The sequence below is a fragment of the Motilibacter peucedani genome, from assembly GCF_003634695.1.
Classification (GTDB): Bacteria; Actinomycetota; Actinomycetes; order Motilibacterales; family Motilibacteraceae; genus Motilibacter; species Motilibacter peucedani.
Genome location: NZ_RBWV01000009.1, coordinates 336,365 through 392,509 on the forward strand (window position 1 = coordinate 336,365; position 56,145 = coordinate 392,509).

53 protein-coding genes, 1 tRNA gene and 1 pseudogene (2 of these 55 only partly in view) are annotated in these 56,145 nt (G+C 73.4%); 19 read left to right on the top strand and 36 right to left on the bottom strand.

Annotated features, from left to right (window positions below; translation table 11 throughout):
• Positions 1-891 carry the 3' portion of a carbohydrate ABC transporter permease gene (locus CLV35_RS03145; protein WP_121191941.1) on the top strand. The gene continues 39 nt to the left of window position 1, outside the view, so 891 of the gene's 930 nt are visible here — the last part of the coding sequence; the start codon falls outside the window, past its left edge; it ends in the stop codon at positions 889-891.
• Between the two features lie 80 nt (positions 892-971).
• Here CLV35_RS03145 and CLV35_RS03150 read toward each other — a convergent pair whose 3' ends face one another.
• Both CLV35_RS03150 and CLV35_RS03155 read right to left on the bottom strand, forming a co-directional pair.
• Positions 972-2,345: an ABC transporter substrate-binding protein gene (locus tag CLV35_RS03150; protein WP_121192335.1), complete on the bottom strand. Its 1,374-nt coding sequence runs from the start codon at positions 2,343-2,345 to the stop codon at positions 972-974.
• Between the two features lie 184 nt (positions 2,346-2,529).
• Positions 2,530-3,408: an alpha/beta fold hydrolase gene (locus CLV35_RS03155; RefSeq protein ID WP_121191942.1), complete on the bottom strand. Its 879-nt coding sequence runs from the start codon at positions 3,406-3,408 to the stop codon at positions 2,530-2,532.
• An 82-nt stretch (positions 3,409-3,490) separates the two neighbouring features.
• Here CLV35_RS03155 and CLV35_RS03160 point away from each other — a divergent pair, with 82 nt between their 5' ends.
• Positions 3,491-5,425, top strand: a complete 1,935-nt coding sequence (locus CLV35_RS03160) for a BTAD domain-containing putative transcriptional regulator (RefSeq protein WP_231121423.1) — start codon at positions 3,491-3,493, stop codon at positions 5,423-5,425.
• Here CLV35_RS03160 and CLV35_RS03165 read toward each other — a convergent pair.
• Both CLV35_RS03165 and CLV35_RS19870 read right to left on the bottom strand, forming a co-directional pair.
• A complete protein-coding gene (locus CLV35_RS03165) occupies positions 5,409-6,299 on the bottom strand; it encodes a DMT family transporter (protein ID WP_121191943.1) in 891 nt (296 codons plus the stop codon). The two genes, CLV35_RS03160 and CLV35_RS03165, sit on opposite strands and share 17 nt — an antisense overlap.
• 1 nt (position 6,300) lies before the next feature.
• Positions 6,301-6,387: transfer RNA gene (locus CLV35_RS19870), tRNA-Ser, on the bottom strand.
• Between the two features lie 81 nt (positions 6,388-6,468).
• Between CLV35_RS19870 and CLV35_RS19875 the strand changes: the two genes are divergently transcribed.
• Positions 6,469-6,630 carry a hypothetical protein gene (locus CLV35_RS19875; RefSeq protein ID WP_183061639.1) on the top strand — a complete coding sequence of 54 codons (162 nt, stop codon included), beginning with the start codon at positions 6,469-6,471 and terminating at the stop codon, positions 6,628-6,630.
• Between the two features lie 62 nt (positions 6,631-6,692).
• Here CLV35_RS19875 and CLV35_RS03170 read toward each other — a convergent pair whose 3' ends face one another.
• A complete protein-coding gene (locus CLV35_RS03170; RefSeq protein WP_121191944.1) occupies positions 6,693-9,044 on the bottom strand; it encodes a CHAT domain-containing protein in 2,352 nt (783 codons plus the stop codon).
• A 161-nt stretch (positions 9,045-9,205) separates the two neighbouring features.
• Here CLV35_RS03170 and CLV35_RS03175 point away from each other — a divergent pair, with 161 nt between their 5' ends.
• Positions 9,206-10,609: a S8 family peptidase gene (locus tag CLV35_RS03175; protein ID WP_121191945.1), complete on the top strand. Its 1,404-nt coding sequence runs from the start codon at positions 9,206-9,208 to the stop codon at positions 10,607-10,609.
• A 6-nt stretch (positions 10,610-10,615) separates the two neighbouring features.
• Here CLV35_RS03175 and CLV35_RS03180 read toward each other — a convergent pair whose 3' ends face one another.
• The 3 genes from CLV35_RS03180 to CLV35_RS03190 form a co-directional block, all read right to left on the bottom strand.
• Complete coding sequence (locus CLV35_RS03180) at positions 10,616-11,083, bottom strand: hypothetical protein (RefSeq protein WP_121191946.1); 468 nt, start codon at positions 11,081-11,083, stop codon at positions 10,616-10,618.
• Complete coding sequence (locus CLV35_RS03185) at positions 11,080-11,718, bottom strand: RNA polymerase sigma factor (RefSeq protein ID WP_121191947.1); 639 nt, start codon at positions 11,716-11,718, stop codon at positions 11,080-11,082. Before CLV35_RS03185 ends, CLV35_RS03180 begins: the two co-directional genes overlap by 4 nt.
• A 74-nt stretch (positions 11,719-11,792) precedes the next feature.
• Positions 11,793-14,372 (bottom strand): ATP-binding protein, encoded by a 2,580-nt coding sequence (locus CLV35_RS03190; RefSeq protein WP_231121431.1) that lies wholly within the window; start codon positions 14,370-14,372, stop codon positions 11,793-11,795.
• A gap of 287 nt (positions 14,373-14,659) precedes the next feature.
• On the opposite strand from CLV35_RS03190, the gene CLV35_RS03195 reads away from it, so the two are divergent.
• The 4 genes and pseudogenes from CLV35_RS03195 (at position 14,660) to CLV35_RS03210 (ending at position 18,560) form a co-directional block, all read left to right on the top strand.
• A complete protein-coding gene (locus CLV35_RS03195) occupies positions 14,660-14,908 on the top strand; it encodes a DUF4242 domain-containing protein (protein ID WP_121191949.1) in 249 nt (82 codons plus the stop codon).
• A gap of 121 nt (positions 14,909-15,029) precedes the next feature.
• Positions 15,030-15,593, top strand: coding sequence for a DUF5698 domain-containing protein (locus CLV35_RS03200; protein WP_121191950.1), 564 nt, complete (start codon positions 15,030-15,032; stop codon positions 15,591-15,593).
• A gap of 218 nt (positions 15,594-15,811) precedes the next feature.
• Positions 15,812-16,967: pseudogene (locus CLV35_RS03205) on the top strand (IS30 family transposase).
• A gap of 519 nt (positions 16,968-17,486) precedes the next feature.
• Positions 17,487-18,560 carry a phosphotransferase enzyme family protein gene (locus CLV35_RS03210; RefSeq protein WP_183061640.1) on the top strand — a complete coding sequence of 358 codons (1,074 nt, stop codon included), beginning with the start codon at positions 17,487-17,489 and terminating at the stop codon, positions 18,558-18,560.
• Positions 18,561-19,029: 469 nt separating this feature from the next.
• Here the strand turns inward: CLV35_RS03210 and CLV35_RS20730 are convergent, their stop codons facing one another.
• The gene (locus CLV35_RS20730) at positions 19,030-19,164 is read right to left on the bottom strand and encodes a hypothetical protein (RefSeq protein ID WP_269203876.1); all 135 of its coding nucleotides are present in this window, start codon (positions 19,162-19,164) and stop codon (positions 19,030-19,032) included.
• Positions 19,165-19,297: 133 nt separating this feature from the next.
• Here CLV35_RS20730 and CLV35_RS03215 point away from each other — a divergent pair, with 133 nt between their 5' ends.
• Both CLV35_RS03215 and CLV35_RS20950 read left to right on the top strand, forming a co-directional pair.
• A complete protein-coding gene (locus CLV35_RS03215; RefSeq protein WP_121191952.1) occupies positions 19,298-20,104 on the top strand; it encodes a shikimate dehydrogenase family protein in 807 nt (268 codons plus the stop codon).
• A 32-nt stretch (positions 20,105-20,136) separates the two neighbouring features.
• Positions 20,137-20,442 carry an Imm53 family immunity protein gene (locus CLV35_RS20950; RefSeq protein WP_121192338.1) on the top strand — a complete coding sequence of 102 codons (306 nt, stop codon included), beginning with the start codon at positions 20,137-20,139 and terminating at the stop codon, positions 20,440-20,442.
• Positions 20,443-20,493: 51 nt separating this feature from the next.
• Here CLV35_RS20950 and CLV35_RS03225 read toward each other — a convergent pair whose 3' ends face one another.
• The 15 genes from CLV35_RS03225 to CLV35_RS03295 all read right to left on the bottom strand — a co-directional run bounded on the left by CLV35_RS03225 (position 20,494) and on the right by CLV35_RS03295 (position 38,363).
• On the bottom strand, positions 20,494-20,865 hold the full coding sequence (locus CLV35_RS03225; protein WP_121191953.1) for a type II toxin-antitoxin system VapC family toxin: 372 nt from the start codon (positions 20,863-20,865) through the stop codon (positions 20,494-20,496).
• Complete coding sequence (locus CLV35_RS03230) at positions 20,862-21,113, bottom strand: type II toxin-antitoxin system Phd/YefM family antitoxin (protein WP_121191954.1); 252 nt, start codon at positions 21,111-21,113, stop codon at positions 20,862-20,864. The genes CLV35_RS03225 and CLV35_RS03230 overlap by 4 nt, the downstream gene beginning before the upstream one ends.
• Before the next feature lie 39 nt (positions 21,114-21,152).
• Positions 21,153-22,172, bottom strand: a complete 1,020-nt coding sequence (locus CLV35_RS03235; RefSeq protein WP_183061642.1) for a LacI family DNA-binding transcriptional regulator — start codon at positions 22,170-22,172, stop codon at positions 21,153-21,155.
• A gap of 76 nt (positions 22,173-22,248) precedes the next feature.
• Positions 22,249-24,054, bottom strand: a complete 1,806-nt coding sequence (locus CLV35_RS03240) for a sensor domain-containing diguanylate cyclase (RefSeq protein WP_121191956.1) — start codon at positions 24,052-24,054, stop codon at positions 22,249-22,251.
• An 83-nt stretch (positions 24,055-24,137) separates the two neighbouring features.
• Positions 24,138-25,049, bottom strand: coding sequence for an aldose 1-epimerase family protein (locus tag CLV35_RS03245; protein WP_121191957.1), 912 nt, complete (start codon positions 25,047-25,049; stop codon positions 24,138-24,140).
• A gap of 69 nt (positions 25,050-25,118) precedes the next feature.
• Positions 25,119-25,916, bottom strand: coding sequence for a DeoR/GlpR family DNA-binding transcription regulator (locus CLV35_RS03250; protein WP_121191958.1), 798 nt, complete (start codon positions 25,914-25,916; stop codon positions 25,119-25,121).
• Between the two features lie 83 nt (positions 25,917-25,999).
• Entirely contained in the window at positions 26,000-26,701 is a 702-nt protein-coding gene (locus CLV35_RS03255) for a sirohydrochlorin chelatase (protein ID WP_121191959.1), read from the bottom strand.
• Positions 26,698-27,858 carry a uroporphyrinogen-III synthase gene (locus tag CLV35_RS03260; RefSeq protein WP_121191960.1) on the bottom strand — a complete coding sequence of 387 codons (1,161 nt, stop codon included), beginning with the start codon at positions 27,856-27,858 and terminating at the stop codon, positions 26,698-26,700. Before CLV35_RS03260 ends, CLV35_RS03255 begins: the two co-directional genes overlap by 4 nt.
• Positions 27,855-28,259, bottom strand: coding sequence for a nitrite reductase small subunit NirD (gene nirD, locus CLV35_RS03265; RefSeq protein ID WP_121191961.1), 405 nt, complete (start codon positions 28,257-28,259; stop codon positions 27,855-27,857). Before nirD ends, CLV35_RS03260 begins: the two co-directional genes overlap by 4 nt.
• Complete coding sequence (gene nirB / locus CLV35_RS03270; protein ID WP_183061707.1) at positions 28,256-30,748, bottom strand: nitrite reductase large subunit NirB; 2,493 nt, start codon at positions 30,746-30,748, stop codon at positions 28,256-28,258. The genes nirD and nirB overlap by 4 nt, the downstream gene beginning before the upstream one ends.
• Before the next feature lie 29 nt (positions 30,749-30,777).
• Entirely contained in the window at positions 30,778-32,400 is a 1,623-nt protein-coding gene (locus CLV35_RS03275) for an FAD-dependent oxidoreductase (RefSeq protein ID WP_121191963.1), read from the bottom strand.
• Positions 32,401-32,468: 68 nt separating this feature from the next.
• Positions 32,469-34,604 carry a molybdopterin oxidoreductase family protein gene (locus CLV35_RS03280; RefSeq protein WP_121191964.1) on the bottom strand — a complete coding sequence of 712 codons (2,136 nt, stop codon included), beginning with the start codon at positions 34,602-34,604 and terminating at the stop codon, positions 32,469-32,471.
• Positions 34,605-34,712: 108 nt separating this feature from the next.
• Positions 34,713-35,402, bottom strand: coding sequence for a class I SAM-dependent methyltransferase (locus tag CLV35_RS03285; protein WP_121191965.1), 690 nt, complete (start codon positions 35,400-35,402; stop codon positions 34,713-34,715).
• Positions 35,399-37,831, bottom strand: coding sequence for a SpoIIE family protein phosphatase (locus CLV35_RS03290; protein WP_183061645.1), 2,433 nt, complete (start codon positions 37,829-37,831; stop codon positions 35,399-35,401). The genes CLV35_RS03285 and CLV35_RS03290 overlap by 4 nt, the downstream gene beginning before the upstream one ends.
• 91 nt (positions 37,832-37,922) lie before the next feature.
• Positions 37,923-38,363: a hypothetical protein gene (locus tag CLV35_RS03295; RefSeq protein ID WP_147431857.1), complete on the bottom strand. Its 441-nt coding sequence runs from the start codon at positions 38,361-38,363 to the stop codon at positions 37,923-37,925.
• Positions 38,364-38,430: 67 nt separating this feature from the next.
• Here CLV35_RS03295 and CLV35_RS03300 point away from each other — a divergent pair, with 67 nt between their 5' ends.
• From CLV35_RS03300 to CLV35_RS20735, 3 genes are read left to right on the top strand one after another with little or no spacing between them, the layout of a single operon-like run.
• Positions 38,431-39,015 (top strand): biotin transporter BioY, encoded by a 585-nt coding sequence (locus tag CLV35_RS03300; RefSeq protein ID WP_121191967.1) that lies wholly within the window; start codon positions 38,431-38,433, stop codon positions 39,013-39,015.
• Between the two features lie 3 nt (positions 39,016-39,018).
• Positions 39,019-39,993 carry an NAD(P)H-quinone oxidoreductase gene (locus tag CLV35_RS03305; RefSeq protein ID WP_121191968.1) on the top strand — a complete coding sequence of 325 codons (975 nt, stop codon included), beginning with the start codon at positions 39,019-39,021 and terminating at the stop codon, positions 39,991-39,993.
• Positions 39,994-40,043: 50 nt separating this feature from the next.
• Positions 40,044-40,586 (top strand): bacterial proteasome activator family protein, encoded by a 543-nt coding sequence (locus CLV35_RS20735; RefSeq protein WP_121191969.1) that lies wholly within the window; start codon positions 40,044-40,046, stop codon positions 40,584-40,586.
• A 33-nt stretch (positions 40,587-40,619) separates the two neighbouring features.
• Here the strand turns inward: CLV35_RS20735 and CLV35_RS03315 are convergent, their stop codons facing one another.
• Entirely contained in the window at positions 40,620-40,982 is a 363-nt protein-coding gene (locus CLV35_RS03315; protein WP_121191970.1) for a DUF4267 domain-containing protein, read from the bottom strand.
• A gap of 118 nt (positions 40,983-41,100) precedes the next feature.
• On the opposite strand from CLV35_RS03315, the gene CLV35_RS03320 reads away from it, so the two are divergent.
• Positions 41,101-41,631 (top strand): TetR/AcrR family transcriptional regulator, encoded by a 531-nt coding sequence (locus tag CLV35_RS03320; protein ID WP_121191971.1) that lies wholly within the window; start codon positions 41,101-41,103, stop codon positions 41,629-41,631.
• 691 nt (positions 41,632-42,322) lie between these two features.
• On the opposite strand, the gene CLV35_RS03325 is transcribed toward CLV35_RS03320, so the two are convergent.
• The 10 genes from CLV35_RS03325 to CLV35_RS03365 form a co-directional block, all read right to left on the bottom strand.
• Complete coding sequence (locus CLV35_RS03325; RefSeq protein WP_121191972.1) at positions 42,323-46,171, bottom strand: GH92 family glycosyl hydrolase; 3,849 nt, start codon at positions 46,169-46,171, stop codon at positions 42,323-42,325.
• A 137-nt stretch (positions 46,172-46,308) separates the two neighbouring features.
• Complete coding sequence (locus CLV35_RS03330; RefSeq protein WP_121191973.1) at positions 46,309-46,641, bottom strand: DUF2568 domain-containing protein; 333 nt, start codon at positions 46,639-46,641, stop codon at positions 46,309-46,311.
• Complete coding sequence (locus tag CLV35_RS03335) at positions 46,638-47,663, bottom strand: phosphotransferase family protein (RefSeq protein WP_121191974.1); 1,026 nt, start codon at positions 47,661-47,663, stop codon at positions 46,638-46,640. The genes CLV35_RS03330 and CLV35_RS03335 overlap by 4 nt, the downstream gene beginning before the upstream one ends.
• 4 nt (positions 47,664-47,667) lie before the next feature.
• On the bottom strand, positions 47,668-47,976 hold the full coding sequence (locus tag CLV35_RS19640) for a hypothetical protein (RefSeq protein ID WP_147431858.1): 309 nt from the start codon (positions 47,974-47,976) through the stop codon (positions 47,668-47,670).
• Between the two features lie 47 nt (positions 47,977-48,023).
• Entirely contained in the window at positions 48,024-48,212 is a 189-nt protein-coding gene (locus tag CLV35_RS20740) for an ABC-2 family transporter protein (protein WP_269203877.1), read from the bottom strand.
• 65 nt (positions 48,213-48,277) lie between these two features.
• Positions 48,278-48,874 (bottom strand): ABC-2 family transporter protein, encoded by a 597-nt coding sequence (locus CLV35_RS20745; protein WP_269203878.1) that lies wholly within the window; start codon positions 48,872-48,874, stop codon positions 48,278-48,280.
• Positions 48,875-48,878: 4 nt separating this feature from the next.
• Positions 48,879-49,709 (bottom strand): ABC transporter permease, encoded by an 831-nt coding sequence (locus CLV35_RS03350; RefSeq protein WP_231121435.1) that lies wholly within the window; start codon positions 49,707-49,709, stop codon positions 48,879-48,881.
• Positions 49,706-50,725: an ABC transporter ATP-binding protein gene (locus CLV35_RS03355; protein WP_121191976.1), complete on the bottom strand. Its 1,020-nt coding sequence runs from the start codon at positions 50,723-50,725 to the stop codon at positions 49,706-49,708. Before CLV35_RS03355 ends, CLV35_RS03350 begins: the two co-directional genes overlap by 4 nt.
• Before the next feature lie 73 nt (positions 50,726-50,798).
• On the bottom strand, positions 50,799-51,611 hold the full coding sequence (locus CLV35_RS03360; protein ID WP_121191977.1) for an isocitrate lyase/PEP mutase family protein: 813 nt from the start codon (positions 51,609-51,611) through the stop codon (positions 50,799-50,801).
• 18 nt (positions 51,612-51,629) lie between these two features.
• The gene (locus tag CLV35_RS03365; protein WP_121191978.1) at positions 51,630-52,274 is read right to left on the bottom strand and encodes a ThuA domain-containing protein; all 645 of its coding nucleotides are present in this window, start codon (positions 52,272-52,274) and stop codon (positions 51,630-51,632) included.
• 17 nt (positions 52,275-52,291) lie between these two features.
• Between CLV35_RS03365 and CLV35_RS03370 the strand changes: the two genes are divergently transcribed.
• From CLV35_RS03370 to CLV35_RS03385, 4 genes are all read left to right on the top strand, one after another.
• A complete protein-coding gene (locus CLV35_RS03370; protein WP_121191979.1) occupies positions 52,292-52,885 on the top strand; it encodes a sulfite oxidase-like oxidoreductase in 594 nt (197 codons plus the stop codon).
• A 10-nt stretch (positions 52,886-52,895) separates the two neighbouring features.
• Positions 52,896-53,633 carry a ferredoxin reductase gene (locus CLV35_RS03375; protein WP_231121437.1) on the top strand — a complete coding sequence of 246 codons (738 nt, stop codon included), beginning with the start codon at positions 52,896-52,898 and terminating at the stop codon, positions 53,631-53,633.
• Between the two features lie 79 nt (positions 53,634-53,712).
• Complete coding sequence (locus tag CLV35_RS03380; RefSeq protein ID WP_121191981.1) at positions 53,713-54,075, top strand: hypothetical protein; 363 nt, start codon at positions 53,713-53,715, stop codon at positions 54,073-54,075.
• A gap of 14 nt (positions 54,076-54,089) precedes the next feature.
• Positions 54,090-54,950, top strand: a complete 861-nt coding sequence (locus CLV35_RS03385; protein ID WP_147431859.1) for a diguanylate cyclase domain-containing protein — start codon at positions 54,090-54,092, stop codon at positions 54,948-54,950.
• Here CLV35_RS03385 and CLV35_RS03390 read toward each other — a convergent pair.
• Entirely contained in the window at positions 54,940-55,221 is a 282-nt protein-coding gene (locus CLV35_RS03390) for a DUF427 domain-containing protein (RefSeq protein WP_121191983.1), read from the bottom strand. The genes CLV35_RS03385 and CLV35_RS03390 overlap by 11 nt on opposite strands.
• 155 nt (positions 55,222-55,376) lie before the next feature.
• Here CLV35_RS03390 and CLV35_RS03395 point away from each other — a divergent pair, with 155 nt between their 5' ends.
• On the top strand, positions 55,377-56,145 hold the 5' portion of the coding sequence (locus CLV35_RS03395; protein ID WP_121191984.1) for a hypothetical protein. 347 nt of this gene lie beyond the right edge of the window; the window shows 769 of its 1,116 coding nt (coding positions 1-769); its start codon is at positions 55,377-55,379; the stop codon falls past the right edge of the window.

Sequence of the window (56,145 nt, forward strand, 5' to 3'; positions counted from 1 at the left end):
GTGGGTCTCGAGCTCGCCAGCCCCCGAGGCCGCCGGCCCTGGCACCAGCCGAGGTCACTGGCCGTACGCGGTCTGCTGTGGGTCGTGCTGGTCGCCTTCGCCTGCCTGTTCCTCTACCCCTTCGTCTGGCTGCTCGCCTCGAGCCTCAAGCCGCGGGGCCAGGTCTTCGACAACGCGCTGATCCCCAAGACCTTCGTGTTCCACAACTACGTCGAGGTCTGGCAGCGGCTGCCGCTGCTCCACTGGCTGTTCAACAGCGTGTCGATCGCCGTGATCGCGGCGGGGCTCGTCGCGGTCAGCAGCTCGGTCGTCGCGTTCGGCTTCGCCTACTTCCGCTTCCCCGGGCGCAACCTGCTGTTCGGGCTCGTGCTGGCCACGATGATGCTGCCGACGGCCGTCACGCTCGTGCCGCAGTACCTCATCTGGAAGGACCTCGGCCTCATCGGCACCTGGGTGCCGCTGTTCGGGTCCAACCTGTTCGGGTCGGCGTTCTACATCTTCCTGCTGCGCCAGTTCTTCCTCGGCGTGCCGCGCGAGCTGTTCGAGGCGGCGCGGATCGACGGCGCCGGCTACTTCGGGCTCTTCTGGCGCATCGCGATGCCACTGGCCGTCCCCGCGTTCCTCATCGTGTTCGTCTTCGAGTTCCAGGCGAGCTGGAACAACCTGCAGGGCGCGTTGATCTACCTCAACGGCGGATCTCCTGACGGGTTCACCGTCCCGCTCGGCATCGCCTACGCCATGACGAAGTTCAGCCCGACCAACGGCGGCCACGGCGACTACCAGTTCGTGATGGTGGCCGCCCTGCTGGTGACGCTGCCCATGCTGGCGGTGTTCGCCTTCGCGCAGCGCTACTTCATCGAGGGTGTGGCCACGCAGGGCCGCAAGGGCTGAGCTCCCGCGCTTTGCGTGACTTCCGCCTGCCAGGTCAGGTGGAAGTCACGCAACCCTCGAGTCAACGCCCGGACGACCGGCTACTTCACGACCTTGGTGTAGGCCTGCATCGACGCGTCCTGCGCCGCCTTCAGCGCGTCCGCGGGCGACTTCTCGCCCAGCAGCGCCGAGGCGATCGCGTTGGTGATCTCGGTCTGGATCTGCTGGCCGGCGGGCGAGGAGCCGAACGACTTCCCCGTCGGCAGGATGCTGTAGTAGGTGTTGATCGTCTGGTCGAAGCCGGCGTTGCCGCTCGGCTTGACGTAGGTCGAGCGGATGCTCTTGTCGGCCGACGGCGAGCCGGTGAACAGCCCGGTGTTGATGGCACCCGGCTTGGCCTTCAACGTGGCAGCGCGGGCAGCGCCGGCCGCCATCCATCCGGCGTCGGAGGTGAGGTCGAGCATCCAGGCGCACGCGGCGGCCGGGTTCTTGGCGCCCGCGGGGATGACGAACGCCGTGCCGCTGGCCGCCGTGACGGGCTGGCCGCTCGAGTCCTTGAGCGGCACTGCCGAGATGTCCACCTGCTTGACGTAGGGCGTGAGGACGTTGACGTACCACTGCGCGTCGACCTCGGCGCCGACCTGGTCCTTGACGAACTGGTTCTTGTCGCCGAAGACGTCGAAGGAGTCGGTGAAGCTCTTGATCTTGGCCCAGCCGCCCTGCGCGTCGACGAGCTGCTTGAGGAACGTGAGCGCCTGCGCGTTCTTCGGGTCGTCGAGGGCCGGCTTGCCCTGGTCGCCGATCAGCTTGCCGCCGAACGCGAGCAGCCACAGCCCGGGCTGGCCGGTCGGGACCGGGTTGAAGCCCATGGTGGTCGGGTTGCCGCCGCTGGCCTTCGTCATCTTCTTCGCCGCGGCGATCAGCGCCTCCGGCTTCGAGGTGTCGATGTCGGCGGCCGTGACGCCCGCGGCGTCCATCACGCGCTTGTTCAGGATGATGGCCGGCGGCTGGTAGAACTGCGGGACCGCCCAGATCTTGCCGTCGTACTTCACGTCGTCGACGACCTGCGGGTACCAGTGGTCCGTCGCCGTCACCGAGTGCGTGGACAGGCACTGGTCGACGGGCGTGATGAGCCCCTGCGCGGCGTAGGTCGCCACGAACTGGCTGTTCATCTGCACCACGTCGGGCACGTTGCCGCTCGCGATGCGGGTCGTGAACTTCTGCGCGTCGAAGGCCGTCTGGTCGAGCTTGATGTCGAGCCCGCCGAGCTGGCCCTTGGCGTAGTCGAGGCGGGCCTTGCCGACGTCGTCGGCGTTGTCGAACGCCCACGCGTTGAGCGTGCCGGTCGGCTTGCCCTTGAACGTGTCGGCCGACGCGCCGTTCGACGCGGTCGACCCGGACCCGCACGCGCTCAGCACGGTGACCGACGTGGCCAGCACGGCCGTGGCGACCGCGCGTCGTTGCCTGATGCTCATCTGCTCCCCTTCGACGGTGCCGGCGACGGTGCCGGCCCCTGGCCCCCGCGCCGCCACGAGGGCGGGCACCGGGCTGACGACTCTCCAACAGGCGGAAACTAAGGCCAACCGGACACTCGCACAAGGCGACGAGCCGCATCTGCCTGCCGCGGGCCGCCCATCGAGCGCCCGTGCAGGCGTGCCGTCAGCGCGCCAGCAGCGCGCGCACGGCGTCGACCACGGTGCCGGGCGCGCTCTCGGCCATGAAGTGGCCGGCGGCGACCGTGCGGTGGTCGAGGTCCGGCGCCCACGCGCGCCAGAGCGCGGCGGCGTCGTAGCCGAGCGCCGCGCCCCAGTCCTGCTGCAGCACGGTGACGGGCATGCGCAGCTGCTCGCCCGCCGCCCGCGACGCGCGGTCGTGCTCGGCGTCGACGCCCGCTGAGGCGCGGTAGTCGGCGACGATGGAGGGCACCGCCGAACGGCAGGCGTCGAGGTACGCGGTGCGCACCTCGGGCGCGACGACGTCCGGCCCGCCGCCCCACGTGTCGAGGAACCAGCCGAAGAACGCGTCGGCGCTGGCGGCGACCATCTGCTCGGGCAGGCCGGGCGGCTGCGCCATCAGGTAGAGGTGGAACGCCACGGCGGCCCCCGCCCCCGAGAGCACGTCCCACATGTCGAGCGTGGGCAGCACGTCGAGGATGCCCAGGTGGGTGACTGCGTCGGGCGCGTCGAGCCCGGCGCGGAAGGCGACCAGCGCCCCGCGGTCGTGGCCGACGAGCGCGAAGCGGTCGTGGCCGAGGTGGCGGGCGAGCGCGACGACGTCGGAGGCCATGGTGCGCTTGGAGTAGGTGTCGGGGCCCGACTCGGCGGGCTTGTCGCTCGCGCCGTAGCCGCGCAGGTCGGGGCAGATGACGGTGTGGTCGGTGGCCAGCCCCCGGGCGACGTGCCGCCACATCAGCGAGGTCTGCGGGAAGCCGTGCAGCAGGACCACGGGACTCCCCTCGCCGAGCACGGTGACTGACAGCGCCACGCCGTCGGAGACCGGCACGCGGGTGGTGGAGCCAGGGAGGGTGGGGGTCGTCATGGATCGGTCCTCTCGTCGGGGTGCTCGACCACCCTCCGGCGGCTGGATGAGCAGCGGATGAGCGCCGCTAGCGTGGGCTGGCGTGCAGCCAGCAGCGAGCGTCGAGGTCACCGTGCTCGGGGCGGTGCAGGCGTTCCGCGGCGGCTCCGAGGTCGCGCTCGGCGGGCCGAGGCACCGCGAGCTCCTCGCCCGGCTGGTGCTCGCCCGCGGCCGCGTCGTGCCCGTCGACCGGCTCGTCGCCGACTTCTGGGGCGAGGAGCCCGCCGGCGACCCGGTGGCGGCGCTGCGTACGTTCGTCGCTGCCTTGCGCCGCGCGCTCGAGCCGGAGCGTGCGCCGCGCTCCCGGCCGTCCCTGCTGGTGACCGAGGGAGCCGGGTACGCGGTGCGCGCCGTCGCGGTCGACGCCTGGCGCTTCGAGGCGGCGGTCGCCGCCGCGGCTCGCGCGGTGCCCGAGGCGTCGCTGCAGCTCAGCGAGGAGGCGCTCGCGCTCTGGCGGGGTGCGGCGTACGTCGACCGCGAGTGGGCGCGGGCCGAGCGCGCGCGGCTGGCCGAGCTGCGGCTGCAGGCGGTGGAGCTCCGTGGCGGCGCGCTGCTCTCGCTGGGTCGCCCCCGGGAGGCGGTCGCCGACCTGCGCGCCCACGTGTCGGAGCACCCGTGGCGCGAGGAGGGCTGGCGGCTGCTGACCCTCTCGCTCGCGGGCTCCGGCCGGCGGGCGGAGGCGCTCGAGGCGGTACGTCTGGCGCGGGGCACGCTGGCCGACGAGCTCGGTCTCGACCCCGGACCGGCGCTGCGCGCACTGGAGGACGACCTGCTCCGACGGCCCGACGAGCTGGCGCCGGACCCGGTGCAGCAGCTCTGGGAGCGGGCGACGTCCACCTACGCACGGACGGCGGCGCCGGGTCCGCGGGCCCGGCTGGAGTCGACCGTCGGCGTCCTGCGCAGCCTGGCCGTGACGGGCGGGCCCGGCCTGCTGGCCGCGAGGGAGCAGCGCGCCGCCGTCGTGGCGGCCGCCGACTCGCTCGGCGACCCGGTGCTGACGGCGCGGGTCATCGGCGCTTATGACGTGCCGGCCGTGTGGACGACGCTCGACGACCCCGAGCAGGCGCGTCGCGTCGTCGCCGCGGCCGAGCGCGCGCTGCGCGAGCTGCCGGTCTCCGCGCCGCCCTCGCTGCGGGCCCGGCTGCTCGCGACGGTCGGCGTCGAGACCCGCGGCACGACCTCGGCGCGGGGACCGCAGGCGGCCCGGCTCGCGGTGGAGCTTGCCCGCGGCCTCGACGACCCCGCCGTGCTCGCCTTCGCTCTCAACGCCCAGCTGCTGCACGCGACGTCTCCGGCGGGACGCTCGGCCGAGCGCGACGCGCTGGGCGCCGAGCTCATCGAGGTGTCGTCGCGGCACGCGCTCGAGGGGTTCCTCGCGCTGGGGCACCTCGCTCGGATGCAGGCTCGCAGCGCCGTCGGCGACTTCGCCGCAGCCGACAGGCACGCGGCCGCGGCGGACGCGCTGGCGGGCAGCCACGAGCGGCCGCTGGTCCGGGTGTTCACCGGCTTCTACCGGGCGCTGCGGCTCGCGGTCGGCGGATCTGTTCCGGAGGCGACGGCGGCGTACGACGCGGTGCTGGCGAACCTGCCGTCGTCGGGCATGCCGGGCCTCGCGACCGGGCTCGCGCCACTCGTGCGTCTCTCGCTCACCGTGCGCTCCGGCGCCGCGGTGGGGCTCGACGGGGAGTGGGGGCCGTACGAGCCGTGGGTCCGGCCGCTGCTGCTCGCGCGGTCCGGTGGTGACGCGCCCGGGGCGCTGGCGAGCGTCCCGGACCCGCCGCCCGGGCTGCTGCTCGAGGCGGTGTGGGCGCTGGTCGGTCTCGCTGCGTGTGAGGTGGGCGACGCCGCGGCGGCCGGTCGGGCGATGGACGCGCTCGGGCCTGCGAGCGGCGAGCTGGCCGGTGCGGGCAGCGGGCTGATCACCCTCGGCCCGGTGTCGGACCTCCTCGCCCGCCTGCGGGCTACCGCCGGCGGGTGATGCTGACGCCCGCTAGCGCGAGCGCCCCACCGAGCAGAGCGAGCGCCGGCGGCACCTCGCCGAGCAGCGGCCAGGCGAGCAGCACGGTGACCGGCGGCACCAGGTAGGTCGTCACCGCCAGCCGACCCGCCGGCACCCGCGCCAGGGCGTAGGCCCAGGTCGTGAAGGCGAGCGTCGTGGGCACCAGCCCGAGGTAGGCCAGACCTGCCGTCTGCCCGGCCGATGCCGAGCCGAGGTCGTGCACGAGCGACGGGGCCGCGGGCAGGCAGGCGACGGACGCCACGGCGCAGGCGATCCACGTGACCTGGAGCGCCGGCAGGCGCGCGAGGAGCGGCTTCTGCGAGAGCACGCCGACCGCGTACGTCGCTGCGGCCAGCAGGCTGAGGACGACGCCCAGCCCGTCAGCGTGGGCGTCGGTCGTCGTGGCGACGCCGATCACGACCGCTCCGGCGAACGCCACGGCTGCCCCGGTGAGCAGCGGGCGCGGGAAGCCCTCGCCGAGCAGAGCGCCGGCGAGCAGGGCGATGAGCACCGGGCCGACGTTGACGAGCATGGCGGCGGTGCCGGCGTCGATGCGGCGCTCAGCGGCGTTGAGCGCGAGGTTGTAGACCGCGAACCACGAGAGGCCGCACAGGACGAGGAGCAGCCACTCGCGCTGCGTCGGCGCGACCCAGCGGCCGCGGACGAGCAGCAGGCCACCGAGCGCGACCGTGCCGATGAGCAGGCGGCCGAGCGTCAACGGTCCGGGCCCGAAGCCGTGGCCAACGCCGCGGATGGCGACGAACGCCGACGCCCAGGCCAGGACGGTCACGCCGGCGGCAGCGAGGGCCCGGCCGGGCAGGGCGTGCGTGCCCGGCAGGGCGGGAGCAGTCATGCGGAGGGCGAGGGATTCGAACCCCCGGTGACGTCGCCGCCACAACGGTTTTCAAGACCGCATCCATAGGCCACTCGGACAGCCCTCCTGGTGGAGCCATGGTGCCAGAAGGAGTGATGTCGGACCGTTGGGGTGATCGCGGGTCAGGTCCCGTGGCACCGTCACGAGCATGCCTGAACGCGCCATCCTGGAGCACGAGTCGATCACCTTCGACACGGACCTGCTGGGCCTCGACATGCCGTGGCGCACCGCCGAAGCGCTCGAGGACTTCGGCGTGCTGCTGCGGGAGGGTGCGACCGACCGGACGACCGCCACCCTTCCGGTGCCCTGACGCGACCTGTCCCGCAACAGGTGCGTAGCCGCGCCTGTTCTGGGACAGGAGCCAGCGACGCCTCACCCCGCGCCGTAGGCCTGGAACGCGCACGAGGCGACGAGCTCACCGGGCGAGCCGAGGTCCAGCCCGCTGCGCGCGGTGTGCAGCGCGCTGGCGACGGGCGTGCCGCGTACGAGCTCGGCGTGCAGCCGCCGCATCAGCGGCACCACGTCGAGGTCGGGCAGCAGCACGGTGCTCGCGAGCAGTCCTCGCGTGCCGCGGTCGAGCAGCGCGCTGACGAAACCGAGCGACTCCTCGCCCGCGTAGGTCGTCTGCACCGCTGAGTCGCACGCCGCGAGGACGACCTGCGGCGGCGTACGCGTGCGGCTCCCCAGCTCCTGCACCGTCAGCGCGCCGTCGGTCAGCACCAGCGACGAGAACAGCGGGTTGTCGACGCGGATGCGGCCGTGGCACGCGAGGTGCGCGAGGTCGGAGCGCTCGACCGCCTCGAGCGTCGCGGCCGGGGTGCTGTGCGGCGGCTGCAGGCAGGTCGCGCCCGGGTGCTGCTCGGCGAGCGCCGAGACCTCCGCCACCGCGCCGGGCAGCTCGGGACCGGCGACCAGCGCGACCGTACGCGGTGGTGCGACCGCGCCGACGGTCGATGCCCACACGGTCGCCGAGGGCGCCACCGTGACCGGCCCGTCGTGCAGCGGCGTCCACGGGATGTGCTGAAGCGGGCCCGCCGGCACGACGACCAGCGGCGCCGACCGGTCGAGACCCAGCGGCTCCAGCAGTCGCGCGGAGAGCCGCGCGAGCAAGGAGGTCGTCGACGTACGCGCCGCGTCCTGCGACGCGGCCGGTGCGCCTGCGCGCGCCAGCCGGCGAAGGGCGAACAGCAGCGCGTCGCCGCCGCGGACCGCGTCGTCGGCGGGGCCGAGGGCGACCAGCCGCGTACGCGTCGGCTCCACCACGACGGCGTGCAGCGTGCCGCGCACCACCGCGTACTCGACGAGGGTGGCGCCGGCCAGGGCTGCGCGGAGGTCCGCGACCGAGAGGACGGCTGCTGACGACGTACGCAGTGCCGCCGCCCGGGTCCGCTCCATCCACGCCAGCGCGGCCGCCGGGCGCTGCGACGGCAGCACCGCCTGCATGGCCAGCTCGCCGAGCTCGACGCCGTGCCCGGACGCGTGCGCGCGCAGCTCCATCGAGGGCAGAGCGTCGCGGTGGCGCGCGAGGTCGGCGAGACCTGCGCGGGCGTGCCGCAGCACCTGCTCGGGCGACCCGGCGGCCAGCGCGCCGGCGACGCGCCCCTTGAGCCTGAGCAGGACCGGTCCGCGCGATGCCAGCCGACCAGCCTCGGCGAGGTCGGCAGCGCGGCCCGAGACCCGACCGGCGACGAGATAGGCCTCGACCGCTTCCGCGAGCAGGCCGTGCTCGCGCAGCGCCGCTGCCTGCCGGCGCAGTGCCGCCAGCTGGGCAGCGGTCAGCGAGTCGGCCTGTGCCTCGAGCGCGAGGGCGCTCGCGCGCACGGCCCAGGGCGTGCGGCCTTGACGCCGGAACGCCCGGGCGGACTTCCGCGCGACCGTCGCCGCCTGGAGACCGTCGCCGGTGAGCAGCAGCAGCCGAGCCACCCGCAGCTGGGCCTCGGCGCGCATGAGCGGTGTCTGCGCCAGCTCTGTGACGGCTCGTTCGGCGGCCGAGAGCGCCTCCGGGAGCAGCCGCAGGTCGGCGAGGGCGTCGGCGTACTCCGTGTAGTGCTCGCCGAGTGGCAGCCCAGCGGCGGCGTAGAGCGTGCCGGCCCGCTCGAACAGCGCGATCCCCGCGACCGGGCGACCCGCCTGCACGTGCACCCACGCCGCGGTCGAGGTGACACCCGCCTCGGTGGCCGGTCCTGCGGCGGGCGCCTCGGCCGACGCAGCCGCGACGTGGCGCAGCGCAGCAGCGTGCCGGCCGAGCTGCGACTCGAGCACCGCGACGTTGTTGGCGGCCTTCACCCGCTCGTCGAGGCTCGACGCGGCGTCCTGCTCCACCAGGCGCAGCAGCCGCAGCGCCTCCTCGGCCCGCCCGAGGTTGGCGAGCAGCGTCGCCTGCTGGAGCGCGAGCGCGGGCCGCCGCGACCGGGCGACCAGGCTGCGGGCGCGCGACAGGTCCCGCTGGGCGGCGTCCGTGCGGCCGAGCTCGGAGAGCACGGCGGCGCGGCTGACGAGCGCGTCGGCGAGGTGGTCGGCGAGGTCAGGGGCGGCAGACGTACGCACCGCCTCGTCGAGCAGCCGCAGCGCCGTGCGGTGCGCCGACGTGCCGCGGTGCGCCCAGGCCGCAGCTCGCAACGCGGCTGTCAGGGCTGCCGGGTCACCGGCCTGCCGGGCCTCTGCGAGCAGCTGCAACGCGTGCGGCAGGGCGCCCACCGGGTCCGACCCGGCGTGCTTGTGCATCTGCTCAGCGCGGAGAAGGATGGCGGGCGCGGGATGATCATCACCACCCCGCGCCGCTCGCTGCACCCGCTCCACCTGCGACCACCCTCCGGGTCTCGGCGCACCGAACGTCGCCGAGGCTACTGCCGGGGCCTCGCGGGACGTCCGCGAAGGGAGAGTGCATGGCACAGCAGGACGACGACGGCCTCGGCCGCTCGCGGCAGGAGGGGCGCCGCGACGCGGGTACGCCGTGGTCCGACGAGCTCCGTGAGCACCGCGACCTCGAGACGCTGAAGGCCGACTCCGAGGCGGTGCGCCGACAGGCCGGCGGGCTCGACCCGGGCGAGGACCAGGACGCCTGGCGCGACCGGGTCACCCGGCGCATCGTCGCCCAGCGCGCGAAGTTTCCCGAGCTGCCGCAGGTCGACCTGGTGCGCGACGCCCGCCGGGCGGTGGTGCCGGTGATCCGCGGGGAGCTGCTGCTCCGCTCCGACGTCAAGGCGGACGGGACGCTCTGGGCGCTGCTGCAGGACTACGGCACCGCCGAGGACGTCGTCGAGCTGGACAGCCGCTTGGTGCGGCTGCGGTCGTCGCTGCCGGCGCGCCGTCTGCAGGCGCTGGCCCGGTTCGTGCGCGAGCGCGGCTACGAAGCCTCCGTCAACCACGTCACACCACTAGGTCCACTGCTCAAGGGCGAGGGCGGACCAGAGCAGACCAAGGCGACCCTCGGCTTCCCCCTCGCCCTGCTCGAGCAGCAGCCGTGGGGTCACGTGACGGTCGCGGTCGTCGACACCGGCGTGGTCCGCGACGAGCGCGACGACGGCTGGGTCACCGGGCTCCGTGCGCCGGACGCCAGCAACGCCGACCCGCTCGACGAGATCCCGCTCGACGGGCTCCTCGACGTCGGCGCCGGTCACGGCACGTTCGCCGCGGGCGTCGTGCAGCAGGTGGCGCCGATGGCGAACCTGCTCGTACTGCGCGCGATCCGCAGCGACGGCATCGGTGACGAGGTCGACGTCGCTGTCAAGATCGTGGAGGCGGTGCGTACGGCTGACCCCGACGCCCCGCTCGTCATCAACCTCTCGCTCGGGGCGGAGACGCTCGACGACCAGCCGCTGCTGGCCATCGAGGTGGCGCTCGAGATCGCGCACGAGGTGCACCGCGACTGCATGGTCGTCGCCGCGGCCGGCAACTCGGGCTCCACACGCCCGTGCTTCCCCGCTGCCTCGCGCGACGTGGTCGCGGTCGCCGCCCTCGACGCCGACCTGCAGCCGACGAGCTGGACCAACCGCGGCTTCTGGGTCGACTGCGCGGTGGTCGGCGAGGGGATCCTCTCGACCTACGTGCCCGGCCACGAGTCGACGCTGGCGGACTTCTCACCGGAGACGTGGGACGCGCCGGACCCCTGGGCGCTGTGGAGCGGTACGTCGTTCGCCGCCCCGCAGGTCGCCGCCGCCGTCGCGCGGCGGGCGTCCGAGGTCGGGTGCACGACGCACGAGGCGCTCGCGTGGCTGTTCGCCCAGTCGCCGAGGGTGCCCGACGTCGGCCGCGTGCTCCGGCTGCTGCCGGGCACGCCGGTCACCTGACGCGGCTCACAGGTGCATCCACGACGTCGACACCGGGTCGGCGCCGGGGCGCTCGACGCGCACGCGGACCAGGCCGGGGAGCAGGCCGTCGACGCGGAAGCAGCCGAGCTCGTCGACCTCGCGCTCCCCGCCCAGGCCGTCGGGGGTGTCGACGCGTACGCGCTCCCCACCGGTCCCGGGCACCAGCTGGCCGAGCAGGCTGACCCGGCCACCGACGTACGACACCTGCAGCTCGACGGCGAGACCGTCGGCCTGGTATCCGACCAGGCGCGTGCTCGTGGACGCTCCGCGCACTCCCGCGCCGGCGAGGTCGGCGTCCTCGACCAGCTGCGCCAGCTCGGCGTCGAGGTCGCGCAGCGCGAACAACGCCCGGCAGGCCTCGATCAGCGCCGGCGGGACGGGATCGGCGACCGCGGCCACCCGTCCCAGCTCGCCGAGCAGTGCACGGTCGGCCGCGCCCAGGGTCTCGCTCATGACAGACCACCTCCGGTGGCGGGCTCGAAGGAGTAGCCGCCGGCGCGGGTCAGCGCCCGCAGCCGGTCGAGGCAGCGCATGCGTGTCGGGCCGATCGAGCCGACGGGCATGCCCATGGCCTGCGAGACCTCGGCGTACGCCACGGGCTCGGCTGCGAGCAGCACCCGCAGCAGGCGCTGGCAGCGCTCCGAGAGCCGGGCGAAGCAGCGCCACAGCTCGGCGTCGCGCTCGTCGGTCAGCAGCCCGAGGTCGGGCGGCGGGGCAGGGTCGGGCAGCTCGAGCGAGGTGTCCTCGACCGGCGTGGGCAGCTCGCGTCCGGCGCGGCTCAGCACCCGCAGGCACTCGCGCCGCGTCGTGGTGACCAGCCAGCCGGGCAGCCGTTCGGGGTCCTCGATGCGGCCGAGGTTCTCGAGCAGGCGCAGCCAGCTCGTCTGCACGACGTCGCTCGCGTCGGCCTCGGTCAGCCGGTGGCTGCGGGCGACCGACCACAGCAGGTTCGTGTAGCGGAGCACGAGCGCGTCCCAGGCCGCCGCGTCCCCCGCTGCTGCGCCGTGGACCAGCTGGGTCGTCGTTGCGCAGGCGTGTTCCACCCGCGGTTCGGGCAGGCCGCACACCGCGGTCGTGGACTTCGACATGCCGGCCTCCCGTGGACCAGTGGCGGTCTCCTACGGGACAAGAGGGCGGTGGGCAGCGCGGTGATACACCGCGCCTAGGCGAGCCCGAGCTCGTCGGCACGGACGACCACGGAGCGCCGGCTCGCCAGCCCGAGCTTGGTGAGGACCGCAGACACATGGTGATCTGCGGTCTTCGGCGAGATGAAGAGCCGGGTGGCGATCTCGGAGTTCGTGAGTCCCCGGGCGACCAGGCGAGCCACGTCGAGCTGGCGGTTGGTGAGCCCGCCCGGGTTCGCGCGGGTGCTGGCGCGCGCCCGGGCGGGGACGTGGAGGTCGCTGTCGCGGCGCAGGTCCACCCGCAGCCGGTCGGCGTTGGCGTAGGCGCCGAGGGCGTCCAGCTCCTCGATGGCGCGCAGCCGGTCCTGAACGTCCGCGGAGTCCGAGAGCACCATCGCGGCGGAGAAGGGCTCGCCGATCCGCTGCCACGCCACCGCGGCGTCGCGCGCCCGGTTGTCCCCGGCCAGCGCGTAGGGCGGAGCGACGTCGAGCGGGCTCTCGACGAGCAGGTCCAGCCGGTGCAGCCACGCGCGCAGCTCCCCCACCGCCCACGAGGTGCCGGGTGTCGCGCCGAAGCGCTGGAGGACCTGCGGCGCGAGCTCGGTGACCCTCGGGTCCGCCTCTCCGGTCAGCCACTGCGCCTCGGCGAGGGCGCTGAGGACGTGGAGCGTACGCAGCGGCTCGTCGATCCGTCCGGCCAGCGCCCACGCTTCGTCCAGGTGGGTGTGCGCATCGCCCGCCTCGCCCGAGCGGAGCGCCACGAGCGCGACGACGAGGTGCGGCCACAGCCAGGCCAACGGCATCCCGTCCTCCTCGAGGACCGCGTGCGCGTCCTCCACCGCCGCCTTCCAGCGACCCTCCGCGAGCCGGAGCCGTGAGCGGAGCGCGGTCTGCCAGTGCTGGCAGATCGGGATGTCGCGGGCGCGCGCGAAGGGCAGGCTCTCCTCGAGCACGTGCTCGGCCGCGCGCAGGCGGCGCTGCTCGACGTCGAGGTTGAGGACCTGCGAGTAGCCGGTGGAGGCCAGCTCGTCCCAGCCGCTGCTGCGGGCCGTCTCGATGTGCTCGAGGATCTCCTCCCGGGCCCGCTCGTCGCCCTTGCCGAGCCGCACGTAGCAGCCGAGCAGCTGGCCGCGGAGGACCAGGCCCGGCAGGGCGTGCTCCTGGCCGAGCGTCGCCGCCTCCTGCCCGTGGAGCACGGTGAGGTCGAGCTCGCTGCGCATGTGGGCCAGGTAGGCACGGGTCGCGCGGGCCGCCCCGAGCGCGGGGCCCGACCCCGCGTCCACCGCGAACTGCGCCGCCTGCTCGGCGTGGGCCTCGGCCTCCTTGCGTCGACCCTGGTAGTAGCGGTAGACCGCGCACCGCTCGTGCGCCGCCGAGAGGCCCGGCAGGTCGGCGGCGATGCGCCACAGCGCGAAGGTGGCGCGTACGTTCGCGACCGCGTCCTCGAGCCGGCTCGTCATGTACTGCTCGAAGCCGAGCAGCTGCAGCAGCTCGGCCCGCTCCTGTGGCGGTGCGTCAGCGAGGTGCTCCAGCGCGATCTCGAGGAAGGCCGCCGCCTCGCTGTGCGAGCCGGCCCGGGCGGCCTGCTCGGCCGCCTCTCGCGCGTACCGCGCCGCGCGTCCGGCGTCGCGGGCGGACACCGCGTGGTGCGTGAGCACTGCCGGGTCGCGGGGGTCGAGGCGCTCCAGCGCGTCGAGCAGCCGCCGGTGCAGGCGGTGAGCGCCTCCCGGCGGGATCGTGCTCTCGACGGCCTGGCGCGCGAGCTCGTGGCGCAGGGCGATCCCGTCGCGGGAGTGGGTGAGCAGCCCGGTGACGCCGAGCCGGCGCAGGGTCGGCAGGCCCACGCCGAGCGCGGCCAGCGCGCGGTCCCCGAGCCCGTCGGGTGCGGTCGCGACGAGCTGCAGGACCTCGAAGTCCTCGGCCGAAATCTCCGCCGTGCGCGCCAGCACGGCGTCCCGGACGGAGCCCGGCAGCGGGCGGTCCGGGTCCTTGGCGATCTCCGTGACGAAGTAGGGGTTGCCGCCCGTGATCCGGTGGACCCGCTCAGGGTCCAGCGCCGTTCCCGACAGCAGCGTGCGTACGCCGGCCACGGTCAGCGGCCCCAGCGGGAGCGTCCGCACGTCCTCGTTGAGCGCGAGGTCGCCGAGCAGCGGTCGTGCCGGGTGCGACTGTCCGACCTCCAGGTCGCGGTAGCTGACCAGCAGAGCGAGCGGCATGGAGCCGATGCGGCGCACGAGGAAGCGCAGGACCTCGGCGGTCGCCGCGTCCACCCAGTGCAGGTCCTCGACGACGAGCACCGTGGGCTCGGACCGCAGCCAGTCGTAGAGCTCCTCGCACACCGACGGCAGGGGCACGTCCGGCTGGTGCTGCAGCGGCGCCGACGGCACCTGCGCGGCGATGTCGCGGAACGGCCCCAGCGGCCGCGGCGTGCTCAGCGGGTCGCAGCCGCCGCGCAGTACGCGTACGCCGCCGGTGCGCACGCAGGCTGCGGCGAGCAGCGCCGACTTCCCCGTGCCGGCTTCGCCGGCCAGTGCGACGCCGCCTCCCGTGCCGGAGCGCGCGCCGTCGACGACCGCCCGCAACAGGGCGGTCTCGTGGTCTCGCTCGACGAGGTCCACGCGCTCAGCGTAGGGGGCGAGGGCTCGCTCCCGGAAGGGATCGCGCTGCCGGACGAGGGTCGTGCTCATGGTGCGATCGTCCGGCTCCAGTCCGGACTCGGCATGGGTGACGGCTCCCCATCTACGGCCACCAGCGCGCGAGATCCCCTCCTGGGGTGCCTCGCGTGGGGGCACAGCGGCCCGAACGTGGGCAGCCGCCCCCGATCCGCAGCCCCTCGCTCCGCGACTAGACCTGATCCCGTCGGCGCTCGCCGGCACTTCCACCGAACGGGAAGGACCCGTCAGTCATGGCACTCTTCATGGACATGCACCAGCTGGACGCCGTCAGCATGGACGCCGTGCGCCAGGCGCACAGCGCGGACCTCGCGATCCAGCACGAGCACGGCGTCGACTACCAGCGCTACTGGGTCGACGAGGCCCAGGGCAAGGTGTTCTGCCTCGTCGAGGCGCCCGACGCCGAGAGCGCCACAGCAGTCCACCGGGCCGCGCACGGCCTGGTCGCGGACGCGATCTTCCAGGTGCAGGAAGGGGTCTGACAGCTCTCATGCTCAGCGACCCCTCCATCACCCTCGTGCTCGTCGAGCAGCGGCTGGGGGAGCTCCGGCGCGCGGCGGAGCTCCACCGGCTGCGCGGACCGTCCACCCGCAGAGCCTCCCCATGAGCGCCACGCTCCGCCCCCTCCTGGTCCTCGCACTCGTGCTCACGGAGGTGGGTCTGTGGCAGTGGCGCGTCCTGCTCACCGGGCGCGGACGGACCGGCCTCCCCGTGCTGCTGGCGATCCTCGGCGCCGTCCTGCAGGTCACCGCGATCGCCCAGGTGGTCACCAATGTCGGCGAGACGCTGACGACCGCCGCGTACGCCGCGGGCGTCGGAGGAGGCGTGCTCCTCGGAGTCCTCGTCGCTGCGCGGTTCGCGCAGGAACCCGTACGCGTCAGCGTCGTCACGAGAGACGCAGCCCTCGAGGGTCTGCTGCGCGAGCGCGGGTGGCCGGTTCTTGCGTACGCGGGGAGCTCCGGCGATGCGGTCGTCTCCGTCCTGCAGGTGCTCGCACCGGCACGCCGGCGCACCGCTCTGCTGGCCGACCTGGACGCTCTCGCTCCGCGGACGCCTCGCTCGGTCGAGGTGCTCGACCGGGCGAGCATCGCGGAGGAAGCCGATGAACAGGCGCTTCTACCGCGCGTGCCCCTGCCCCGCCGACCGGTCGCGGTGTCGCAGGCGTGAGGGGACCTCCTCGCTCGCTCAACTGTCAGTGCGTCGCGGCTGCTGGAAGTGACCCTCGCTACGGCTGAGCCAGCAGCTTGCTCACGGGACCGCGCGCTCATCCCGCACATGCCGTCTCCGTAGTGCGACGGGACATCGCAGGGCGATTTAACGGACATGCCGGCGGTCTCAGGGGGTCAGCGCAACACTCGTTGGATCCGCCAGGGACGGAGGGTGTCGTGCCGCATGGTGACTACGAGAAGCTGACACCGGAGACGATCGACGCGCTGTGGGTGCGTCTGCGATCGGGGGTGGCGGCCAAGCCCGCGGCCCGCTCGCTCGGACTGTGCCCGGGCACGGTGCGGGCTTACCTCATTCGTTGTGGCGGAGTGCGTCCGGAGCCGCGCCAGCGTGCCCGTGACCATTTAGGGCTCCAGGAAAGGGAGGAGATTTCCCGCGGGCTGGCCGCCGGGAAATCGCTGCGCCGAATCGCTAGTGAGCTGGGGCGGGCGCCCTCGACGGTCAGCCGTGAAGTCGCCCGTCACGGCGGTCGAGGCCGCTACCGAGCCGCTCGCGCAGACCAGGACGCCTGGGCCCGGGCAGCGCGACCGAAACGCTGCAAGCTCGCGGCCAACACCGAGCTGCGGCGGATCGTGCAGGACAGACTGGAGCACCGGTGGTCACCTGCGCAGATCGCCGGCTGGCTGCGGCTCGAGTACCCGGGAGACCCGACCATGCAGGTCTCACACGAAAGCATCTACCTCAGCCTGTATGTGCAGTCCCGGGGCGCCCTGCGCAAAGAGCTCACCCGCTACCTGCGCACCGGTCGGGTGCTGCGCCGCCCGAAAGGGGTCCGGCTCCCCGACGGCAGGGGTGGGCGGCCGAACACGCTGCACATCTCTCAACGTCCCGCCGAAGCGGCGGATCGCGCGGTGCCCGGGCACTGGGAGGGCGACCTGGTGTTCGGCCGGGCGATGAGCCCGGTCGCGACCCTGGTCGAGCGCTCGACCCGCTACCTGATGCTTGTGGCACTGCCGCGCGGCGACCACCAGGCCGACGCCGTCGCCGACGCCCTCGCGGCCGCCATCACCACGCTGCCGCAGCACCTGGCCAAGTCGTTGACCTGGGACCTCGGGCACGAGATGGCGCAGCATCAACGCTTCTCCGCCGAGACCTGGAATGATTGTCTATTTCTGCGACCCAAAATCGCCGTGGCAGCGAGGCAGCAATGAGAACACCAACGGCCTGCTCCGCCAGTACCTGCCTCGGACCCTCAACTTCCGCACGCTCAGCCAGGACGACCTCGACGTCATCGCGCGCGAGCTGAACGAGCGCCCTCGACAGACCCTTGGATTCAAGACACCATCACAAGCACTCGCCGAGGTGTTGCACTAACCGCCTGAACCCGCACCGATGTGCGCGCGCCGGTGGGCACGCAAGATCATCCAGTAAATCGACGACTATGCAGGGGAAACCATCTGATCCGGTCGACCAAGAGGGGCTTCAGCGGCGGCATCCGAGGTCGCCTTCGTGTCCCGCAAGACGTACCCAAGCGGGCACTTTTCACCGGGCGGGTCTTGCGGGACAGTGGCCTGAGCGTCTGGTCGGCGATCTCGCCGGTGTCCCGTAGCTGGTTCCCGTTACGGGACGCAGCTCGAGGACGGCCAGGAGCCAGACCGCGCGTTCACGGCCCGTGACTAACAAGATCCACGAAAGCGGCGCTAGCGATGATCTTGACGAGAGGTTTGATAGACTGCGCTGGACGGCGTCGACCGGACGCCGAGCTATGGAACGTCCGCCCCAGCCGGGGTTCCAATGGCGAAGGGGAAGTTGCCCTCACGGTCGTCGAACGTCACAGGCCATCTCTGCACACTGCGTCGCTGGGGGACGAGGGTGTCAAGAGGAGGCTTTCCCATGACGAAGGACGGCAGTTTCAAGAAGGTCGTTCGCCACCACGCGCAGGACACGGGACAGCGCTACACCGAAGCGCTGACCGATCTGACGGGTCTCGGCGCGCGGATGCATCACGAGCCCGCTGGAGAGCGGCTGCTCGCCCATCTGCGGGCTCGCCACGACATCGACCCGATCGCGGCGACGAAGTTGAGCGTGCACAAGACCTATGTCTTTCGCATCGACCGCAGGGACGGCGAGTCGTGGGTCGCACGAGCCTTTCCGCCAGCTCGCCCCAGGGCAGGCGTCGAGGGCGACGCGGCGATTCTGCGGTTCCTGGAGCGACAGGACTATCCCGCGGAGCGCCTCGCGGTCGACGACGCCGTATCCGACTTCGAGGGCAGCCCAGTCCTTGTGACCCGGTTCGTCCAAGGGGGCCAGCTTCCCGACAGCACGGAGAAGTTCGCGATGATGGGTGACCTGCTCGGACGACTGCATGCCCTGCCTCAAGACGAGTCCATAAAGCGACCGGGCGGAGCGAGCGGAGAGGACCCAAGCCGTGAGGGCGCACCGCGTCAGGACCTGCTCGCCGCGCTCGCGTTCCTCGACGCCGTGGATACCAAAGTGCCAGACGCTGACCGCGAACGGTTCGAGCGGCTCAGGGACAAGGTGCGCTCGGCCGATGACGGCGAGGGTCTTCCCGAGGGCCTGCTGCACGGAAACCTGCTCCACGCCCCCGATCACGCCATCCTGAGCGAGCGAACGCCGGTCGCGATCAACTGGAAGGCCTCGGGTCGTGGACCACGCCTTGCCGACTTCGCTTACCTGATCTGGGGAACCGGCTCATGGAACCCGAGGCGGCCGGACCAGGAACGCATCGACGCTGCCGTGGGCGCCTACCGCCGGCACATCGAGCCGACCGACGACGAACTCGACCGCCTCGAAGCACTCATGTACATCCGAACGCTCTACCTCACCTGCTTCGGCTACCGACGCGCGATCCTCAACGGCTCCCCATTCGACGAGTGGTGGTTCATCCGACCACCCGAGTACTTCCGCTCTACCGCAGCCGCAACCCGAGCCGCGTTCCGCCGGTAGGCCGTCGATGGTCGACACGAGACCTTTGCGGAATCATGCGGGCTTTGTTGCTTTTGATTAATGCTACTGACCTTAGGTTTGTTACTGAGTTTGAGCGCTACCGGAAGGTAGTCCCGATCGGGTGGATTCGATGTCGGCGTCACCGGGAGCGGTGGGAACGTCGGCTGGAGCGACGTCGGAATGGAGGAGAGGCACGCACAGGCGGGAAGCCTGGGGCTTGAGCTGAGTGGCAGCGCCAGAGGGCGCGGTCGCTAGTCCACGCCCTCGGCGGCATGTGCGACCGTTGGATGCGGTCCGTCAAAGTGACAGCCCGAGCACGCGCGGGCGCCATGGTCAAGCGGTTTCGTCCCGGTCAACGATCACCTTACGGACACCCTCGGCTGGCTCGCGCCAGTGGTGACCTCCGACCGCAGCACTGCATGAACATGCATCGGGCGGTCGCAACGACGAACATCGTGTAATGCCGCTGTCAGCGGGAGCGGCGGCGCTTGCGCAGAGCGACGAGCGCGAGCACGGCCGCAACGACCAGCACGAGCAGCAGAGTCAGAACGAGCCTAGCTGGCGGCTGCCAGAGCGTGATCGTCTGCTCGTGGTCGTCGGTCACGGGCTGACGCTACTCGGCATCCGAACCTCTGACGCAACCGTTCGCACGAGCCGCGATAGTGCGCGTCAGCGACGTCCGTCTCGGTGGGTGGCAGGCTGGACAGGAGGTGCGACGCCGAAGGGGCTGAGTTGGCATGACGAGTCCGAGCGGAGCGACGAGGCTGTTCCCGATCGTCGGCGACCCCATCGAGCACGTCGAGTCCCCGGCACGCCTCAGCCGCACCCTCCTCGAGCGAGGCTATGACGGGCTCTGCGTTCCCTTGAACGTCGCTAGCGCGGACTTCGACGCCGTCATGGCCGGCTTGGCCGCGACACGGAACGTCGACGGCGTCTTGGTCACGATGCCGCACAAGGCCGCTGCGTTCGCCTACTGCTCCACGAGCTCGCAGCGAGCTCAGAAGCTCGGGGTCGTGTCCATCCTGCGGCGCAACGCCGATGGCAGTTTGGACGGCGACATGCTCGACGGCCTCGCGTTCGTGAAGGCGCAGATCGACCACGGGGCCCACCCGGACAAGGCAAGGGCCCTTCTGCTCGGAGCCGGCGCCGCGGGTAGCGCGATCGCCCTCGCCCTCCTGGACGCCGGGGTCCGTGAACTCGTCGTCCACGACACCGACGACGAGCGCGCCGCCGCGCTCGTGAACCTCGTCTCCAGCCGAACTGACGGGCGGGCGACTGCCGGACCACCCGATCCAACAGGATGCGATCTCGTCTGCAACGCCACCCCGCTCGGCATGGACGCCGGTGATCCGCTCCCCGTCGACCTCGCTCGCCTCACCTCCAGGATGTTCGTCGGCGACGTCGTCAGCGGACACGGACCGACTCCTCTACTGCGAGCCGCCCACGCCGCCGGCTGCCTCACCGCGAACGGCGGAGACATGGTCGAGGCCGCGCAACACCTCATGGCTGACTTCCTGCTGTCCGCGCGACACCGCGCGGCCTAGTCAGAAGCGGGCCGTGCTGCCGGTGACCTCCGATCGTCAACCAGCCCAGTCGTGCAACGTCCGCGCGGGCCGCTTGGCAACGATCGGGGGCGCCGAACGTCGAGGTCACCAGCATCGAGGACCCCGGGTGGAGAGTCCGCATCAAGATCCGAGGGACATCGCTGGAGGACAAGGACGCCCATGCCCGGCGGGTCGAGCGCACTGAGCATGACTCATTCCACACCTGGCTCTCCAAGCATGTCTTCGACGCAGAATGCGGCGCGCTCGATCTGAGTGAGGTCCTGTACGAGTTCCGAATCTGGGCGGAGGGCGCACGTGCCCCGGCTACCCGTCCTTGATTCTCCGATCGTGCCCCGTTGACCCGACGCGCGTCCTTACTGCGGGAGCCGCTAGAGGAGCCGCACGTCGTAGTCGGCGAACCGTCGATCGACCGAGAGCAGTTGCAGTCCTCGACGGACGGCCTGCGCGATGAGCATCCGGTCGAAAGGGTCGTCGTGGTGGCGCGGGAGCGCACCAGCGTCCAGCCCGTCCTCGACGCTGACAGGCAACTCGGTGAAACCCTGCACCTGCACCTGCTCGCGCAGACCGTCCGGCACCGTCAGCTTGCCCAGCGACGCCTTGATCGCGATCTCCCAGGCAGAGGCGGCCGAGACGAATACTTCGGAATCGCCGTCGCTGATGGCGGTCCGCATCCGCTCGGGCAGGCGGACGTCGTCGCTCAGCCACCACAACAAGACATGAGTGTCGAGAAGGAGGTTCACAGCGCGTGCGGCTCGACCTCATCGTGGAACGAAGCCACGAGGTGCTCCGGTGTCTCGTCGAAGTCGTCGGCGATGACAACCCGTCCCTTCCACGACCCAGGCTGACGCGCTCCCCGGACACGGGCCGGGACGAGCCGCGCCACGGGTTTGCCGGCACGAGCGATCACCACGTCCTCACCCTGTTCTACTGCTTCGAGCAGTCGCGACAGGTGGGTCTTGGCCTCGTGCACGTTGACCGTCCGTGTCATGGTGTCACTCTATGGACTAAGTCCGACTAAGTCGAGAGTTCAGGCGCTAACGGTCGACCCGCGCACGACCAGCCGCACGGGCAGCACCAGCGGCTCGGTCGACTCGACAGGCGAGGCGGAGAGCGCCAGCACCTCGGCAGCCGCAGCCGTACCGATCGCCGTGACGTCCTGGCGCACGGTGGTCAGCGGTGGACTGACGTAGGCCGCCTGCCGGACGTCGTCGTAGCCGACCACTGCGACCTGCCCCGGCACGTCGACGCCTTCCTCGGCGGCGGCGAGCAGCACGCCGATGGCTGCCATGTCTCCCGCGGCGAAGACGCCGTCGGGCGGCTCCGGCAGGGCGAGCAGCTCGTGCATCGCCGCCTTGCCGGGTCCGAGTTGGAAGCCGACGCTGCGTACGCGTTCCGCCGGCACCTCGAGCCCGGCGCGCTCGGCCTCGGCGAGGAACCCCTCGAGCCGCTCGCGCGCCATCGGCAGCGCGATCTCACCCGTGATGACGGCCAGCCGGGTTCGCCCGATCTCGACGAGGTGGCGGGCGGCCAGCGCGCCGCCGCCGGCGTTGTCGGAGGTGACGCGGCGGGTCGACGGGCCGCTGAGGTCGAGGTCCAGCACGACCGTGGGCACGTCGCTCTCGGCGAGCGCCACCACTGCCGGGTCGTCCGGCTCGACACCCATGACCATCACGCCGGCCAGCCGCAGCTGGCGGGCCCGGCGCACGAGCGTGTCGGGCCGGTCACCGCTGTCGCAGGAGGGCGGCGAGAGCAGCAGCAGGTCGTAGCCCTGGCGCGCCAGCTCGTCGCGCATCGCGTCGAGCACCTCGTGGAGGAAGGCGTGCGGCGCCTCGTCGTCGTAGGTGCGGCTCCACACGACGCCGACCAGCGAGCTCTTGCCGCGCACGAGCGTGCGGGCGGCCTCGCTGGGGGTGTAGCCGGTCTCGCGGGCGAGCTGCTCGATGCGCGCGCGGGTCGCCGCGCTCACGTCGGGGTAGCCGTTGAGCGCCCGACTGACGGTCGCCACCGACACGCCGCTCAGGCGCGAGAGGTCCGCGATCGACACCACGGCATCCACCCCTGTCTCCCGCGCCAGCGGCGGGGTGGGGCCACAGCCTACGTGGCCGGCACCGACGAGGAACCGCTCAGCGCGCGAGGACGGCGGGCGAGGCGACGACGACGGTGTTGCGCCCGCCGGCCTTCGCCGCGTAGAGCGCGGCGTCGGCGGCGGCCAGCAGCTCGGACGAGTCGGCCATGCCGAAGGTCGCGGTCGCGACGCCGATCGAGACGGTCATCGAGGGGTAGGTCGAGGGCCCCTGGCAGGCCTCGACAGCCTCGCGCAGCCGGTCCGCGACGATGAAGGCCGCGTCGGCGTCGGTCTCGGGCAGCAGCACGACCAGCTCCTCGCCGCCGTAGCGGTAGGCGCTGTCGGAGGTGCGCAGCCGGCCGAGCACGACCCCGCCCACCAGCCGCAGCCAGGCGTCGCCGACCGCGTGGCCGGCGGTGTCGTTGACCCGCTTGAAGTGGTCGAGGTCGAGCAGCGCGATGCTGAACGGCCGGTCGTAGCGGCGGGCGCGCGACCACTCGACAGGCAGATCGGTGTCGAGGCTGCGCCGGTTGCGCAGCCCGGTGAGCGAGTCGCTGCGCGCCTGCTCCAGCGTCTGGGCGTGCAGGCGCGCCGACTCGAGCGCCACGGCGGCGAAGCGGGCGAGCGCCTCGAGCACCGAGTCGACCTGGGCGGTGTCCTCGTCGTCCCACGCCTCGTCGACGACGTCGAGCACCCCGACGACGCGGCCGGCGACGACCAGCGGGAAGCAGGCTCGGTCGCCGACGCGTACAGACCGTGCCTCGACCGCGGCGCGCAGGACGGCCGGTGACGGCGGGTCGGCGGGGCCGGTGGCGGGGGTGGAGCGCACGGGCACGAAGCCGGCGTCCTCGCTCTCGAGCCACACGACCGCCTGCAGGCGGCCGAGCTCGACGGCTGCGGCGGCGACCATCTCAGCCACCGCGGTGGGGCTCGGCGAGCCGGCTGCGTTGCGCGCGACGTTGACCACGACCTGCAGCCGCGCGGCCAGCCGGGTGGCGGCCTCCTCGCGCAGCAGGCCCTGCGCCTGCTCGCGCTCGAGGCGCCGCGACAGCCCGAACAGACCGGTGCCCAGCTCCCAGAACTCCTCGATGTCGCAGGTTGGGTTCTGCACGCCCAGCTCGCCGCGGTCGATGCGGCGCATGGTGTCGAGCAGCTGGCGGACCGGTGCGTCGACCACCCGCTGCAGGCGCCGGCGGCGGCGCAGGTCGACGACGAGCACGCCGAGGACGAGCGAGACGTCGAGCAGGCCGGTGAACTCGAAGGTGTGGCGCTGGCGAGCGACCATGTCGTCGCGGCGCTCGCCGGCGCGTACGAGCGCGCGGTCCTGCTGCGTGCGGTAGGTGTCGAAGAAGCCCTTGCCCACCAGGAAGAACGAGGTCGTGTCGTCGCGCGTCGAGCCGGGCGGCGTGGCCCGCGCCTCCTGCGCCCACTGCTGCTGCCAGGTGCGCGCCGCGACGAGCATCCCGACGAGGCGCTCGAACTGCTGGCGGTCGTCCCCGGCCACCTTCAGCAGCGCCGGCTCGCAGCGCTGGAAGGCGATGACACCGGCGTCCGCCGGCTGCAGGAACGCGAGGTCGCCGGTGGACACGTAGGCGCGCAGCCCCGTCTCCTGGTCGAGCATCGAGGTCTGCACGCAGCGCAGCTCCCGCAGCGTCTCGGTGGCGCTGGTCAGCGCCGGGCCGACGTGCAGCAGGAGGTACGCGGTGGACGCCGCGACGCTCGACAGCAGCACCGCGAGCACCACGGCCAGCAGGCGCGCGCTCGAGCGCAGCTCGCCCTGGAGCGAGCGCGCCGGCGCGCCCGTCGCGGCGGGCGCGGGCGCGCTCGACCCGGGGGTGTCCCGGAGACGTCGTCTGCTGCGCATGGCTCAGATGTCGGCGGAGGGAGCCCGGTCCTGAGTGCCGCCGCCCACGGTTGACCCGGACGGGGGTCCCTGCCGGGTGTGCCTCAGACGGCGCGCACGTGCCAGCTCACCGAGTGCTCGGCGCCCGGCTCGAGCACGACCAGGTCGATCCCGGTGCGGAAGGCGTCGGGCGGGCAGGTCATCGGCTCGATGGCCAGCCCGGTGCGGTTGAGCCGCTCCTCGGGGCGGTCGGCGGTGTGCACCTGGACCCACGGCGAGGCCGCGTCCCACGAGACCTCGACGCCGGTGCCGTCGGCGCTGAGCAGGCGGGCCTGCACGAGGCCGTCGTCTCCGGCGGCCAGCTCGGTGAAGGCGTGGTCGACGAACGTGTCACCGATGACGCGGCCCTGGGTGAAGTCGAACGGCGTGCCGGCGACCGGGACGACCTCGACCGGCAGCAGCCGCTCGTCGTCGACGACCAGGTAGGACGCGGCCGGCAGCTCGAGCCGCCAGTCGTCGACGTGCCCGGTCGCCGCAGCGACGAAGTAGGGGTGCACGGACCCGCCGTACGGTGCGGCCGAGTCGCTCTCGTTGCGCGCGGTCAGCGTCCAGGCGAGTCCCTCGGCGCTCAGCGCGTAGGTGACGCTCAGCGCCAGCTGCCACGGGTAGGCGGGGTTCGGGCGCAGGCGGTAGGACAGCCTCACGCGGTCGGCGCTGCGCTCGGCGACCTCCCACTCCGCCCAGCCGACCAAGCCGTGGAGCGCGTTGCCGCGCTCGACCTCGTTGATCGGGGCCTGCAGCTCCTGGCCGCCGAAGGAGTAGGCGCCGTCGCCGATGCGGTTGGGCCACGGCGCGAGCACGGCGCCGCTGAAGACGGGCATCATCTCCTCGGCCGACCAGCTGCGCACGAGCGGGCGCCCGGCCGACTCGAGGGTGCGCAGGGCACCGCCCACCGTGACGACGTCAGCGGTGTAGCCGGAGGACTCGAGGCGGACCTGCTCGCCGCTGGGGCTCATCGACGGACTCCTGCGCGTGGGTGGGGCGGGTGGCTCGCGCAGCCTACCGACGAGCCGGTCGGGCAGGCCTCAGGCGTCGACGTCGTCGATCGCGGCGGCGCCCTGCGGGCCGACGACGGTGACCTCCACGTCGTCCTCGCGCAGCGCGGCCACCTCGTCCTCGGGGGCGAGCGTGTCGGTGACGAGCAGGTCGATGCGACTGGTGGCCACGGTCTGCACCATCGTGTCGATGCCCACCTTGGTGTGGTCGGCCAGCACGACGACCCGGCGGGCCGCGGCGGCGATGGCTCTGTCGACTCCGGCCACGAGCATGCTCGGCGTGGAGAGCCCGCGCTCGGCGGTGAGCCCGTTGCCCGACATGAAGGCGGTCGAGACGCGCAGTCCCGACAGGGCGTGCTCGGCGTCGCCGCCGACCAGGGCGTAGATCGACCCCCGCAGCGAGCCGCCGGTCATGACGACGTCGACGCCGGGCGCGCGGGCGAGCGCCTGGGCCACGAGCAGGCTGTTGGTGACGACGGTCAGGTCGCGCTTGCGGGTCAGCCGGCGGGCGAGCGCCTGGGTGGTGGTGCCGGCACCGAGGACGATCGCGTCGCCGTCCTCGACGAGCTCGGCGGCCGCCGCTGCGATCGCCGCCTTCTCGGCGGCGGCGACGTGCGCCTTCTCGGAGTGGGTCGGCTCCTGCAGCGACTCGGGGGCGACCGCGCCGCCGTGCCGGCGGGAGAGCAGCCCCTCGGCCTCGAGGTGGCGCAGGTCGCGCCGCACGGTCACCTCGGAGGTGCCCGTGAGCTGCGCGAGGTCGCGCAGCGACACTGCGCCGCTGGACCGCACGAGCTCGCTGATGAGTCGTCGCCGCTCCGCCGCAAACATTGCCGCAGAGTATCGCCGGATGACCGATTCAGATCGCCGAGACGCCCGAAGTGACCAGATCGAAACCTCCGGCGATCAGCAGGTCAGCGGCCAGCGAGCTCCGGCGCCCGCTCGTCGGCGGCCGCGACGCGCTCGACGAGCACCTCGAGCAGCTCGTCGGCGGTGCCGATGGGGGCGCTGACCAGGTCGGCGCCCGCGTCGTGCATGCGGTCGGCGAAAAAGCCGGGCGCGAGCAGGTAGGTCGCGAGCGCGACGCGCCCGCCGTGCTCCCGGCGCAGCGCCGCGACGGCCTCGGCGGGCGTGGGCGGGGAGGCCGACGCGTACGCAGCCAGCACCGGTCCGCCCGTGAGCGCGGCGAGCCACTCGACCGCCTGGGCGGTCGCCGCGGCCGAGCGCGGCGAGGACGAGCCGGCGGCTCCCAGCACGACGGGGTCACCGTCGCGGTAGCCGGCCTCGCGCAGCCGGCGCAGGACGGCGTGCAGGATCCGGGCGTCGGGGCCGACGGGCGCCGAGCACGTGACCGGGTGGCCGGCGGCCGCGGCGACCGTCGGGAGGTCGACGTCGACGTGGTAGCCGGGCGCCAGCAGGAGCGGCACGACGACGGCGGGGGCGTCGAGGGCGGCGAGCGCGTCGCCGACGGTCGGGGTGATGACGTCGAGGTAGCCGACGACCACCTCGCGGCCGGGCAGCGCCAGCCGGGCGCGCTCCACGACCGCCTCGACGGTCTGCTGACCGGCGACGTCGGCGGTGCCGTGCGCCGCGACGACGACGGGGTGCCGGCTCATGCGTCGACCGGGTCGTAGGCCAGCCGGTAGCCGCGCTTGACCACCGTCTGCACGCAGCGCGGGTCGCCCAGCGCCGAGCGCAGCCGGGTCACGGCCATCTCGACCGCGTGCTCGTCAGTGGCGCCGCCGGGTGCCGCCCTGAGGAGCTCGGCACGGGACACGACGCGCCCGGGGTGGTGCGCCAGCGCACGCAGCAGCGCCATGGGCACCGGCGGCAGCGGCACCAGCCGCCCGTCGACCACCACGGCGGACCCGCGCAGCTGCAGCGCGTGGCCGGCGACCCGTACGCCCGGGGACCGTGCGGGCAGCACCTCGCCCAGCTCGCGCACCAGCGCGCCGAGGCGCGCGCGGCCCGGCTGGACGGTCGGGACCTCGCGCCGCTCGAGCGGCGCGGCGGTCACCGGGCCGACGCACACGGGGACCACACGGGTGCGCAGCGCCTGGAGCAGCCGCTCCTCGTCACCGCTCGCGGCGGCGGTGCGCAGGAGGCTGACGACCGCCGGCGCGCTGGTGAAGGTCACCGCGTCGAGCGCACCGCAGAGCACCTGCTCGACCATGCGCACGAGCGGGGCGGTGTCCTCGGGCGGCTCCCACCGGTAGACCGGCACCTCGACGACGTCGGCGCCCGCGGCGCGCAGGGCCTCGACGAAGTCGGGCAGCGGCTCGCCGTGGAGCTGCACGGCGATGCGGCGGCCCTCGAGGTCCTCGCCCAGCAGGTGCTCGAGCACCTCGGAGCTCGACTCCGACGCGGGCGACCAGGCGTCGACGAGCCCAGCGGCGCGCACGGCCCCCCGTGCCTTGGGCCCCCGGCAGAGCACGCGCGCCGCCGACAGCCGCTCCAGCAGCGCCTCGCCCAGGCCCCAGCCCTCGGCCGCCTCGACCCAGCCGCGGAACCCGATGCCGGTCGTCGCGACGGCGAGGTCGATCGGCGTCTCGACGCAGGTGCGGGTCGCGGCCAGCAGCTCGGCGTCGTCGGGCAGCGGCACCAGGCGGATCGCGGGGGCGTGGACGACCTTGGCGCCGCGGCGCTCGAGCAGGTTGCCGAGCTCGTCGGCGCGCCGGGCCGCTGTCACACCGATGGTCCAGCCCGCGAGGGGCAGGACCGGCGTGCCCGGCTCGTCGCCGGCGACCGCGGCCTCGGTGAGGGCTGTGCTCACAGCGGTCCCGGTCTGCCCGTGGGCTCGTCGCGCCCACCGGCGACCAGCGCCACCTCGACCACTCCGTCCGTCACGCGTACAGGGTAGGTCGGCAGCGCCGTGTCCGGCGCATCGAGACAGATGCCGGACCGCAGGTCGAACGCCTGCTTGTGCATCGGCGAGCTCACGACCGGCGCCGAGCCGCGCGTGCCGACGATGCCGCGGGAGATGACGTTGCTCCCGCTGAAGGGGTCGCGGTTGCCCACGGCGACCACCTCGCCGGTGGAGAGCCGGAACAGCGCCACCTGCGTCGCGCCGAGCAGCGCGGCGGCTCCGCGCTCCGGGAGCAGGGCGGTCAGCCGGCAGACCGGGAGCCACTGCGTACGAGCGGTGGTGGTGGGCGGCTCGAGAAGGGTGGTCATGACGTACGCACCTCCAGGCGCGGGCCGGCGATCAGCGCGGCCCGCTCTTCGGTCGTCGCCGGGCGGTGCTGCTCGCGCTCGGGAACGAAGACGATGTCGCGGTCGGGTTCTCCCGGCGCGTTGACGAACGAGGTGAAGCGGGCGAGGGTCGCGGGGTCCTCGATGGCGTCGCGCCACTCGTCGGAGTAGGACGCGACGTGCCGGGCCATGGCGGCGTCGAGCTCGTCGCAGATGCCGAGCGAGTCGTCGACGACGACTGCGCGCAGGTGGTCGAGGCCCCCCTCCATCGCCTCGATCCAGGGCGCGGTGCGCTGCAGGCGGTCGGCGGTGCGCACGTAGTAGAGGAGGAACCGGTCGAGCGTGCGCACGAGCTCCTCGGTGCTGACGTCCTGCACGAGCAGCTCGGCGTGGCGCGGGGTGAAGCCGCCGTTGCCCCCGACGTAGAGGTTCCAGCCCTTCTCGGTGGCGATGACGCCGAAGTCCTTGCCGCGCGCCTCGGCGCACTCGCGGGCGCAGCCGGACACCCCGCCCTTGAGCTTGTGCGGCGAGCGCAGGCCGCGGTAGCGCAGCTCGAGGTCGATCGCGAGCCCCACCGAGTCCTGCACGCCGAAGCGGCACCAGCTCGAGCCCACGCACGACTTCACCGTGCGCAGCGACTTGCCGTAGGCGTGCCCCGACTCGAACCCCGCGTCGACCAGCCGGCGCCAGATGTTCGGCAGCTGCTCCACGCGGGCGCCGAACAGGTCGATGCGCTGGCCGCCCGTGATCTTCGTGTAGAGCCCGAAGTCCCTGGCCACCTCCCCGATGACGATGAGCTTGTCGGGGGTGATCTCGCCGCCGGGGATGCGTGGGACCACCGAGTAGGTGCCGTCCTTCTGCATGTTGGCGAGGAAGTGGTCGTTGGTGTCCTGCAGCGTCGCCTGCTCGCCCTTGAGGATGTGTCCGTTGCCGAGGCTGGCGAGGATGTTGGCCACCACCGGCTTGCAGATGTCGCAGCCGCGGCCCTGCCCGTGCTCCTCGACCAGCGCGCTGAACGTCGAGATCTGCTTGACCCGCACGATGTCGAAGAGGTCGGCCCGCGACAGCTCGGGGAAGTGCTCGCAGAGGCCGCGACTCTGGGCCACGCCTGCCTCGGCGAGCATCTTCTTGAGCAGGGGCACGCAGCTGCCGCAGCCCGTGCCTGCGCGGGTGCACGCCTTCAGGGCTGGTACGTCTGCACAGCCCTGCTCGTGGATCGCCTCGGTGATCGCGTCTGCGGTCACGTTGGCGCACGAGCACACCTGGGCGCTGCCCGTGGGGCCGGCGATCTCGCCGCCTGCGCCGACCAGCAGGGCGTCAGGGGTGCCGGGGAGCCTACCGCCGACGGCTGCGCGGAGGACGGGGTACGCAGTGGCATCGCCCACGAGCACACCGCCGAGCAGCGTCTGCGCGTCGTCGGAGAGCACGAGCTTCTTGTAGACGCCCGTCACCGGGTCGTTGAAGACGACCTCGAGCGCGCCCTCGGTCGTGCCGTGCGCGTCGCCGAAGGAAGCCACGTCGACGCCGAGCAGCTTGAGCTTGGTGGACAGGTCGGCGCCGGGGAAGCTGGAGCCGCCGCCGCAGAGGCGGTCCGCGACGATCTCAGCCATCGCGTACCCCGGTGCGACGAGGCCGTAGACCCCGCCCTCGATGCAGGCGCACTCGCCGATCGCCCAGACGTGGGGATCGCTCGTGCGGCAGGTGGCGTCGACGACGACACCGCCGCGTGGGCCGACCTCGAGCCCGCTCTGGCGGGCCAGCTCGTCGCGGGGGCGGACACCTGCGGCGAAGACGACGAGCTCAGCGTCGATGGAGCCGCCGTCGGCGAACTCCATGCGCGCAACCTCGCCGTCTTGCCCTGCTGACAATGACTTCGTCGCAGTGGAGGTGTGGACGGTGATGCCGAGCGACTCGACCTTGCGGCGCAGTGTGGCGCCGCCGCCCTCGTCGATCTGCACGGCCATGAGCCTCGGGGCGAACTCCACGACGTGCGTCTGGAGACCGAGTCCCAGGAGAGCGTTCGCCGCCTCGAGTCCCAGCAGACCACCACCGACCACTGCGCCGGTGCGCTTGCCCGATGCGTGGGCCTTCATCGCCTCGAGGTCTGCGATCGTGCGGTAGACGAAGGTGCCCGGCAGGTCCGCACCCTCGACGGGCGGCACGAACGCGTACGAACCCGTTGCCAGCACGAGAGAGTCGTAGGCCAACACGTCGCCACTGCTGGTCGTGACCGTCTTGGCGTCCCGGTCGATCGCCGTCGCGGACTCGCCGAGCCGCAGGTCGAGCGTCGGGTCGCCGTCGTAGAAGCCCTCGGGCACGAGGCAGAGGTCGGCCTCGGTGCTGCCGGAGAACCACGACGACAGACCGACGCGGTCGTAGGCTGGCCGCGGCTCCTCGCACAGGACAGTCACCCGCCAGCGGCCCTCCGTGTCGCGGGCCCGCAGCGACTCGACGAACCGCTGCCCCACCATCCCGTTCCCCACGACGACCAGGTGCGCTGTCACGACGAAGCTCCTTGCATGGTGGCGGCCGGGTTCGTCCCGGTTCCTACGGGTTTGGGCACGCCCCTCGTTTGGCACGATGTGACTTCTTGCCAATCCGATTGGCAAGGAGTCACATCGTGCCGAGGATCGGCGGGGGCGCGCGGATCGGCGGGAGCGGGCCCCGGGTCGCTGGCGTGCAGCCAGTCGACGAGGCCCTTGACGGTGTCGGTGCACCCGCCGCAGCCGGTGGTGGCGCGGGTGCCGGCGGCGATGGCGGTCACACTGCGGGCGCCGGCGAGCCAGCAGGTGGTGATCTGGCCCTTGGTGACGCTGTTGCAGGTGCAGACGGTGGCGCGGTCGGGGATGTGCGCCGGGTCCTCGACCACGGCGGCCGAGCGCCGGAGGCCCGTGAAGAGCAGCGGCAGCGGGTCGCCGGGCACGCGTGCGCCTCGGTCGAACAGCTGCGTCACGGTCCCGGCCGTGGCCGTGTCGCCGAGCAGGATCGCGCCGGTCACACGACCCTCCCGCAGCAGCAGCTTCTTGTAGACGCGCCGGGCCGGGTCCGAGAAGCGCACGACCTCGGTGTCGGCGTCGCCGGTCGTGTCGCCCATCGCCGCGAGCTCCACACCCTTGGCCTTGAGCCGGGTGACCAGCCGTGAGCCGGCGTAGCGCGCGGTCGGGTCGGCGCCGGTGATCACGTCAGCGACCACCCGGGCCTGCTCCCACGCCGGCGCCACCAGCCCGTACACCTGCCCGTCGTGCTGCGAGCACTCGCCGATCGCGAAGACGGCCGGGTCGTCGACGGAGCGCAGGTCGTCACCCACGACGATGCCGCGGTCGACGGTCAGGCCGCTCGAGCGGGCGAGTGCAGTCTCCGGAGCGACCCCGGTCGCCACGACCACCAGGTCGGCGGCCAGCCGCCGCCCGTCGGACAGCTCGACGCCGGTGACGTGCTCGCGACCGTTGACGCGGACGGTCTCCGCCCCCGTGACGATCTCGACGCCGAGGTCCTGCAGGCTCGCCGCGAGCACGTCGCCCGCGTCGGCGTCCAGCTGTCGGTCCATCACGTGGCCACCCCTGTGCAGCACCGTGACAGCAAGACCACGCCCGGCCAGTCCACGTGCTGCCTCGAGGCCGAGCAGCCCACCACCGAGGACCACAGCGCTCTGGGCCGAGGCAGCAACGGCGACGATCCCGTCGCAGTCCACCAGGGTGCGGAAGGTGAAGCATCCGGGCAGGAGCGCGCCGTCCGCACGGCAGAGCCCCGCGATCGCCGGCACGACCGAGCGCGACCCCGTCGCCAGCACGAGCACGTCGTAGCCCACGGCTCCCTTGTCGGTCAGCACCTTGCGCGCCGAGCGGTCGATGCTCTCGACCGTGACGTCCGTGCAGACCTCGTAGCCCACACCGCTCAGCTCGCGCGGGCCGATGCGGATCGCCTCGGCACCGGTCACGCCTGCGAGCACGTTGGAGAGCAGGATGCGGTTGTACGCGCCGGCCGGCTCCGCGCCCAGCGCGGTGACGTGCAGGTCACCGGAGTGCCGCGAGCGCAGCTCGTCCACCAGGCGCGCGCCGGCCATCCCGTAGCCGACGACGACGACCTGCGTCGTGCTCGCCGGCGGCGTCGGTGCGGTGTCCATGCCCTAGACGATCCCGGCGCCGCTTTGCCCGCCGGGGTCCGTCATGTTTCGGCAGCGCAAAGTGGTCCTCATCCGGAGGCGTCGTCCGCGGTGAGCCCGGCCCGCTCGACGCGCACCGCGCACACCTTGAACTCCGGCATGCGCGAGACCGGGTCCAGCGCGTCGCTGGTCACGCTGTTGACCCGCCCGCGCCCCGCCCAGTGGAAGGGCATGAAGACCGTGTCGTCGCGGATGTCGTCGCTCAGCCGGGCCGGTGCGACCGCAGATCCGCGGCGCGACGTGACCCGCACGAGCTCGCCGGCGCTGATGCCGAGCGACTCGGCCAGTGCGTACGACAGCTCGACGAACGCCTCGGGGGCGGCCGCCACGAGCGCCGGCACGCGCCGGGTCTGGGCGCCGCTCTGGTAGTGGTGAAGCACCCGCCCAGTGGTCAGGTAGTGAGGGTGCTCGTCGTCGCGCTGCTCCACCGGCGCACGGTGCTCGACGGTGACGAAGCGGGCCAGACCGTCCGGCGTCGCGAAGGAGTCGAGGAACATCCGGCGCGTGCCGGGGTCGTGCTTGTCTCGGCATGGCCAGAACACGCCGCCTTCGAGCGCGATCCGCTCGTAGGTGATGCCCGAGTAGTCGGCTGGCCCGCCGGCGCTGGCCCGCCGCAGCTCGTCGAAGACCGCTCGCGGCCGCACCTCGAGCTCCACCGGCGAGCCCAGGTGGCGGGCGAGCTCGGCGAGGATCTCGAGGTCGCTGCGCACGCCGGGTGGAGCGGGCCGGGCCTTGCGGCGCAGCAGCACGCGGCCCTCGAGGTTGGTCATCGTGCCGTCCTCCTCGGCCCACTGCGTCGTGGGCAGGACGACGTCGGCGAGGGCACCGGTCTCCGAGAGCACGAAGTCGCTGACGACGAGGAAGTCGAGCGCTGCGATCCGCTCGGCCACCGACCGCGCGTTCGGCGCGGACACGAGCGGGTTGGACCCGGCCAGCAGCAGCGCCTTCGGCCCGTCGTCGCGGCCGAGCGAGTCGAGCAGCTCGTAGGCCGACACACCCTTGCCCGGCAGGCTCTCCGGCTCGACGCCCCACACCGACGCGACGTGCGCGCGCGCCGCCGGATCCTCGATGCTGCGGTAGCCGGGCAGCTGGTCGGCCTTCTGCCCGTGCTCGCGCCCGCCCTGGCCGTTCCCCTGTCCGGTCAGGCAGCCGTAGCCGGAGCCCGGCCGCCCCGGCAGCCCGAGCGCCAGCGCGAGGTTGATGAAGCCGGTGACCGTGTCGGTCCCGTTGCTGTGCTGCTCGGCGCCGCGCCCGGTGAGCACCACAGCCGTACGCGCCTCGGCCAGCAGGTGCACCGCCTGCCGCAGGTCCCCGACGGGTACGCCCGTGGTGCGTTCCACGCGCTCCGGCCACCACGTCGCGGCGGTGCGGGCGACGTCCTCCCAGCCGGACGTGCGGGCGGCGACGTAGGCGTCGTCCACCAGGCCGTCGACGAGCGCGACGTGCAGCATCCCGAGCGCCAGCGCGAGGTCGGTGCCCGGCGTGGGCTGCAGGTGCAGCCGTGCCTTCTTCGCCGTCTCGGTGGCGCGGGGGTCGACGACCACCAGCGAGCGCCCGGCGCCCTCGAGGTGGCGGACGAACGGCGGCATCGTCTCGGCGGAGTTGCCGCCCACGAGCAGGACCGCATCGGCGGCCGCCACGTCCTCGATCGGGAAGGGCAGTCCGCGGTCGACGCCGAAGGCGCGCGTCGAGGCCGCCGCCGCGCTCGACATGCAGAACCGGCCGTTGTAGTCGATGTTCTTCGTGCGCAGCGCGACCCGCGCGAACTTGCCGAGCGTGTAGGCCTTCTCGTTGGTCAGCCCACCGCCGCCGAAGACGGCGACGGCGTCGCGCCCGTGCGTACGCTGGATCCTCCCCATCTCGACCGCGACGCGGCGCATCGCGACGTCCCACGACACCGGCTCGAGCGGCGCGTCGCGCGACGCGCGCATCAGTGGCGTCGTGAGGCGGTCTGGTGTGGTCAGCAGCTCGGCCGCCGTCCACCCCTTCTGGCACAGGCCGCCGCGGTTGGTCGGGAAGTCGCGCGCGTGCACGGTGAGCTCGCGCCCCGGTCCCGGCGACAGGTGCATGGCGCACTGCAGCGCGCAGTAGGGGCAGTGCGTGTCGACGCCCACTGCCGTTCCGGCGCCCGTGGGGCCCGGCAGCGTGGGCACGGTCGTCGGCATGCTGCCGACTCTGGCGGCGACCCTTTGCCCGGCCGTTCCGGTCGTGTTTCGGGCAGGCAAACAGGGTTTGTCGGGCGAAGCACCGGCGCTGTGAGGACCGCAGGTGGATCAGCGCAGGGTGAAGACTGTCGCGCGGTGGACGCCGGCGTTCTCGAGCATCGGGTCACCCGTGATCTCGACCTGGGCGAGCTCCGCGAGGCCGTCGCCCGGCAGGTAGTCGCGTCCCGGGTCGCCGAGCAGCACCTCGATGCCGGCGTCGTGGCACAGGTGCAGCCAGCCCAGGATCCCGCCGGCCATGCCCGGCTCGTAGCAGACGTCGCCGGCCAGCACGACGTCGACGTCGGGCGGCGGGCCGGCCGTGAGGTCGGCCAGCAGGCCGGGCACCTCGACGCCGTTGGCGGCGGTGTTGAGCTCGAGCGCGACCATGGCCACCGGGTCGATGTCGCAGGCCGTGACCCGAGACGCGCCGGCCTGCACCGCGGCGATGGCGCAGAGCCCCGAGCCGGTCGCGAGGTCGAGCACCGCACGGCCCGCGACCAGCGCCGGGTGGTCGATGACGTGACGGGCGACGGCCTGCCCGCCCGCCCACGCGGCGGCCCAGTAGGGCGGGTCGAGGTCGGGGACGCCGAAGAAGACCTGGCTGCGCTGCCACAGCGTGGTCATGTCGCGTGCCTGGCGCAGCTGCACCTCGGGCACCTGCGGTGCGGGCAGCAGCGTCGTCTGCGCCAGCAGGAACTCGCGGACCTCCGCGTCGCTGCGGGCGCTCGTCGGGTGCCCGGTCGCGGAAGGAGGGGTCATCCCCCCAGTGTCCCAGCCCGCACGGCGACCAGCGCCACGTCGTCCTCGGTGCGCTCGGGCAGCAGCCGCGCGAGCAGCCCGTCGCACAGCTGCTCGAGGCCGAGCCCCTCGGCGGCGAGGTCCTCGAGCGCCCCGCGCAGCCGCGCGAGCCCGTCGTCGAGCGACTGGCCGCGCCGCTCGATCAGCCCGTCGGTGTAGAGCAGGACGGTCGCCCCGGCCTCGAGCTCGACGGTCGACTCGGCCCGGTCGCTGCCCGGGTCCATGCCCAGCAGCAGGTCGGCACGTGCGGCCATCAGCTGGAGCAGGGTTCCGTCGGGCTGCAGGACCAGAGGCGGCGGGTGACCTGCGTTCGACCAGCACACGGTGGTGCCGCCGCCCGGCAGGTCGTCGATGCGCGCGACCACCGCAGTGGCGGTGACGCCGACCTGCAGCGTCTCCATCGCGCCGTCCACCGCGCGCAGCACGTCGGCGGGTCCGGCACCGGTCGTCGCAGCGACGGTGCGCAGCATGGTGCGCACCTGGCCCATGGCGGCAGCGGCGGCCGTGTCGTGGCCGACGACGTCACCGATGGCGAGCACGAGGCCCCCGTCGGGCTGGCGGAAGGCGTCGTACCAGTCGCCGCCCACCTGCGCGGCCTCGGCTGCAGGCGAGTAGCGCACGACGATCTCGGCGCCCGGCAGCGGAGGCGGGTCGCTGAGCAGCGAGCGCTGCAGCTCCTCGGCGAGGTCGCGCTGCTGGCGGTAGAGCCGCGAGCTGTCCAGCGCCAGGCCGGATCGCACGGCGACCTCGTGGGCCGTCGTGAGCTCCTCGTCGGTGATGGGCCCGCGCCCCACTCCGTTGAAGAGCGAGAGGAGACCGAGCGTCCGGCCACCGCCCTTGAGCGGCAGCACGACGAAGGAGTCCGGTGCCAGCTCGGCGACGAGCTCGCGCGCGGTGCCGGGCCGCAGCACCTCGCGCAGGGCGGCGCTGGCCCCTTCGCGCAGCGACACGGTGGTGCCGGTGCGCAGCGAGCGGAAGAGGTACGCGTCGTCGAGCAGCGCTGCGAACCGCACCTCTGCGTACCTCACCGTCAGCGGCAGCGCGGCCGGGTCGACGTGCGCGTAGCCGATGTCGTGCAGCTGCGGCCGGTGGGTGGCGCCCGGGCGGGCGCCCTCGCCCTCGACGAGGGTGACCAGGCACCAGTCGGCCAGTGCCGGCACGACCAGCTCGGCCAGCCGGGCGACGGCGACCTCCGCCTCCACCGTGCTGGTCAGCTCGGTGGCGACCTCGGCCAGGAGCGTCGCGCGCAGGGCTGCGTGCTCCGCCTTCTCCTGCGCGAGGCGGCGGGCGGTGATGTCGAGGAAGTAGACCGCGACGCCGTCCGGGTCGGGCCAGGCCTGCACCTCGTACCACGCGTCGAGGGGCTCGGGGTAGTAGGCCTCGAAGCTGCTCGCCTCGCGCTGCTCCATCGCACGGGCGTAGTGCACCTCGAACTCGGTGCCCACCGCGAGGGGGAAGAGCTCCCAGATGCCGCCACCGACCAGGTCGGCCCGCGACGCGCCGAGCAGCTGCTCGGCCCGGGCGTTGACGTAGGCGAAGCGCCAGTCGCGGTCGAGCAGGAAGAACGCCGCGCTCATCGACTCGAGCACGCGGGAGACGCGGGCGTCGAACTCGCGGGCCAGCGTCGTGTCGTAGGCGGCCCCGAGCAGCCGGGTGCTCCTGCCCTGCTCGTCGACGAGCGCGCGGCCGCGGGCGACGATCCAGCGCATCTCGCCCTCGGGCGGGACGACGCGGTACTCCAGCGCGAACTCGCCGCCGGTCTCGACAGTGCCCTCGACCGCGCGCATGACGCGCTCGCGGTCGTCGGGGTGCACGCCGGCGGCGAACGCCTCGATGCTGGCGCCGAATCCGTCGCGGTCGTAGCCGAACAGCTGGAGCATCCGCTCGTCCCACTCGAGCCGGCCCGTGACGAGGTCCCAGTCGAACGTGCCGACGCCGGCGGCGTCCACCGCGAGCTCCCACGCCACGCGCCGGGCGGCCGGATCGACGCCAGGGGCAGCGAGCTCGAGCTCCGCGGTCGCGGAGGCCGCGATCTCGCGCAGGAGCGCCACGTCGGCCTCGGACCACGCGCGTGGTCCGGCTTCCGACACCGAGAGCACGCCGACGACCTCACCGGACAGCCTCGCGAGGGGCACGCCGACGTAGGCGCCCGTGGACGCCGGGTCGAGGCGGCGGACGCGGGAGTCGGCGGCGGCGTCGACCACGACGAGCGCCTCGCCCTCCGCCACCACCAGCGCGTCGAGCGAGCCGGTCGGCACGTCGGCGAGCTGCAGGAGCCGCCCGGAGCTCGACCCGAGCAGGCGGGCGGCGAGCTGGGCGAGGCGGTCGGTCGCGCGGGTGCCCGGGACGCGGGCCCCGTCGACGCCAGGGCAGAGCGGCGATGCACTCACGTCGTCGGCCCCTTCGCCCAGCACCGCAGTTCGTCGCAGTTCGTCGCGGCACGGTCGTGGCGCGGGTCCGGGGGACCGTCCGTGGACGATCCTAGTCGGGAAGGCGCCGGCCTCGGGCACGCTTCGGCGAAGCGGCCCGACCGGCCGAGCGGTCCCTCCGCGCGCCGAGGACGCCGCCGACGGCGAGCGCAGCGAGCAGGAGCGCGGCCGCCAGCCACGGCCACGGCGACCACTCGTCGGTGCAGGTGGTGCTCCCGGCTGCATCGGTGCTGCACACGGTCCCGGGCCCGTTGCGGTTGAGCCAGGCGACGAGCAGCAGGCAGGCCGCGAGCCCCAGCAGCAGGCCCAGGGCAGCGCGACCGCTGCCGTGGTGGCGCACGGCGACCCAGCCCAGGAGCACGGCACCCGCGACGCCGGCCAGGCTCCAGGCGGTGAAGGCGGCGAGCAGCGTCGCCGACGAGCACACCCCCGCGAGGGCCCACAGGACGACGTGCAGCACCGTCGGCCGGGCCGGCACGTGCGTCGCTGCCATCGCCGCCTCCAGGGGAGCGAGCCGTCGCAGCGACGCTACTCCTGCCGAGGTGGCAGGCTGCACCTCCATGAGCTCGCTGAACCCCGCACTCCGCCCCGCCCGGGTCGTGGCCGACCTGCTCCCGCGCAGGGCCGCCGTCGACGTCGCCCTCGTCGCGGTCGCGGCCGCGCTGACCGGCCTGTCCGCGCAGGTCTCCATCCCGTGGTGGCCGGTCCCCCTGACGCTGCAGACCTTCGCCGTGCTGCTCGCCGGCAGCTCGCTCGGCGCGGCGCGCGCCAGCGCCGCGATGGTGCTCTACGCCGGCGCCGGCGTCGCCGGCGTCCCGTGGTTCGCCAAGCACACCAGCGGCTGGGGCGGCCCGACCTTCGGCTACGTCCTCGGCTTTGTCGCGGCCGCGCTGGTCGTGGGCCTGCTCAGCGAGCGGCTCAGCACCCGCAAGCCCGTGCAGGTGCTGGCGGCGTTCGCGCTCGGCAGCGTCGTGGTCTACGCGTTCGGCGCCTCGTGGCTGAAGCAGGACCTGGGCGTCAGCTGGTCGCAGGCGGCCGACCTCGGCATCTGGAAGTTCCTCCCGGGCGACGCGGTCAAGGCGCTGGCCGCCGCGGGCCTGCTGCCCGCCACGTGGGCGCTCGTCGACCGCGTACGCCGCGGCTGAGCCGTGCACGCCGTCGTCGTCGAGGAGCCGGGCGGGCCGGAGGCCTGCCACTGGCGCGAGGTGCCCGACGCCGTCGCCGGGCCGGGCGAGGTCCTGGTCGAGGTGGCGGCCAGCGCGGTCAACCGTGCCGACCTGCTCCAGCGGCAGGGGCACTACCCGCCGCCGCCGGGGGCGTCGGACTACCTCGGCCTCGAGTGCAGCGGCCGGGTCCGCGCGCTCGGTGACGGGGTGTCGGGCTGGTCCGTTGGCGACGAAGTGTGTGCGCTGCTGGCCGGCGGCGGCTACGCCGAGCTCGTCGCCGTGCCTGCGGGCCAGCTGCTGCCGGTGCCCTCCGGCGTCGAGCTGGCGGCCGCGGCCGCGCTGCCCGAGGTCGCGTGCACGGTGTGGTCCAACCTGTCGATGGTCGCCGGCCTGCGCGCCGGCGAGACGCTGCTGGTCCACGGCGGCGCCGGCGGCATCGGCACGACGGCCGTCCAGGTCGGCGTCGCGCTCGGCGCGACGGTCGTCGCGACGGCCGGCACCGAGGCCAAGCGCGCGGTGTGCCGGGAGCTCGGCGCCGCGTACGCGCTCGACTACCACGGCGACTGGCCCGCCGAGGTGCAGTCGGCGACCGACGGCTCCGGCGCCGACGTCGTCCTCGACGTCATGGGCGCCTCCTACCTCGGCCCGAACGTCGCCGCGCTGGCGAGCGACGGGCGGCTCGTGGTCATCGGCATGCAGGGCGGCCGGCGCGGCGAGCTCGACCTCGGCGCCCTGATGACCAAGCGGGCCAGCGTCCACGTCACCGCGCTGCGCTCGCGGCCGCTGGAGCAGAAGGCACGGATCGTCGCCGAGGTGCGCGAGCACGTCTGGCCGATGGTCGCCGACGGGCGGCTGCGCGTGCAGCTCGACTCGACCTACGCCCTGCCGTTCGCCGCCGACGCCCACCGCCGGCTCGAGAGCGGCGAGGTCACGGGCAAGGTGCTGCTCGTCCGCTAGAGCGCGGGCCCGGTGCGCCTCGGTCGCCGACGCGGGGCAGGATGGGAGGCATGAGCGAGCCGACCTCCGACGCCGACGTCCCCCGACTGCTGGTCGTGTCGCAGGACGGCTCGGCCGTCCCGGCACCTGCCGAGCAGGCTGCCGAGGAGCGCCCCGACCGCCCGGTCACCGAGCTGGTCGAGCAGCCGGCGAAGGTCATGCGCATCGGCAGCATGGTCAAGCAGCTGCTCGAGGAGGTGCGCAGTGCGCCCCTCGACGAGGCCAGCCGCGTACGTCTGCGCCAGGTCCACGCCACCTCGCTCAAGGAGCTCGAGGACGGCCTCGCTCCAGAGCTGATCGAGGAGCTCGAGCGCATCACGCTGCCGTTCACCGACGACGAGGTGCCCTCGGACGCCGAGCTCCGGGTCGCCCAGGCCCAGCTGGTCGGCTGGCTCGAGGGGCTGTTCCACGGCATCCAGACCGCGATGTTCGTGCAGCAGATGGAGGCCCGCGCCGCCATGGAGGCGCAGGCCCGGCGCGCGCTGCCCGGTGGCGGCAGCGGTCCGCTCGGCGGCGGCGAGCCCGAGGGCCGGCCCACGGGCCAGTACCTCTGACGCCAGCCCCTCCCCGGGCGGTGACCTGGACGCTCAGCCCGCCGCCAGCACCAGGCCCACGGCGACGAGTACGAGCGCCGTCAGCCCGTGCACCCCGAGCGCCGTCCCGAGCCGCCCGCTGCGCGTCGTCACGATGAGTCCGTCGCCGACGGGGGTCAGCGCCGCCGCGACGAGGGCCCAGCCCATCGCCGACGTGCCGGCAGCCGCCCAGACGGTGAGCACGACCACCCCTGAGGTGATGTCGCGCACGCCCTTGATCGCGGTCAGCGCCCGGAGGTCGTCCGCCGCCACGCCGAAGTCAGTCGTGGCTCGGGCGGGCGTGACCAGGAAGCGGGCGCCGAGCACGACGATGGCGACGCTGGCGAGGACGGCGATGATGAGGGCAGTGGCGTGCATAAGAGGTGTCCTTCTCTGAAGTTGCTGTCTAGCGACGTTATATAACGCCGCTATAATCAACCGCAAGCCTCACCAAGAATTTCCCGAGAATGTTGCCTAACAGTGCTAGCCTTCGTCCGTGTCCCCACGTCGCGCACCCGACCTCGGCTCCCGCCGAGAGGCGATCGTCGCCGCCGCTCGCGACGTCGCCGAGCGCGAGGGCTGGCCCGCCGTCACCATGCGCCGGCTCGCGGCCTCGCTCGGCGTCACCCAGCCGGTGCTCTACTCGGCCTTCGCGGGCCGCCAGGCACTGGTCGACGCCGTGGCGCTGAGCGGGTTCGAGGACCTGGCGGCGACTCTGCGTGCCGCTGACCCGTCACCGCTCGAGCGGATGCGTGCCTACCTCGACTTCGCCGCCGCCCGGCCGTGGCTCTACGAATCGATGTTCACGCTGCCGCTCGAGCTGCACTTCGCCGGTGACGACACCCCGCAGCCGCTGCACGACGCCTTCGCCGAGGTCCACACCGCTTTCCCGGACTCCGACGGGACGCGGGCCGAGGTCGCCTGGTCGCTGCTCCACGGGCTGGCCACGCTGCAGGCCAGCGGGCGCCTCCGCGCAGGGCAGGCGGAATCTCGGCTCGAGCTGGCGCACCGGCTGCTCACCGCCTGACCCGCCTTGCGCTGCGACCGTCAGCCCAATCCGGGCAGCGCCCTCGACACCTCCGCCCCCAACTCTCGAGGGACCTCTCGGCCGTCCCGCCCGTTCGCCCGCAGGTCGCTGCACCCGCCACGCGGCCAGAGGACGAGCTGGCCGAAACCCGCGCGGACCTCGAACCACAGCTCGAGCTCAGCACCGTCGTCGGCGGGGCAGCTGAAGGTTCCGTGGGCGTAGATCGAGGCGGTGCAGCGTTGATCGCCACTGCTAGCCGCCGAGCGACGACCGGGCCGAGGGTCCGCCAGGCGAGGCGGCGCGACTCGTTGTAGCCAGGCAACCAAGCCAGGACGAGCCTCAGCGGCGCCTGGTCGAGCTCGAGGAGCGGCCCGCCCGCGGCTGCGAGCTGGCGGGGGTCCGTGATGCGGCAGGAGTGCCGGGTCGACACGACGTGCGGGAGGCGGGGCCGGCGTCAGCGGCACGAGTTCACTGCGGGGCGGCTGCCACGGCGGCACCCCGGCGCAGCCTGCTAGGCAGACGACCAGGACCAGCGGCGCGGCGAGGCGCCGACGACGACGCATGCGGCTATGACGCGGCCGGCCAGCCGACGGTTCCGCCGGGAATCGCTGCGGGTTCAGGCCGCTCCGTCCCACGAGCAGCGCGGACGAGGGCGGGGCATCAGCGCCCCGCCCTCGAGCAACGGCTCCGCCTACCCCGCGAGCAATGGGTCCAATAGCCCGGCGAGCCGCTCCTTCGCGGCGGCGCTCACCTTCGAGACCTTGGCGCCAGCGACCGCGCTCCTGAACTGCTGCAGCGCCGTACGCAGCCCGGTCGCGTCGCCCGCCGCCTGCGCCGACTCCGCCGTGGTGAGCAGCGCCTGCAGGTCGCGGGCGCTGCTCGAGGCGATGTCGCCGCTGCGCGCGAGCTCACCGGTCGCCTGGCGCAGGGCCGAGACGCCCGTCGGCAGGCCGAGCCCGGACTGCAGGAGCGCGCGCAGGCGGTCGCGCCCCGCGGCGTCGAGCTTCGACGCGCCCTCCGCCTCCGCTGTCCTGAGCAGTGCCCGGATCCTCGCGGCCGAGGCGGCCGAGCCGTCTTCGGCGGCGAGCGCCGACGCGAGACCGGTCACGTCACGGCCGAGGCTCGCCGCCACGTCCCCGCGCGTCGCGAGGTCGTAGCCGACGGCGTCGACGGCCGACGCGTACGACGTCTGCGGCGGGGCGTCCGCGGCCGCCGCACCCCACGAGGTGTCGGCGGTCGAGCGCAGCGCGTAGGAGATCGTGCCGCCCTTCGCCACGAACGACGCAGGCACCCACGGCTTGGTCGACGTCTGGCCGTCGACGCTGACTCCCGCGATGTAGGCGTTGTCCGCCGACGCGTCGGGCGCGTCGATCGTGATGTCGACGCCGTTGGCGCGGTGCACGACGGCCCGCGGGAACAGCGGCGTGGTCAGCACGAGGTCGGCGCGCGTCGGGACGCCGGGATACATGCCGAGGGCCGAGAACACCAGCCACGACGACATGGTGCCGGCGTCGTCGTTGCCCGGGATGCCGCCCGTCGTGTTGGTCCAGAGCCGGTCGATCTCGGCGCGGACCGTCGCCTGCGTCTTCCACGGCGCCCCGAGGTAGCTGTAGATGTAGGGCGCGTGGATGTCCGGCTCGTTGGTCGGGTCGTACTTCGTGGCGTTGCGGCCGGTGAGGTCGAAGTCGCCGTTGGTGGCGTGGAAGAAGTCGTCCAGCCGCTTCACCGCGACCTCGTTGCCGCCCATCGCCCGCGCGAGGCTGGTGACGTCGGAGTAGACCATCCAGGTGTAGCGCGCGCTCGTGCCCTCGACGAAGCCGTTCTCCGTGGCGGGCGTGAACCCGCTCGACCAGGCGCCGGTCGAGCTGCGGTCGCGCATGTAGCCGCTGAAGACCGGCGGCGCCGGGGGCAGTGCGCCGTTGAGGTCGTCGCTCAGCTGCAGCTCGGCGAGCTGGGTGAGCGGCGCGCCGCTGTTGGCGGTGACGTCGAGGCGGTAGTAGGTGAACGAACCAGGGTGTGCCACCGAGAACTGCCGTGTCTGCCCGCGGTCCGAGAAGGCCTGCCCGTTCTGCGAGTCCACCGTGGTCCACGTCGTGCCGTCGTTCGAGCCCTGCAGCGCCCAGTCGCGCGGGTCGCGGGTCGGGGCGTCGTTGGCGCTCGTGAGCGCGTAGGCGATGACCGTCCGCGGACCGTCCAGCCGGTACTGCACCCGGCCGGTGGGGAAGTGCGTCAGCCACTTGCTGCTGACGTCGAGGTCGTTGAGGCTCGACGCCACCTCACCGGGCGGGTTCTCCTCGCTGGCCGAGATCTCGCGCACGTGCGAGGTGAGCGTGCCCGGCAGTGCCCACGACAGCGGGTTGGGCACGGGGCCGGCGAGGTCGTCGGTGAGCTGCAGCTCGGCGAGCTGGGTGTAGGGCTCACCGCTGTTGGCGGTCACGTTGAGCCGGTAGGCGGAGTACGCGCCGGGCGTCGTCACCGAGAACTGCTTGGTCTGGAAGCGGTCCGCGAAGGTCTGGCCGGAGCGCGAGTCCACTGTGGTCCAGGTCTTCCCGCCGTCGTTCGACCCCTGCAGGGTCCAGTCGCGCGGGTCGCGGCCGGGCGCGTCGTTGGCGCTCGTGAGCGCGTAGGACACGACCTTGACCGGGCTGGCGAAGGAGTACTGCACCCAGCCGGCGATCGCGGGGGTGAGCCACTTGCTGCCGGCATCGCCGTCGTTGAGCCGCGCGCCGACCTCGTCGGGCGGGTTCTCGTCACTGGCCTTGACCGAGGTGACCGACTGGCGCAGCGTCCCCGGGATGGCGAGCTGCTCCGTCGTGGCCGTCGGGTCGAACACGTTGCGCCAGCTCTGCGACCGGGCGAGGAACGTCTCCGCGGTGCCCGTCTCGCCGAGCGCGCCGGCGAGCTGCGAGAGGCCGTAGTCGGCCGCCGCGTCCTCCAGCGTCTCGGACGCAGCGCCCCAGCAGTGGCAGTCGTCCGAGGGGACGTGGCCGAGCTGCTGGTAGCGGTCGACCGAGGGTCGCTGGCCGACGCACTCGACGTTGCAGCCGGCGTCGCTCAGGTCGTCCGGCGTCGCTACCGTGGCCGCCTTGACGAGCGAGTCGAACGCACCGCGGACGTCGAAGCTGCGCCCGCCGAACGCGTACACCGCCGCGACCGCCGCGGCCGCGGGATCGCCTGACATGACGCTGGTCTTGCCGTTCTGCAGCAGCCAGCGGTCCCAGTTCCCACCGCGCTGCTTCGCCAGGTTGAACAGCGACTGGGCGTAGTCGCTCGCCATGCCGGGGTCGAGCAGCGAGAGCAGCTGGATCTGCGCGCGGTACTGGTCCCAGCCGGAGAACGTGGCGTACTCCGCGTGCTGACCCGGCTCGAGGGAGTGCGTCTCGCGGTCCGCGCCCTGGTAGCGCCCGTCGACGTCGCTGGCGAGCGTCGGCTCGAGCATCGCGTGGTAGAGCGCGGTGTAGAAGACGCTGCGCTGGTCGTCGGTGCCGCCTCCGATCTGGACGCGCCCCAACGCGTCCTTCCACTGCGCGTGCGCTGCCGCGCGGGTCGCGTCGAACGACTGCGCCCCCGGGTTCTCCGCCGCGAGGTTCTTCTCCGCGCCGGCGACGCTGACGTAGGAGACGGCGACCTTGAGACCCACGTGCGTGGTCCCGGGCGCGAAGGTGACGTAGCCACCGGAGCCGCGGCCAGCGTTGGGGTTGCCGCCGGCGTCGTAGCCGGTGCCCCCGCTGGCCGAGGTCGAGCCGGGGCTCAGCGTGCCGTCCTTCCACGTGCCGACGGCTGCGAAGGGCGTGTCGAAGTGGGCCGTGAAGTAGACGGTGTAGTTGTCCTTGCGGTTGTTCTCGCTCTGCGGCCCGCAGAAGTTGCCGCTGTCGACTGAGCCGCTGACCGTGCCGGTGGCCCGGTCGATCGAGACCGTCGCGCCCGCGCTGCCGCTCTCGGCCATCGAGGTGCGGAACAGCATGCTCGCTGGCTTGTCACCCGGGAACGCGAAGCGGCCGCTGCCCGTGCGGGCGGTGCTCGTCAGCTCGACGCCTGCGCCGCTCGCCAGGCGCACGCCGTAGTAGCCGGCGCTCGCCGTCTCGTCCGTGTGCGCGTACGTGCTGGCGTACTTCGCGTCGCCCGTGTCCGACGCGGGCGAGCTGTCGACGGCACCGACGTAGGGCATCACCGGGAGCTCGCCCTCGGCGCCGGAGCAGCCGACGCCCGACAGGTGCGTCAGCCCGAAGCCGCGGATGCGCGGGGCGGTGTAGTCGTAGCCGCCGGGCGCCGGGTTCGAGACCTGGTTGCCGAAGGAGGTCTGCGGGCTCCACGACAGCAGGCCGAACGGCACGACGGCGCCGGGGTAGACGTTGCCCGCGTTGGTCGTACCGATCATCGGGTTCACGTAGGCCGCCGGGTCGACCACCAGCGGCACCTGCGCGGCCGCCGAGGCGGGCGCGGCGGCAACGGTCGCGGCGGTGACCGCGACGGCGACGGCGGACGCTGCCAGCCGGGCCCGGGCAGCCGGTCGTCGGCGTGGGAAGGGGGTTCGGTGCATCGAAGGCGTCTCCTCGCTACGGCCCTCCCCGACGCCGCAGGCCGCGATGCGCCCGCGCCACCGGTGACAGCGTCGTCACTCGATCGAGTGAGACCCTAGTGGTTCGTTGCCACAGGTCAACAGTCCCGTCTCGCGTGTCAGACGGCCGCCTCCACCGCGGTGCAGACCACCCAGCCCACGACCAGCACTACGGCGACGACCGACCACCCGGCGAGAGCCCCCCCGACACCGGCCGCGCCGACCATCGCTCCACGGGCGAGGGTCGCCGCGGACGGTCGCAGTGGCAGCCGCGCCCGCGGCGACAGGAACGTCCCCCACAAGCCGGCCCACGCCAGGACGGCGACGGTCGCGACCGCGGCACCAGCGACGCCTCCGGAGCCGACGTGCCAGCCCCAGCGCGCCACGCACGCGATCGCGACCACCTCCAGGACGAACACCCCGGCGAGGACTCCGGCACGCAGACCCGTCATGCGTCGAGAGCCTCCTCGCACCAGCCGGCCAGGTGGCGCAGCGCCACGCCGCGCTGGCGGTAGAGGTGCGTCGCGTCCGCCGGGCGGTGGTAGGCGGCGTGCTCCTGGTCGGCGGCCCTCGCGAGCATCAGCGGCAGGAGCCACGCGTACTTGACGCAGGAGGCGACGACCCCTAGGCGGGCGTCGCGCTCGGCGCCGTCCCACCCCCCGTCACGGAGACCGGAGAGGTAGGCCGGCCAGCACGCCGCCTCCAGCTCGGCGAGCCGCTCGGCCGGCCAGAACAGGTCGAACACCGCGTCCGGGAGGTAGTTGCCGAGGTCCTCGCCGACCGCGCCGTCACCCGCGAAGGACCAGTCCAGCAGCACGACCTCGCCGTCCGGCCGGCGGATGCAGTTGGCCACCCAGGCGTCGAGGTGGCACAGGGTGCGCGGCAGCTTCTCCATGCGCGTCAGGAGCTCGTCGCGGTGCCTCTCGAGCCGGGTCCAGCGCTGCCGCAGGTCGGGCGGCCACGTCTCGCGGACGAGGGGCGCCGCCCACGCCTCGTCGCTGTCGACCAGCGTCAGGTCGCCCGGCCGACTGGTGGAGTAGGCGCGCAGGAAGCCCGACGACGCCCAGCCCGGGAGCAGTTGCGGCGGTGAGGCCTGCCAGCGCCCGAGGGCCGCCGCGACCGCCACGTGGTCGTCGAGCGTGAACTCCGCCCCAGGCGTACCGGTCACGTCCTCGAGCCAGAGGCTCGCACCGCCTGGCTCGTCGACGACCCCGGCCGCCGCGAGGCCCAGACCGGTGCCGCCCAGGGATGCGCGCAGGTCGCGGTCGCGGTAGACCTCCGCCTCGCGCGCCCAGTAGTTCCAGTCCTGGCGCGCCGTCGAGGACGCCCAGTGGGAAGGAGCGTCGACGGTCCCCGGCCGGCGCAGCTGCTTGTGGACGCGGGTGGTGCCGTCACTGCTGCGCACCCGCTCGACGACGCCCGTGGTCGCGTTGCTCGGGTTGAACCTCAGCGGCTCTCGATGCTCGACCGGCACGGCGTCATCGTGTCACCGGAGGGTGCACGGGAACGTCGTACGCGGTGATGAACTCCCGCGCGGCGCTGACGGCAGCGGCCGCGACGTCGGGCTCGTGGTCGCCCTCGAGCAGGTCGTTCGACCCGAGGGCGCCGAGCCGGATCGCCGCCCACGCGTCGGCCACCGCGGCGAGCACTGCTGGGCGCGCGACGGGACGGGCGAGCTGCTCGGCGGCGAGCGACGCGACCCAGTCAGCGTCGAACGACCCCTGCGGCGGCGCGAAGACGCGCTCGCCCTCGACATATCCGTCACCCAGGCGGCCAGACGTTCGCATGCGTCGAGGCTAGGACGACGGTGCGCCGCGCGCGACCGGTGCACGACCTAGTGGCCCGAGCTCTCGTAGCGCACGAGCCCCCGCCGGAAGAGCCACGCGCCCAGGCCGAGGCAGTACGCCGCGACCAGCGGGGTGAGCAGGCCGACCTGCCAGAGGTGCCGGTCCTGAAGCAGAGCGGTCGCGGGCAGGAAGCTCATGAACGCGTACGGCAGCGCCACCGTCAGCACGATCCGCACCCGTTCTCGATGTTCGCCTTCGCGATGCACACGCTCGGCGAGCTCGCCCGCTTCCCGCTCACGATCTACGGCATCGGCGGTGAGCTGAGCCAGAAGCCCGCGCAGTTCGTCGCGAGGTTCAGCCCGACCTTCACCAGGACTGCGCTCAGCAGCAGGACGGCCGCGAGCACGACCCGCCCGGGGCTCCAGTCGACGTCGACGTGCACGAGCGCGGCCACGAGCAGCCCGCCCCCGACGGCCAGGTTGCCGAGGCCGTTCATGCCGACCTGCGAGCTCAGGACCTGCAGCATCGGCGAGTACGGCCGCACCAGTGCCACGTCGAGCTCGCCGGTGTTGACGGTCCACGCGAGGCTCCACGCGCCCTGTGCCAACAGCACCGCGACGCCCTCGCCGACGGCGACCAGCGAGTAGATGAGGGCGAGGTCCCAGAACCGCCAGCCGTTGAACTGCGGGATCGCCCGGAAGACCGCCGACAGCAGCACCACTCCGACGCCCTGCGTCAGGAGGGCGGCGACGGTGAGCACCCAGAAGTCCCGCTCGTACTCGAGGGTCGAGCGCAGGTGCGCGCCGAGGCAGCGCCGGTAGAGCCAGACCGCCCGGCGCAGGCGCGCGGTCGGCGTCGCCGCCAGCGGGGGCAGGACCTCCCACGCGTCCGTCGCCACCTGGTCAGCCCCCGTGCACCGTGAGCTGGCGGCTCGCAGCGCTCCACAGCGCGCGCGTCCCGAGCCACAGCGCGACTGTCCAGGCCGCCTGCACCGCGACGGCGACGACTGCCGCACGGCCGTCCAGCTCGCCGGCGAAGAGCAGCGCCGGCGTGGACGCCATGCCGGCGAAGGGCAGCGCCGCGGCCAGCACGTGCAGCCAGTGCGGCAGGAACGCCAGCGGCACGAGCGCACCGGAGAACAGCGACACGAGCGCGACGCGTCCCGCCTGGACGCCGACGTAGTTCTGCGTCCAGAACACCGCCATCGCGCTCGCGTAGACGATGCCGAACCGCAGCGGCAGCACGAGCAGGACGCTCAGCACCAGCAGCGGCAGGGTGCCGAGCGGCGGGCCGGGGATGCCACCGAAGGCCACTGCCGCGACCGCCACGACGACGAGCGCGGTCCCCAGCTCGTAGACCGCGAAGCCCACAGCCTCCGCGAAGCGTGCGGCCTGGTAGTCCACCGGGCGGACGAGGTCGAGGGCGACCTCGCCGCGCTGGATGCGGAACGCCATGCGGTAGTCGACCCAGCTCGACGGTAGCGAGCCTGCCGCGAACGCCACCAACAGGTACGCCTTCATGTGCGGCCAGTCGAACCCCTGCGAGGTGGCGCTGGAACCCAGCACTGCGTGCCACAGGTAGAGCATCGCCAGCGCTGAGAACACCGACGCCAGCACGCCGAACAGGAAGGTGACCTGGTAGGCCAGCAAGGAGCGCAGCGCCGCGCGGGCCAGTGCCCGGTAGGCGACGAGCGGCGCCCCGCGTCGCAGGGCGGGCAGCGCCCCGGGGATCACGCGACCCCCTCCGCCCCCGGGCGCAGCTCGCCGGCGTAGACCTTGCGCACGACGTCCTCGATCGCGGGCTCGTCGATGCGTACGTCCACGACCTCCGCCTCTGCGGAGGCTGCGGCGAGCACGTCGACCGCGCTGACCGCCAGCCGGTCGAACGTGACGGTCAGCTCCCGGTCGGTGGCACCGTCGGACACCCGTGCGAGCGGGAGGCGGGCGGCGATCCCGCCCGCCGACGCCGGCGGCTCGGCCAGGGTCAGGTGCATGACCCGGTCACGGGCGTACGCGTCCTTCACCGCCTGCAGGTCGCCGTCGTAGACGATGCGGCCGCCGTCGAGGATGACCAGCCGTCGGCAGATGTCCTCGATGTCGCCGAGGTCGTGCGTCGTGAGCATGACCGTCGTGCCGTCGGCGACGATCTGCCTGACGAAGGCGCGCACGCGGTCCTTGACGGCGAGGTCGAGCCCGATCGTGGGCTCGTCGAGGTAGACGATCGAGGGCTCGTGGACGAGCGCCGCGGCGAGGTCGGCCCGCATGCGCTGGCCGAGCGAGAGCTTGCGGGCCGTCGTAGGGAGCAGCTCGCCCAGCTCCAGGACGGCGTCGAGGCGCTCGAGCACCTGGGCGTAGCGCTTCGGGCCGATCCCGTGCATGTCGCGCAGCAGCGCGAGGGAGTCCTGCACCGGCAGGTCCCACCACAGCTGGGTGCGTTGGCCGAAGACCACGCCGATGCGCCGCGCGTTCTCGACCCGGTTCTCGTGCGGCACGAGCCCGGCCACCCGCACTGAGCCCGCAGTCGGCACCAGGATGCCGCTCAGCATCTTGACCGTCGTCGACTTGCCGGCGCCGTTGGGGCCGACGTATGCCACCGCCTCTCCGGCCTCCACCGCGAGATCGACGCCGGCCACGGCCACCTGCTCGGTGTAGCGACGCCGCACGAGGTGGCGCAGCGACCCCCGCAGTCCCGGGTCCTTGTCGGGGCGGCGGAACACCTTGGTCAGACCCTCGGCCTCCAGCAGCGGCACCCGGCGAGTGTGCCAGCCGCGGAGCGGCTGGGACCAGTGCTTTCCGGAAGGTTTCCGGCTGGGGAGCGGCGGCTCAGCCGCCGAAGCGGCGCTGCATCTGCGCGTAGCCCAGCGCCCCGTCGAGGAAGCCCAGCGTCCCCGTGGCGAGCAGCTCGCGGCCCGCGCGCTCGAGCCCTGAGTACGCGGCCCGCGCCAGGCCGCCGCCCAGGCTGACCCTGCGTACCCCGAGCGAGAGCAGCGTAGCTGCGTCGATCGTGCCGGCCAGCCCGGCGACGACGTTGAGCGGACCAGGGATGGCGTCCACCAGGCGCCGGATCGTGTCGGCGTCGGCGACGCCCGGCACGAAGACGCAGTCCGCCCCGGCGGCGAGGTAGCGCCGCGCCCGCTCGACCGTGTCGTCGAAGGGGTCGTGGCGAGCGCCGACGAAGTAGGTGTCGGTGCGGGCGTTCAGCACGAACGAGGCTCGGGGCGCCGCCGCCCGTGCTGCGGCGACGCGGTCCGCGCCGTCGTCCACGTCGAGCAGCCGGCCCTCCACGACGTCCTCCAGGTTGGCACCGACGGCACCGAGCTCCACGGCGCGCGCGACGGTCCTCCCGACCCCGGCCGGGGAGTCGGCGTACCCCGCTTCGAGGTCGGCGGTCACCGGCACGCGTACTGCAGCGACGATGCGGCCGACCTCCTCCAGCACGTCGTCCCTGCCGAGCGCTCCCCCGTCGGGCACCCCGCGGGACCACGCGATGCCCGCGCTGGTCGTCGCGACGGCAGGGAAGCCGACCTGCTCGAGGATGCGCGCGGACCCGGCGTCCCAGGCGTTCGGGAGCACGAACCCCGCGCCGGAGTGGAGGGCCAGCAGCGCAGCGGCCTTGCGCGTCGAGTCGGTGGTCATGCGGACCAGCGTCCCGCGTCAGCGCCCTGCTGCCCAGGCGATCCCGCCGAGCACGTGCCCGAGGAACGTCGGGTCCGACCAGACCTCAGCGTGGTGGCCCAGCGCGGTGTACCAGGAGCGGCCGGCGCCGACCGGGCGGCACCAGGCCTGCGGGTGCCGGCCGGGCATCGTGAACTCGCCCGGCTCGTACGTGCTCTCGTCGACCGTGAGCAGCAGCTGCAGGTCGTCGCGGAGGGAGCTCACCGCGTACCACTCGTCGTTGAAGCGCCAGGGGTCCGGCAGCCCGGCCGTCGACGGGTGCGACGCGTCCGCCACGCGCACCTCGGCGTCCTGGCAGCCCTGCGGGTGGCTGAGGAAGCGCGCGCCGACGAGCTCGGCGTAGAAGTCCCACGACGTCTCGGCGGCCGAGGCGCCGTGCACGCCGACGAAGCCACCGCCCGCCTCGACGAAGCGCCGGAGCTCGGCGCGACCGGCGTCGTCGAGCACGTCGCCGGTGGCAGAGAGGAAGAGCACGACGTCGTACGCGTCGAGCGAGTGCAGCGCCGACGGCTCCTCGCTCGCGACGACCTGCAGGCCGTCGGCCTGCTCGAGCGCCCGCACGCCGGCCGGGATCGAGTCGTGCCGGTAGCCGGTGGTGCGGGAGTAGACGAGCACTCGGGTCATGGGAGACAGTCTCCCGCATGGGTTCCTTCTCGCCCGGCTTCACCGGCCGCCGCCGCCAGCCCGACCTGCCGCCCGGGCAGTACCTCGAGGAGGGCTTCCCGGTGCTCAGCGCCGGTCCGACGCCCCGCATCTCGACCGACGACTGGTCGTTCGTCGTCCGCGACGAGGTCGGGCGCGAGACGGCGATCGACTGGGCAGGGCTCATGGCGCTGCCGCAGGAGGACGTCCACGTCGACATCCACTGCGTCACCCGCTGGTCCAAGCTCGGCACCGACTGGCGCGGCGTGTCCCTCGACGCCGTGCTCGAGCCGGTCGAGACGGCGGCCGACTTCGTGATGGTGCGCTCCTACGGCGGCTACACCACCAACCTGCCGCTCGAGGACCTGCTCGACGGCAAGGCGTGGATCGCCTACGAGTTCGAGGGCGAGCCGCTGCACCCCGAGCACGGCGGGCCGGCCCGGCTGCTCGTGCCGCACCTCTACTTCTGGAAGTCGGCGAAGTGGGTCCACGGGCTCGACCTGCGCCTCGAGGACGCCCCCGGCTTCTGGGAGCAGGCCGGCTACCACGACTACGGCGACCCGTGGCGCGAGCAGCGCTACCAGGGCGACTGACCCGCTGACGGTGGCCTGGAACTGGCACCCCGCGACGCTGGTCGAGAGGGTGCAGGAGACCAGCACGGCCTTCACGCTGCACCTGGACGTCCCAGAGTGGCCGGGGCACCTGGCGGGGCAGCACCTCGACGTGCGGCTGACCGCACCCGACGGCTACACCGCCGCACGCAGCTACTCGATCGCCTCGGCGCCCGACGGCGAGCGCGTGCAGATCACCGTGCAGCGGGTCGACGACGGCGAGGTGTCGCCCTACCTCGCCGACGAGCTGCCGGTCGGCGCCTCGGTGGAGGTGTCACGCCCGCGGGGCGGCTGGTTCGTGTGGCGCGGCGACGACCCGGCGCCGCTGCTCCTGGTCGGCGGCGGGTCGGGCGTGGTGCCGCTGATGGCGGTGCTGCGTACGCGGCTGGCGCTGCCACCGTCCGCGCCGGGCGCGGCCGCACCCGTGCGCCTCGTCTACTCCGCGCGCACGCCGGCCGACGTGATCTACGCCGACGAGCTCGCGCGCCACGCCGGCGCCCCCGGCGTCGAGGTGCTGCTCACCTACACCCGCGAGGCGCCCGACGGCGCGCAGGTCGGGCGGCTCGGACCGGCTCGGCACGCCGAGATCGACGTCCCACCGCCGGCGCTGGCATCACGCGCGTACGTTTGTGGTCCCAACGGCTTCGTCGAAGCGGTCGCCAGCACCCTGGTCGAGCTCGGTCACGACCCGCGGCTCGTGCGCACGGAGCGGTTCGGGCCGACCGGCTGACCTGCATGACAGATGTCATGGCGCTGACCCGCGCTTCGGCACGGGCGCAGCGGCCGGCTCCGCCGCTACCGTCTCGGCCATGGGCTTCTTCTCGATGTCGACCACCGGCTCCACCTCGCGCCACCTGGCGCTGCTCGGCGGCCTGCGCCGCAGCGGGACGTGGGAGGTGCCGCCGCGGCTCCAGGTGTTCGCGGCGGTGGGAGGCGCGGACCTCGACCTGACGCAGGCGACCCTGCCGCCGGTCACCGAGATCACGAAGATCTCGCTGGTCGGCGGGCTGCGGGTGCGCGTGCCCGCGCACGTGCGGGTGGAGGTCGAGGGCTTCTCGCTGGTCGGGCCGCGGCCCTCGTCGCCCGTCGGGCCAGCGGCCGGGCCCGACGTGCCGGTCGTGCGCCTGCGCGCCTACGGTGCCTTCGGGGGTGTGGCCGTCGTCACGTCGTGACGTACGGTCTGCAGGTGGACTCTGGCTTCGACCGCGTCTTCCGCACCCTCGTGGAGACCGCGCCCATGGCGATCCTGCTGGTCGTCGACGGGCAGATCGCCTACGCGAACTCCACCGCCGAGCAGACGCTGGGGGTGGGCCCGGGCGAGGCCGAGGGCCTGGCCGCCGAGACCCTCGTGCACCCCGACCACCTCGAGGTCGCCCGGCACCGGGCCCGCGAGCTGCTCGCCGGCCGCCCGCTCGCCGGGTCGGCCGAGATCGCGGTGGTGCGGCCCGACGGCCAGGTCGTGCGCGTCGAAGAGGTGTCCTCGACCGTCGAGGTCGGCGGGCGGCGGGGCATCTACGTCATGGCGTGCGACGTCACCGAGCGGGCGCGCCGAGAGGCGCACTTCGCCCACCTCGCGACTCACGACGGGCTGACCGGGCTGCCCAACCGGCTGCTGCTGCAGGACCGCCTGGAGCAGGCGCTGGCCCGCGTCGGGCGCGGGGTCGCCGCCGTCCTGCTGCTCTTCGTCGACCTCGACGGCTTCAAGGGGGTCAACGACCAGCTCGGCCACGCGGCGGGCGACGCGGTGCTCGTCCAGGTCGGCGAGCGGCTGCGCGGGGCGGTCCGGACGATGGACACCGTCGCGCGGCTCTCGGGCGACGAGTTCGTCGTGGTCGCCGAGCTCGAGCTGCTCGAGCTGGCCGACAGCGTGCGAGAGCGGCTCGACACCGCGCTCGCCCCGGCCTACGAGATCGACGGAGCGCGGGTCGAGGTCGGCGCGAGCATCGGGCAGCTCGTGCTCGACACCCCGCGGTCGGCCCAGGAGGCCCTGGTCGAGGCCGACCGCAGGATGTACGCGGCGAAGCCGTCGCGCACGCTCAGGCCGTGACCTCGACGCCCTTCCAGAAGGCCACCCGGTCGCGGATCAGCGCGGCGGCGTCCTTCGGCTCCGGGTAGTACCACGCGGCGTCCCGGTTCTCGGCACCGTCGACGACGAGGCTGTAGTAGCTCGCCGTGCCCTTCCACGGGCACACCGAGTGCGTGTCGCTGTCCTTGAGCACCTCGGGTCGCACGGACTCGCGCGGGAAGTAGTGGTTGCCCTCGACCACGACCGTGTCGTCCGACTCTGCCACGACCGCACCGTTCCACGTCGCCTTCATGCGTTGCTCCTTCGTCTCGTCCTGCATCGACCGCTCTAGCGCTCGCCCTAGACGGGCCCAGACGCCTTCATACCGTCCGAGAGACGCGGCCGCCATCGGGGATGAACCCGCGAGAGCGGCCGCTGTCTCCTCTGGGACAACAGAAGGAGGACGCCATGCGTTCCGCACCTCGCAGCGTCGTCGCCCTCATCGCCGTCGTGCTCGCCCTCGTCGCGGGCCTGCTCGTCCCCGGCCCGGCCGACGCGCTCGGGCCGGCGACGGGCACCGAGACACAGCTCGTGGCCCTCACCGTCACACCGTCGCGCACGTCCCTGGTCGGCGCACAGCTCGCCACGGTGACCGTGACCGCTCACCTGGTCGATCCCGACCCCGGGGGCGTGAAGACCGGCACCGCGACCGTCGGCGCTGACATGGGAGCGACCTGCCCGTGCGTCGCCCTCGGTGAGACGACCGCCGCGCCGCAGTTCTCCCCGTTGCGCGTCGTCAGCCTGCGGCTCTCCTCGGGCACCGCCAACGACGGCGTCTGGCAGGGCACGACCTTCCTCGGCGCGGGCAACGCGGGCCGGTGGACCGCGAACCGCATCATCGCCGGCGACCTGCGCACGTGGGGCCTCATGTGGAGCGACTGGGTCGACCTCGACCGCATGGTCCCCGCAGAGCCTCAGTTCGTCCTCCAGGGTCGCGACTGGCCGGTGCTGAGCATCCGGCTGCCCACGCGTACGGTCCCGGTCGGCACCTCCTACGTCGTCAGCGGCGCAGCGTCCTCGAGCGCGACCCACCGGCCCGTGCCGCGCCTCCGGCTCGCGCTCAAGCGCGGCGACTGCGGCAGCAGCGACATGGGCGGCGGCACGTTCGTCCGGTGGGTCCGGACCGACGCGCACGGACGGTGGTCCGCGTCCGTGCGCGACGCCGACTACGGGTGGT

Bases quoted from the DNA above. Each gene is read 5' to 3' on its own strand.
- CLV35_RS03150 (WP_121192335.1), bottom strand. From the start codon at position 2,345: ATGAGCATCAGGCAACGACGCGCGGTCGCCACGGCCGTGCTGGCCACG.
- CLV35_RS03155 (WP_121191942.1), bottom strand. From the start codon at position 3,408: ATGACGACCCCCACCCTCCCTGGCTCCACCACCCGCGTGCCGGTCTCC.
- CLV35_RS03165 (WP_121191943.1), bottom strand. From the start codon at position 6,299: ATGACTGCTCCCGCCCTGCCGGGCACGCACGCCCTGCCCGGCCGGGCC.
- CLV35_RS19875 (WP_183061639.1), top strand. From the start codon at position 6,469: ATGCCTGAACGCGCCATCCTGGAGCACGAGTCGATCACCTTCGACACG.
- CLV35_RS03170 (WP_121191944.1), bottom strand. From the start codon at position 9,044: ATGCACAAGCACGCCGGGTCGGACCCGGTGGGCGCCCTGCCGCACGCG.
- CLV35_RS03175 (WP_121191945.1), top strand. From the start codon at position 9,206: ATGGCACAGCAGGACGACGACGGCCTCGGCCGCTCGCGGCAGGAGGGG.
- CLV35_RS03180 (WP_121191946.1), bottom strand. From the start codon at position 11,083: ATGAGCGAGACCCTGGGCGCGGCCGACCGTGCACTGCTCGGCGAGCTG.
- CLV35_RS03185 (WP_121191947.1), bottom strand. From the start codon at position 11,718: ATGTCGAAGTCCACGACCGCGGTGTGCGGCCTGCCCGAACCGCGGGTG.
- CLV35_RS03195 (WP_121191949.1), top strand. From the start codon at position 14,660: ATGGCACTCTTCATGGACATGCACCAGCTGGACGCCGTCAGCATGGAC.
- CLV35_RS03200 (WP_121191950.1), top strand. From the start codon at position 15,030: ATGAGCGCCACGCTCCGCCCCCTCCTGGTCCTCGCACTCGTGCTCACG.
- CLV35_RS03210 (WP_183061640.1), top strand. From the start codon at position 17,487: ATGACGAAGGACGGCAGTTTCAAGAAGGTCGTTCGCCACCACGCGCAG.
- CLV35_RS03215 (WP_121191952.1), top strand. From the start codon at position 19,298: ATGACGAGTCCGAGCGGAGCGACGAGGCTGTTCCCGATCGTCGGCGAC.
- CLV35_RS03230 (WP_121191954.1), bottom strand. From the start codon at position 21,113: ATGACACGGACGGTCAACGTGCACGAGGCCAAGACCCACCTGTCGCGA.
- CLV35_RS03240 (WP_121191956.1), bottom strand. From the start codon at position 24,054: ATGCGCAGCAGACGACGTCTCCGGGACACCCCCGGGTCGAGCGCGCCC.
- CLV35_RS03245 (WP_121191957.1), bottom strand. From the start codon at position 25,049: ATGAGCCCCAGCGGCGAGCAGGTCCGCCTCGAGTCCTCCGGCTACACC.
- CLV35_RS03250 (WP_121191958.1), bottom strand. From the start codon at position 25,916: ATGTTTGCGGCGGAGCGGCGACGACTCATCAGCGAGCTCGTGCGGTCC.
- CLV35_RS03255 (WP_121191959.1), bottom strand. From the start codon at position 26,701: ATGAGCCGGCACCCCGTCGTCGTCGCGGCGCACGGCACCGCCGACGTC.
- nirD (WP_121191961.1), bottom strand. From the start codon at position 28,259: ATGACCACCCTTCTCGAGCCGCCCACCACCACCGCTCGTACGCAGTGG.
- nirB (WP_183061707.1), bottom strand. From the start codon at position 30,748: ATGGTGGGGCAGCGGTTCGTCGAGTCGCTGCGGGCCCGCGACACGGAG.
- CLV35_RS03275 (WP_121191963.1), bottom strand. From the start codon at position 32,400: ATGGACACCGCACCGACGCCGCCGGCGAGCACGACGCAGGTCGTCGTC.
- CLV35_RS03280 (WP_121191964.1), bottom strand. From the start codon at position 34,604: ATGCCGACGACCGTGCCCACGCTGCCGGGCCCCACGGGCGCCGGAACG.
- CLV35_RS03285 (WP_121191965.1), bottom strand. From the start codon at position 35,402: ATGACCCCTCCTTCCGCGACCGGGCACCCGACGAGCGCCCGCAGCGAC.
- CLV35_RS03295 (WP_147431857.1), bottom strand. From the start codon at position 38,363: ATGGCAGCGACGCACGTGCCGGCCCGGCCGACGGTGCTGCACGTCGTC.
- CLV35_RS03300 (WP_121191967.1), top strand. From the start codon at position 38,431: ATGAGCTCGCTGAACCCCGCACTCCGCCCCGCCCGGGTCGTGGCCGAC.
- CLV35_RS20735 (WP_121191969.1), top strand. From the start codon at position 40,044: ATGAGCGAGCCGACCTCCGACGCCGACGTCCCCCGACTGCTGGTCGTG.
- CLV35_RS03315 (WP_121191970.1), bottom strand. From the start codon at position 40,982: ATGCACGCCACTGCCCTCATCATCGCCGTCCTCGCCAGCGTCGCCATC.
- CLV35_RS03325 (WP_121191972.1), bottom strand. From the start codon at position 46,171: ATGCACCGAACCCCCTTCCCACGCCGACGACCGGCTGCCCGGGCCCGG.
- CLV35_RS03330 (WP_121191973.1), bottom strand. From the start codon at position 46,641: ATGACGGGTCTGCGTGCCGGAGTCCTCGCCGGGGTGTTCGTCCTGGAG.
- CLV35_RS19640 (WP_147431858.1), bottom strand. From the start codon at position 47,976: ATGCGAACGTCTGGCCGCCTGGGTGACGGATATGTCGAGGGCGAGCGC.
- CLV35_RS03360 (WP_121191977.1), bottom strand. From the start codon at position 51,611: ATGACCACCGACTCGACGCGCAAGGCCGCTGCGCTGCTGGCCCTCCAC.
- CLV35_RS03365 (WP_121191978.1), bottom strand. From the start codon at position 52,274: ATGACCCGAGTGCTCGTCTACTCCCGCACCACCGGCTACCGGCACGAC.
- CLV35_RS03370 (WP_121191979.1), top strand. From the start codon at position 52,292: ATGGGTTCCTTCTCGCCCGGCTTCACCGGCCGCCGCCGCCAGCCCGAC.
- CLV35_RS03380 (WP_121191981.1), top strand. From the start codon at position 53,713: ATGGGCTTCTTCTCGATGTCGACCACCGGCTCCACCTCGCGCCACCTG.
- CLV35_RS03390 (WP_121191983.1), bottom strand. From the start codon at position 55,221: ATGAAGGCGACGTGGAACGGTGCGGTCGTGGCAGAGTCGGACGACACG.